This window comes from Stenotrophomonas sp. STEN020, assembly GCF_056760195.1.
Genome location: NZ_JBRREI010000043.1, coordinates 1 through 41,497, shown reverse-complemented (window position 1 = coordinate 41,497; position 41,497 = coordinate 1). Strand labels below are relative to the sequence as shown.

Sequence of the window (41,497 nt, the reverse complement as noted above, 5' to 3'; positions counted from 1 at the left end):
AGCCATGCTCGGCAGGGGGCACTACCGGTAAAGCCTCTGCCGAGCATGGCTCGGCACTACCTGCTGATTACCCAGGGAAAGCCCCTGCCGAGCATGGCTCGGCACTACCCTTTCAGGCGCGGGCTTCCTGCAGCAGCTTGCCGCCGGCCTTCTTCTCGCGCGCGGCGCGGATGAAGCCGATGAACAGTGGGTGGCCGCCACGCGGGGTGGACAGGAACTCCGGGTGTGCCTGGCAGGCCAGGAACCACGGGTGCTGGTCACGCGGCAGTTCAACCACTTCCACCAGCGTGTCATCCATCGACTTGCCGGCGATCACCAGACCCGCGTCTTCCAACTGGGTACGGTAGCGGTTGTTGAACTCGTAACGGTGGCGATGACGCTCGGACACCACGTCCTTGCCGTACAGCTCGCGAGCAAGGGTTCCCGGTTTCAGCCGCTGCTCCTGCAGACCCAGGCGCATGGTGCCGCCCAGATCGGACTTCTCGTCGCGCTTCTCGACTTCACCGGTGGCGGTACGCCATTCGGTGATCAGACCGATCACCGGGTTCGGCGACTGACGGTCGTTCTCGGTGCTGTTGGCGCCTTCAAGACCAGCCACGTGGCGGGCGAAATCAACCACCGCCGCCTGCATGCCGTAGCAGATACCGAAGTACGGCACCTTCTGCTCACGGGCGTACTGCGAGGTCAGCACCTTGCCTTCAAAACCACGGTCGCCGAAGCCGCCCGGCACGAGGATGCCGTCCACGCCATCCAGCGCAGACAGGCCGGACTCTTCCAGCTCCTGCGCTTCCAGCCACTTCAGGTTGACCTTGGTGCGCTGGCGCAGACCGCCGTGCTTGAGCGCCTCGCCCACCGACTTGTACGCATCCTGATGGTCGACGTACTTGCCGACCACCGCGATGGTCACTTCGTCCAGCGGGTGCAGCGCCGCATCCAGCACCGCTTCCCACTCGGACAGATCAGCCGGACCGGCCTTGTCACCCAGCTTGAGCTGGTTGACCACGATCTCGTCCAGGCCCTGCGCGTGCAGGCCCATCGGCACGCGGTACAGCACTTCAACGTCCGGCACGCTGATCACGGCACGCTCGGAAACGTTGGTGAACAGCGAAATCTTGCGGCGCTCCGAATCCGGAATCGCCTGCTCAGAACGGCACAGCAGCACGTCCGGCTGGATGCCGATCGAGCGCAGTTCCTTGACCGAGTGCTGGGTCGGCTTGGTCTTCAGCTCACCGGCGGCCGCGATGTACGGCACCAGGGTGAGGTGCATGAACAGCGCCTTCTCCGGGCCACGCTCGGTGCGCACCTGGCGGATGGCCTCCAGGAACGGCAGCGACTCGATGTCGCCGACGGTACCGCCGATTTCCACCAGTGCTACGTCGAAGCCTGCAGTGGCCTCGTCGATGCAGCGACGGATTTCGTCGGTGATATGCGGAATGACCTGCACGGTTGCGCCCAGGTAATCACCACGACGCTCCTTGCGGATCACGTTCTCGTAGATACGCCCGGTGGTCACCGAGTTCTTGCGGCTCAGGCGGTTATGGACGAAACGCTCGTAGTGGCCCAGGTCGAGATCGGTCTCGGCACCGTCGTCGGTGACATAGACCTCACCATGCTGGAAGGGGCTCATCGTGCCTGGATCCACGTTGATGTACGGATCCAGCTTCATCATGGTGACCTTCAGGCCACGCGCCTCGAGAATCGAGGCCAGAGACGCGGCTGCAATGCCCTTGCCAAGCGAGGACACCACACCACCGGTAACAAAAATAAGGGGGGTCACGGCTCACTGCCTCCCGGAAAGCCCTAGTTTAAAGGTTGTCGCCAAAACACCCAAGCACTGGATGCGGCGGATTAAAAAAAAGACGCCCCGACCTGCGCCGGGGCGTCCTTGAAACTTAAGAAAAACCCAGTCAGCGACGGCGACGGGCTTCCTCTTCCTCTTCTTCACGCGGCGCCGGCTGGTCAGCCTTGGCCTTGTCCTGGGCAGCGGCGGCAGCGCGGCGCTTGGCCTTCTGCTCGGCTTCGCTCTGCGCCTTGTCGACCGGGGCAGCCTGTGCGGCCTCGGCAGCCTTGCCCTTGTCAGCGCTTTGCGCCATCACGAAGGGAACGGCGGCAACCGCAGCGACAACAACACCCAGAGCCAGCAATTTTGACGTTTTCATCCAAAACCTCCTCGGCTTGCCCAGCCAGACACGGCGGGCCTGTTTAGGAACCGTGTACAGCATAACGCGTGACAGCTGCCCCGGCCCTGAATGCCCTGCGTGCAAAAATCGCCGCCAGACCGCACACTCCCACGTCGATTTGCGCCCTACCGAGATCCATGAACGCCCGTTACAACGCCGCTGACATCGAAGTCCTCTCTGGCCTGGACCCGGTCAAACGCCGTCCTGGCATGTATACCGACACCGCCCGCCCGAACCATCTGGCGCAGGAAGTGATCGACAACTCGGTCGATGAGGCCCTGGCCGGCCACGCCAAGACCGTGGAAGTCACCCTGTTCAAGGATGGCAGCTGCGAGGTCAGCGATGACGGCCGCGGCATGCCGGTGGACATCCACCCGGAAGAAAAGATCCCGGGCGTCGAACTGATCCTGACCAGGCTGCATGCCGGCGGCAAGTTCAACAACCGCAACTACACCTTCTCCGGCGGCCTGCACGGCGTCGGCGTATCGGTGGTCAATGCCCTGTCGACGCTGGTGGAGATCCATATCCGCCGCGACGGCGCCGAGCACCGCATCACCTTCCGTGATGGCGACCGCGCCAGCCCGCTGGAAGTGGTCGGCAGTGTCGGCAAGAAGAATACCGGCACCCGCCTGCGCTTCTGGGCCGACCCCAAGTACTTCGATACGCCCAAATTCAATGTGCGCGCACTGCGCCACCTGCTGCGCGCCAAGGCCGTGCTGTGCCCGGGCCTCACCGTCAAGTTGACCGACGAAGCCACCGGCGATGTCGATACCTGGTATTACGAAGATGGTCTGCGCGACTACCTGAAGGCCGAGCTGGGTGAGCGCGAAATGCTGCCAGCCGACCTGTTCGCCGGCAGCGTCAAGAAGGAAACCGAGATCGTTGACTGGGCCGTGGCCTGGCTGCCGGAAGGCGAGCTGGTGCAGGAAAGCTACGTCAACCTGATCCCGACCGCCCAGCACGGCACCCACGCCAACGGCCTGCGTACCGGCCTGACCGAGGCGCTGCGCGAGTTCTGCGATTTCCGCAACCTGCTGCCGCGCGGCGTCAAACTGGCCCCGGAAGACGTCTGGGACCGGGTTGCCTTCGTGCTGTCGTTGAAGATGACCGACCCGCAGTTCAGCGGCCAGACCAAGGAACGCCTGTCCTCGCGCCAGGCCGCCGGCTTCGTCGAAGGCGCGGTGCATGACGCTTTCAGCCTGCTGCTGAACCAGAACGTGGAACTGGGCGAGAAGATCGCGCAGATCGCCATCGAGCGCGCCAGCGCCCGCCTGAAGACCGAAAAGCTGGTCACCCGCAAGAAAGTCACCCAGGGCCCTGCCCTGCCCGGCAAGCTGGCTGACTGCATCAGCCAGGACCTGTCACGCACCGAGCTGTTCCTGGTCGAAGGTGACTCGGCAGGCGGCAGCGCCAAGCAGGCTCGCGACAAAGACTTCCAGGCCATCCTGCCGCTGCGCGGCAAGATCCTGAACACCTGGGAAGTCGCCTCGGGCAGCGTACTGGCTTCGGAAGAAGTCCATAACCTGGCCATCGCCATTGGCTGCGACCCGGGCAAGGACGACCTGTCCGGCCTGCGTTACGGCAAGGTGGTGATCCTGGCCGACGCCGACTCCGACGGCCTGCACATCGCCACCCTGCTGGCGGCGCTGTTCCTGCGCCACTTCCCGTCGCTGGTGGATGCCGGCCATGTGTTCGTGGCGATGCCGCCGCTGTTCCGCGTCGACGTGGGCAAGCAGGTGTTCTACGCGCTGGACGAGGAAGAGAAGCGCTCGCTGCTGGACAAGATCGAACGCGAGAAGATCCGCGGCCAGGTCAGCGTCACCCGCTTCAAGGGCCTGGGCGAGATGAATCCCTCGCAGCTGCGCGAATCCACCATCCACCCGGATACGCGCCGCCTGGTGCAGCTGACCGTGGACGACAGCGAGCAGACCTCGGCGCTGATGGACATGTTGCTGGCCAAGAAGCGCGCCCCGGACCGCAAGGGCTGGCTGGAGAGCAAGGGCGATCTGGCTTCGCTGGAAGCCTGATCCCGAGCAATCTCGCCACACCGAAAGCCCGCCCTCACCGGCGGGCTTTTTGCTGGCCACGCCCCGCTTTTGTAGGAGCGGTGTTAGCCGCGAAGCAAGCACATCATCAGATGGCAAAAGCTGCTGACCCGCCAGCAGCACCAGTTTCGCGGCTTACGCCGCTCCTACAAAAGCAGCCTGCGCCCCAACAAAAAAAACCGCCATCGCTGGCGGGTTTTTCGTTTGCAGATTACGAACCAATAACCTCAGTTCCAACCCACCATTTCGAACAGACGCAGGATCAGGTAAGCACAACCACCTGCCGCCGGAATCGTCAGGATCCACGCCCACAGGATGCGCTCGATCACGCCCAGACGCAGCGACTTGGGGTTCTTGGCGAAGCCAACGCCCATGATCGCGGTGGAGATGCTGTGGGTGGTCGAGACCGGCATGCCGAAGTGCGCAGCCAGGGTCAGGATGGTGGCCGAGCTGGTCTCAGCGGCGAAGCCGTGAATCGGGTGCAGCTTGACCATCTTGTGACCCAGGGTCTTGATGATCTTCCAGCCGCCCGAAGCGGTACCGGCAGCCATCACCACCGCACAGGTCAGCACGATCCACATGGCAATGCCGTTGCCAGCATTGGCATCGGGATGCATGAAGGCCAGCCACGACGGCAGGTCGTTCAATGCACCGGTTGCTTCTGCGCCAACCAGGGTCATCGCGATGATGCCCATGGTTTTCTGCGCATCGTTGTGGCCGTGGGCAAAACCCATGTACGCCGCCGAAACGATCTGCGCCTTGCCGAAGAAGGCATTGACCCAACGCGGGCGTGCCAAGCGGCCGAGCATGCCACCAACGCGGGCCATGCCGGCGATGATTGCCCACAACAGGCACATCACCACGATACCGAGCAGGAAGCCGGCGATCGGTGAGGTGATCATCGGCACGAACACCTTCCACAACAGGCCCTTGTTCTGCGCCCAGTTGCCGACGTTCTGCGACCAGATCAGCGCATCCCAGTTGTTATGTGCAGCGGCAAGACCCGCACCGCACAAACCACCGATCAATGCATGCGAAGAAGACGACGGCAGGCCTTTCCACCAGGTGATCAGGTTCCAGACGATGCCGCCAAGCAGCGCGCACAGGATCACCTGCGGGGTCACATCGACCACATCGGTGTTGAGCAGACCATTGGCGATGGTCAGCGCGACGGCGGTGCCGGTCAGCGCGCCGATCAGGTTCATGAAAGCGGCCAACATCACCGCCCAACCGGGCGACAGGACCTTGGTTGCCACCACGGTGGCGATTGAATTGGCGGTGTCGTGGAAGCCGTTGATGAACTCGAAGACGAGCGCGGCCAGAATCACCACCAGGACGAGGGTGAGCATAGAGCGTCCCCGTCAGCTGTTCTTGAGCACGATCTGGTAAGCCACCACGCCCGCTTCGCGGCAACGGTCGATGGCCTTTTCCAGGATCTCGAAGAATTCCTTGAGCAGGAACATCTGCAGGTTGTCCAAGCGACCGGAGTAGATGTCGCGGTACAGCTCCAGCATCAGACGGTCAGCTTCGTTCTCCAGCGAACGCAGCTTTTCGTTGAGCGCGGTCATACGATCCAGGTTCATGTGGCGCAGGTCGTTGACCATCTCCACGACGACACCTGCGGCCTGCTCCAGCATCGCTGCGCGCGGGGCGAAGTCGATCTGGTCCAGATGCTGCACGGCCAGCGAGTAACGGTCAGCAAACTTTTCGATCTGCTTGGGAATCTTGTACAGCGCCGAACCCAGCGCTTCGATGTCCTCGCGCTCGATCGGGGTCATGAAACTGTCAACCAGCGCCTGGCTGATCTTGTCCGAGGCGGCGCGTTCGCGCAGACGGGCGAGTTTGAATGCATCCAGCGCCGGCTGACGATCGGCCTCACGCATCATGCTGTGCAGTGCCTTGGCACCGTCATAGGCGGCCTGCGCGGCCTCGTCGAGGTAGGTATAGAACTGCTTGCCGGAGCCAAAGATGGTCTGCAACGAAAACATGGGGAGCCTATTCGCCGTCGCGGGAGGGACGGCATCAGGGGCGAATTATGACGGCTAGATGGCATTCAGGGTATTCCCGGCGAGTTTTTTAGCCCTGAAATGTGAACGGGCGGGTGCGCCAGAGCCCCAACGGTTTGCTAATATCGCCCAGCGCCCTCGCGGTGCACCCTATGGAAGACGACCCTTATCCCCCGCCACAGCGCCGGATCCCGCCCCTGAGCGCCCGCCGCAGCCGCAAGCACCCGCCCTCCCTGCCACCAACCCGGGGAGAGACCCGTGTTTGAATTTTTTATCGTCCTGGCCCTGATTCTGCTGAACGGGTTCTTTGCCATGTCCGAGATGTCGGTCATGACTTCGCGCAAGAGCCGCCTCAAGCAGCTGGCTGGCTCCAGCAAGCGTGCTGCGCGCGCCCTGGCCCTGTCCGAGAAACCCGAGAACTTCCTGTCCACGGTGCAGATCGGCATTACCCTGATCGGCATCCTGACCGGTGTTTACGGCGGCGACGCGATCGGCGGTGCCATCGCCCAACAGCTGCAGGCCTTGTTCCCGGCCCTGTCAGCCAATTTCTCGCTGTTTGGCGCGGTACAGCCCTGGTCCGAGTTCCTCGGCAAGACCCTGGCAGTCGCACTGATCACCTATCTGACGCTGATCTTCGGCGAGCTGGTGCCCAAGCGTGTCGCATTGACCCGCTCCGAGGACATCGCCGGCATTGTCGCGGTGCCGATGAGCTGGCTGGCACGCATCGCCGCCCCCGGCGTCTGGCTGCTGTCGCACTCCACCCGCTTGGTACTGCGCCTGCTCGGCCTGGGCAAGACCGAGTCGGCCTCGGTCAGTGAAGAAGAAATCCGCATGCTGGTGGCCGAGAGCCATGAGCAGGGCGTGATCGACAGCCACGAGCGCGACATGATGAACCGCGTCATGCGCCTGGGCGACCGCACCGCCGACAGCCTGATGACCCCGCGCAACCGCATCGCCTGGCTGGATACCAACGCTGATCCGGAAAAGAACCTGCTGGCAATGCGCGACCATTCGTTCTCGCGTTACCCGGTGTATCGCGGCAACGACCAGGACATTGCCGGCATTCTTGAGGTCAAGAGCCTGGTCACCCGCCTCAGCGGCGGCAGCCACAACCTGTTCGAGAACCTGCGCGAGACCCTGTACGTCTCCGAATCCACCCACGCGATGAAGCTGCTGGAGATCTTCCGTGAAGAGCACCAGTCGATGGCGCTGGTGGTCGACGAATACGGCGAGATCCAGGGTCTGGTGACCATCTCCGACCTGATGGGCGCCGTGGTCGGCCGCCTGCAGGCCACCGAGAATACCGACGATGACGCTTTGGTTGTCACCCGCGAAGACGGCTCCTTGCTGGTTGACGGCTCGCTGCCGGTGGATGACCTGCAGGAGCTGATGAACGGCGCCGAGCTGCCGGATGCCGAAGAAGGCGATTACTACACCATCGCCGGCATGTGCATGCACTACTTCGGCCGCATACCGCACGCAGGCGAATACTTCGACTGGGCCGGCTGGCGCATTGAGATCGTCGATCTGGACGGTGCCCGCATCGACAAGCTGCTGCTGCGCCAGCTGCCAGAAGAAGACACTGATGACACCACCGGTTGAACCGGACGGCAGCCCGCCGGACACCGGCAGGACAGAGTCCGGCGGTTACCGCAATGAAGGCATTCGCACGCTGTTGGCGATGTTTGAACGCGGCGACCCGGATGAACACCTACCGCTGGGCAAGGTTCTGCAAGGGCTGGAACAGAGCGCGTTCGGCGTATTTCTGTTCATCGCCATCCTGCCCGCCTTCATCCCGATCCCGGGCATAGGCGGCGCGGTCAGCAGTCCGCTGGTATTCCTGATCGGCAGCCAGTTGCTGTTCGGGATGTCGCGGCCGTGGCTGCCAGGCTTCATCGCCAGACGCGGCCCCAAGCGCAGCACCGTGCACAAGTTCCTCAGCAAGATCAGCCGACCGCTGCAGCGACTGGACCGGATGTTGAAGCCTCGGCTGGCGGTGCTTATCGTGCCACTACCAGCGCGCATGCTGACCGGCGTACTGCTGTTGCTGGTCGGCCTGCTGCTGTCGCTGCCGATTCCATTCACCAACTACCTGTTCGGCTTCCAGCTGCTGTTGTTCGCACTGGCACTGCTCGAACGCGACGGCGCATTGATGCTGTTCAACTGGCTCGGAGCGATTGCCGCCGGCCTGTTTTTCGGCTTCGGCTCCGGCCAGCTGATCAGCGAAAGCATCGCATTGTTCGAACGCATGACCAGCTGACGCCCCCCGGCAGACGGTAGTGCCGAGCCATGCTCGGCAGGGGCTTTACCAGCAAAAACAAACCCCTCCCCAACCCTCCCCTTGGCTACGCCAAAGGGAGGGAGCAACAGCGCAGTGCCGAGCCATGCCCGGCAAGAGGCTATACAAGCAAAATCACCCCTCCCCAACCCTCCCCTTCGCTACGCAAAAGGGAGGGAGCAAACGGCTTACGCCGCTCCCACCCGCTGCCATGCCTGCATCGCCAAGTCGAACGAACGCAGCCGCGCCGCCGGATCATAGATATTGGCAGCCAGCATCATTTCATCTGGGCGATGGCGCTCGACGAAGGCCACCAAGCCTTCCGCCACCTGCGCAGCATCACCGACGATGCTGCAGGCCAAGGCGCGCTCGACACCGACCTTTTCATGCGGCGCCCAGAACGATTCGATGTCATCCACTGGAGCCGGGATACGCCCCGGCGTGCCGCGGCGCAGATTGACGAAGGCCTGCTGCTGGCTGGTAAACAGACGCTTCGATTCAGCCTCCGAGTCACTGGCCACCACGTTCAACGCCAGAATCGCGTAGGGCGCCTGCAAGTGCTCGGAAGGACGGAAGTCGCGGCGATACAGCGCCAGCGCTTCATCCATCGCATCCGGGGCGAAGTGCGAGGCGAACGCAAACGGCAGGCCCATCGCCGCCGCCAGGCGCGCACTGAACAGGCTCGAACCCAGCAACCAGACCGGCACCGGAATGCCGCCACCAGGCACCGCCTGTACCGACTGCCCAGGCTTTACCGGCGCGAAGTAATGCAGCAGCTCGGCAACATCCTGCGGGAACTGATCGGCACTGTCGAAGTAACGGCGCAATGCGCGCGCCGTAGGTTGATCGGTGCCGGGCGCCCGACCCAGACCCAGATCGATGCGATCCGGATACAAGGAAGCCAGCGTGCCGAACTGCTCGGCAACCTGCAGCGGCGAATGGTTGGGCAGCATCACTCCACCCGAGCCCACCCGGATACGCGAAGTGCCACCGGCCACATGCCCGATCAAGACCGAGGTGGCGGCGCTGGCGATGCCGGGCATGTTGTGGTGCTCGGCCAGCCAATAGCGGTGATAGCCCCAGCGGTCGGCGTGCTGGGCCAGCTCCAGCATGTTGGCAAAGGCCTGCTGCGGGGTAGAGCCCTCGCAGACCGGGGCGAGGTCAAGAATGGAAAGTGGGATCATTCTGCGGTCTCCATGGACGATGCCAAGGACATGGGGTTTGTCCTCGCATTCTCCATGCAAGCGCCGCGATTTCCACCGGGACACTGTTTCCCACGCCCTGCCTTACAAGCTCAGGCTTGGGCGTCGTCCTGCCGATCCACCAGCGGCTGCAGTTGTGCGTCCAGCGCCACGCGCTCGTCGAACACGAAGCAGCGGCCGTCATAGCCCTCGCCGCCCACTTCCTCGAAGTAGCCGAGGATGCCGCCTTCCAGCTGCAGCACGTTGTGCATACCGTCGTTCTGCATCCACAGCGCGGCCTTTTCGCAGCGGATGCCGCCAGTGCAGAAGCTGACCACGGTGGCATCGGCCAGCGCCTCGCGGTGCGGCTCCAGCGCGGCCGGCAGATCGGTGAACTTGGCGATCGGCAGGGTCAACGCACCCTCGAAGGTGCCGTGGGCGAATTCCTGCCAGTTGCGCGTATCCAGCATCACCACGCGCTTGCCGTCGTCATCGTGGCCCTGCCGCAACCAGCGCTGCACGGTGGCTGGGGCGACGCTGGGCGCACGCGGGTAATCCAACGGCTGGCCGTCATCGCGGCGGAAGCTGATGATTTCCGACTTGAACTTGGCCTTCAGCTTTGCGAATGGCTGCATCTGGCTGTGGCTGTATTTGATGCGCATGTCGGCAAAACGCGCGTCAGCCTTGAGCTGGCTGTAGAAGCCATCGATGCCTTCACTGCTACCTGCCAGGAACAGGTTGATGCCCTCCTCCGCGATCAGGATGGTGCCACGCAGCTCCAGCGCCTTTGCGCGTTCATGCAAGGTGGCGGTCAAGGCTTCGGCATCAGCCAGCGGAACGAAAAGATAGGCAGCGGTATTAACGATCATGTGCATAGTTTAAACGACCGTCCCCACAGCTGCTGTGGGAGCGGCGTAAGCCGCGAAACTGGCAATGCCCGGAAGGCCCAAAGGCCACCCCCTCCCCAACCCTCCCCTCCTCCTACGGAGCAAGGGAGGGAGCTGAAAGCCATCACCCCCGCAGCAGGAAATACGGCAGCAGCACCAAGGCCGAAACAACCACCATACCGAGCAGCACCGCCACTACAAACAACGGCCGGCTCCGCAACATCGAGCCGAACGTCTCGGCACTACCATCCCGCAACGCCGCCTCGCGCTCGTCACGCACCCGCTGCCCGCGTTCAGCTTGATAGCTCGCCATCAAGCCTTTCGCGCGTGGCAGATCATCGTTTTCGCGCAGCCAGATGCCGCCATTGGAAATTCCCCAGGGGCTGGGCTCGGTCCGATACCAGGCGATGCCATTGCGGTCGAGCAGTTCGCCGACCTCGAAGCTTTCGTCGTCACCGACATTACGTAGATTGAGCAGCAGTTTGGCCATGCCGCAATGATACCCGGCGGCGATGCGCTACCCTGCACGCCCCTTTCCAACGGAGCGCGCCATGCGCCGTCTGTTCATCCCACTGTTGCTGTCCCTGTTGGCCGCCGGCTGCACCCCGCCGGGCCCGCCTCCTGGCGGCACCATTGCCAAGTTCGAGCAGATCGACACCGTGCCCGGCAGCGGCGCTGAAGCGGTGGCCGGCAGCAAGGTCAGCGTGCATTACACCGGCTGGATCTACGACGAGCGCAAGCCCGACAAGCACGGCGAGAAGTTCGACAGTTCGCTGGATCGCGGCGAGCCGTTCAGCTTCAACCTCGGCGACAAGCAGGTCATCCGCGGCTGGGACGAAGGCGTAGCTGGCATGAAGGTCGGCGGCAAGCGCACCCTGATGATTCCGGCCGAATACGGCTACGGCAACCATGGCGTCGGCCCGATCCCGGCCGGCTCCTCACTGGTCTTCGATGTAGAACTGCTCGATGTCAAACCTCGCTGATAAAACCGTTGCCGTCATTGGCGGCGGCCCGGCAGGTCTGTTTGCCGCCGAGCATCTGCGTGCCGCTGGCCTGGCGGTCAACCTGTACGAGGCCAAGGGCTCGCCCGGGCGTAAATTCCTGATCGCCGGCAAGGGTGGGCTGAACCTCACCCATTCCGACCCGCGCCCACTGTTCGACAGCCGCTACCGCGAACGCCAGGTGGAGGTTGGCGCATGGCTGGACGGCTTCGATGCCGATGCCTTGCGCCGCTGGGCGCTGGGTTTTGGCGTGGAAACCTATGTCGGCAGTTCCGGCCGGGTGTTTCCGGTAGACCGCAAGGCAGCACCGCTGCTGCGCGGCTGGGTGCGTCGACTGAAGGAACAAGGCGTGCGCTTCCACGTGCAGCATCGCTGGCTGGGCTGGAACCTGGACGGCAGCCTGCGCATGGCAACCGCTGAAGGCGAAGTCAGCATCAAGGCCGATGCCACGGTATTGGCACTGGGCGGCGGCAGCTGGCCGGAGCTTGGCTCCGATGGCAGCTGGATGCCAGTCTTGCAGGAGCGCGGCGTTGATACCGCGCCGCTACAATCGGCGAACTGCGGCCTCGACATCGACTGGACTGCCCACTTCCGCGACCGTCATGCCGGCGCACCGATCAAACCTGTGGTTGCGCACTGGACCGATCTGCAGGGGCAAGCACAGTCGCTGCAAGGCGAATGCGTGGTCAGTCAGTACGGCATTGAAGGCAGCCTGATCTATGCACTGGCCGCCGACCTGCGCGAAACCCTCAACCGCGATGGTGCGGTGACGCTGGAACTGGATCTGGTACCCGGCCGCGATGAAGCTCGCTTGCTCGCCGACCTCGGCCGCGCCCGCAAGGGCCGCAGCTTCGGTGAACACCTGCGTCGTGCAGCTGGTCTGGATGCAGCCAAGGCCGGGCTCTTGTTTGAAGTGTTGGGCAAGGATGCCGGCAATGATCCTGAAGCTGTCGCGCGCACGCTCAAACGCCTGCCGCTGCAGTTGCTGCGGCCGCGCCCGATGGCTGAGACCATCAGCACGGCCGGTGGTGTAAAGCTGGAAGCGATGGATGACGGACTGATGCTCACCGCACAGCCCGGCGTGTTCTGCGCTGGCGAAATGCTGGATTGGGAAGCGCCCACCGGCGGCTACCTGCTGACCGCTTGCTATGCGAGTGGCCAGCGTGCAGCAGAAGGCGTGATCCGCTGGCTCGGGTAATGCCGACCCATGGTCGGCAGAGGCCTCACCGATAGCGCCGCCCCGTGTAGGAGCGGCGTAAGCCGCGAAGCTGAAAACCAATCCGACCACAAAAAAGCCCGCAGTTTCATCGCTACGGGCTTCGCGGCTTACACCGCTCCTACAGGCTGTCGGGAATCAGCGCATTTTGCTAGTACGCAACGCCGCGATGCGGGCCGGCGGGGTGAACGAATCACTGCGCGCCTCAGCCCAATACTCGCGGAACACGGTGTGTTCGGGCACCTTGTTCAACAACTCACCCGGCCCGAGATAGCGGTACAGGCTGGCCAGCGAGCGAATTTCCACCGGCGATACGCGGCGCAGGATGTGCTCCGGGCCCAGCTCGGACGTATCGTGCAGGCCAGCAGCGCCGAGCAGGTCACGCAGCGCGCGCATGGTGTTCTGGTGGTAATTGAACACGCGCTGGCCCTTGTCGACCGGCTCAAGATGACGCCAGCGGCTCGGATCCTGGGTGGCGATGCCGGTCGGACACTTGTCGTTGTGGCAGCTCAACGACTGGATGCAGCCCAGCGCGAACATATAACCACGCCCGGCATTGCACCAGTCAGCGCCCAAGGCGATGGTGCGGGCAATATCGAAGGCCGTGGTCACCTTGCCGGCCGCACCCAATCGAATGCGATCACGCAGGCCAAGCCCCACCAAGGTGTTGTGCACCAGAATCAGCGCTTCGTTCATCGGCACGCCAACGTGATCGATGAATTCGGCCGGGGCCGCGCCAGTGCCGCCCTCGGCGCCATCGACCACGATGTAATCCGGCAGCATCCCGGTTTCCAGCATCGCCTTGGCGATGCCGAACCATTCCCATGGATGGCCGATGGCCAACTTGAAACCAACCGGCTTGCCACCGGACAGTTCGCGCAGACGCGCAACAAACTGCAGCAGCTCGATCGGCGTGGAGAATGCCGAATGCTTGGACGGCGATACGCAATCCACGCCCATCGGTACGCCACGCGTCGCGGAAATTTCAGCACTGACCTTGGCCGCAGGCAGCACACCGCCGTGGCCGGGCTTGGCCCCCTGCGACAGCTTGATCTCGATCATCTTGACCTGATCGGAGCTCGCGTTCTCGACAAAGCGCGCTTCGCTGAAACGGCCGTTTTCATCGCGGCAACCGAAGTAGCCCGAGCCGATTTCCCAAACCAGATCACCTCCGTTCTCACGGTGATACGGCGAGATCGAACCTTCACCGGTGTCGTGGCAGAAGCCACCAAGTTTGGCGCCCTTGTTCAGCGCACGGATCGCGTTGGCCGACAAGGAACCAAAGCTCATCGCCGAAATATTGAACACACTGGCCGAATAAGGCTTGGCACACTCAGGCCCGATCACCACACGGAAATCGTGGTGCGCAATGCTGGTAGGCGCCAGCGAATGGTTGATCCATTCGTAGTCCACCGCATACGCACTGCGCAGCGTGCCGAACGGCACCACATCCATCTCATTGCGCGAACGCTGATAGATCAGCTGACGCTGCTGACGCGAGAACGGCACATCTTCCAGATCGCTCTGCACGAAATACTGGCGGATTTCCGGGCCGATGGATTCGAAGCCGTAGCGGAAGTGCGCCAACACCGGGTAGTTGCGACGCAGCACACTGCGCCGCTGCAACACATCCCAGGTGCCGAGCACCGCCATCAGGCCGAACAGGCCAACGCCCCAGTACCAAGCAGGCCAATGGGTAGCCAGCGCCAGCGATACTGGCAACAAGATAAGTGCCAGCACATAAACCAGATAACGATGCATTACCGTCCTCAACCTACACGGATGGCGGATTCTACAACCGGTCGTCCACTACTTGCCTCGGCCAGGCCGATTTCACATCGTAGACCACCATGTCCGGCACACCCAAGGCACGGATCTGCGCCACATCGAAGGCACGGAACTGCTGATGGGCTACCGCCAGCACCACCGCATCGTAGACACCTTGCTGCGGCGCCTTCACAAGCTCTACACCGCCCATGTCATGCGCATTGCGCGGATCGGCCCAAGGATCAAACGCATCCACCTGTGCACCGGCGGCCGCCAGCATCTGCACCAGGTCCAGCCCACGGCTGTTGCGCAGGTCAGGGCAATCCTCCTTGAAGGTCACCCCCAGCACCAGCACGCACGCGTTCTGCAACGGCTTGTTCTTTTCTTCGAGCAGGCCACGTACACGGGTGACCACATGCGCTACCACACGGTTGTTGACCTGCCGCGCGGTGTGGATCAGATCCGGGTGGTAACCCACGCTCTCGGATTTATGCAGCAGGTAATAGGGGTCAACGCCAATGCAGTGCCCGCCGACCATACCGGGCCGGAACGGCAGGAAGTTCCACTTGGTGCCTGCTGCTTCCAACACATCCAGCGTGTCGATGCCCAGCTTGTCGAAGATCAGCGCCAGTTCGTTGACCAAGGCAATGTTCACGTCGCGCTGGATGTTCTCCACCACTTTGGCCGCCTCGGCCACGCGTAGCGACGACGCCGGCCAGGTGCCAGCGGTGATGATGCGCCGGTACAAGGCATCAACCACTGCGGCGGCCTCGGGCGTGGACCCTGAGGTGATTTTCTTGATATCAGGCAAACGCCGTTGACGGTCACCCGGATTGATCCGCTCCGGACTGTAACCGCAATAGAAATCCTGGTTGAAACGCAGCCCGGAGCCCTGCTCCAGCAGCGGTACGCAGACCTCTTCGGTGGTACCCGGATATACGGTGGATTCGTAGATCACCAGATCACCACGCTTGAGCACCGCAGCGATCAGCGCACTGGCACCGCGCAGCGGCGCAAGGTCCGGCTGCTCGTAGGCATCTATCGGTGTCGGCACGGTGACGATGAAAACATTGCGCCCAGCCAGCTCGGCCTTGTTCGCGGTGTAGCGGGCATGCAGCGCCGCGCCCAGCTCAGCGTCGTCCAGTTCCAGCGTATGGTCGTGCCCTGCCTGCAACTCTGCGACGCGGGCGGTATCGATGTCGTAACCCAGGGTATCGAGCGTTTTACCGAACTCGACGGCCAATGGCAGGCCAACATAGCCCAAACCAATAATGGCGATCTGCGGCGCGGCCGCGGCGGTGATCTCGGCACTCATGCCATCCCCTGAGGTTGCGAACTGGTGCCCGGAGCCGGAATCGAACCGGCAAGGCCTTGCGGCCGGCGGATTTTAAGTCCGATGCGTCTACCAGTTTCGCCATCCGGGCATCGCAATAGCGTGCCTGATTGCGGCCCAATTGTGAATCACGAAGATTGGCGGCGGCGCTGAACCGGCCGCCAGCATGATCTCAGCCGATCGCCCGCGAGTAGCGCGCTGGCTGCTGCGCGGCCTTCAGATAACGGTCAAAGCACATCGCGATCAGGCGCAGCAAGGGCCGGCCCTGTTCGGTGGCTGCGACCACGCCATCGCTGTAACTGGCCAAACCGTCGTCCTGCAGGTGCTGCAATGAAATCAGCTCCTCGGCAAAGTAGATGTCGAAATCGACATCATGCCGCCGCGCCAGCGCACGGCCGTCCACGCTGCCATGGCACATCAGCTGCTGGATCAGCTCCGCCCGCAACATATCGTCCCCATCCAGTTCCAACCCGCGCCACACCGGCACGCCCCCCTCGGCAATCTTTGCTTCCCAGTCCTTGAGATCGCGCGGATTCTGGCTGTAGCTGCTATCGATATGACTGATCGCACTGACCCCCAGCCCCAGCAGATCGCTGTCGGCGTGGGTGGTGTAGCCCATGAAGTTGCGATGCAGGCTGCCTGCACGCTGCGCGCGCGACAGGTCTTCTTCCGGCAACGCGAAATGATCCATGCCGATGTACTGGTAGCCAGCCGCCGACAGCCGTTCAACAGCCAGCCCCAGCAACGCCAGCTTCTGCTCCGGGTCAGGCAGGTCGCGGTCCTGGATCTGCCGTTGCGCCTTGAACATATGCGGCAGATGCGCGTAGCCATAAATCGCCAGGCGATCCGGGCGCGCTTGGATCACTGTATCCAGCGTGCGGCCAAAGCCGGCTAGCGTCTGCAGCGGCAAACCATAGATCAGGTCCACGTTGACCGAACGCATGCCATGGTCGCGACATGCCTGGATGATGGCCATCGTCTCATCCACTTCCTGCACGCGGTTGATCGCCTGCTGCACCTGCGGGTCGAAGTCCTGGATGCCGAGGCTTGCGCGATTGAAACCGAGCTCTGCCAGCACACCGATGTCGTCGACGCTGACCGAGCGCGGGTCCAGTTCTATCGAAAAATCGCGTGCACTGCTCTGACTGAAATTGAACAGTTTCTCCAGCCCACCAATCAATCGACGCAGCTGATCGGGGGCCAGGAAGTTGGGCGTGCCGCCGCCCAGATGCAGCTGCACCACTTCGCGCTCGCGTGCGAACAGCGGCGCCAACCAATCCGCTTCCACCAGCAGCTGATCGACATAACGTTCGCCCTTGCTGCGGTCGCGGCTGATGACGCGGTTGCAGCCACAATAGAAACACGGACTGCTGCAGTACGGCACATGCACATATAGCGACATCGGCCGCCCTACCGCGTTGCTGCGCGCTACCGCCGCGCAGAACTGCGCCTGCCCGTAACCGTCGTGAAAATGCGGTGCGGTTGGGTAGGACGTATAGCGTGGACCCGGCCGGTCATGCCGGAGCAGCAGGTCCGCATCGAAGGTCCAGCCAAGGGCATTTGAGGTCGGCAGCGGCATATTCATACCTCCCAGCTTGCCCCCGCCCAAGCGCGCTCGCCTTGAGTTAGATCAATTCATCCATTCATGAACGGGCCCGGCCGGCCTTCCGTTCAGAGTATCGGGAACGAAGGGGTGTGGTAGCGCCGCCAGATCGAGCCGGCGACCCGCCCCGCCGCCTCATCGGCCAAGGCCTGCATCGCCGGGTTACCCAGCTCCGCCGTGGTCTGTGCAAACAACGCCAGCCAGCGTTCGAACATCGGCCACTCCAACCCTGGGATGGCTAAGTGCTTGGGCATAGGCGCGCCATTGAATCGCGAGGTTCCGCGCAGCAGGGCCGACCAGAAATCGATCAGCTGCAGAAGATGTACCTCCCAGTCGTGCACCCGCGCCTGGAATATCGGCCCGAGCACCGCGTCCTGGCGCACCCGCGCGTAGAAACGCCGCACCAGCTGCTCCACCTCTTCCTCACTGCAAACATCTGGTCCAGCCCGCACAACACACCTCCTGTTACCTGACCCAAACCGACCATGCCCAGCCCCGCCCTGCTTGATCAGGATCAACGACGCCCGCGGGCACAGCCCCTAGCCTTGCACACCGGGTCACCAGCTGGCGCTGAACCGCAGTGCTGCCAACCCGATTCTATTCCTTCGCCAAGAGGCCCCCGGGAATCCACGATGACCGCTTCTGCCGACTCCAGCATCCGCCACCCGCTGCCAATGGTCCAACGCCTCGGCGCCGTGGTGTGGCCCAGCTTTTTTACCGCGGCGGTGATGTCGGCGGTGTTTTTCGCATTCATCGACCCGCTGGAACTGCAGCAGATCAGCTTCCCGCAGCACGTAATCAGCCGTGAAGTGGGCTACTCGCTGGGTTTCTTCATGTTCTGGGCCGGCACTTTGTGCGCGTGCGCAGTGACAGCGCTGCTATTGCGTCCCGCGCGCGAGCAGGAGGAAGTCTTCGAATGAAGCCTGTGCGCAGCATCGGCGAAGCCAGCGCCGGCACCGCGCGCAGGCGCGACAGGTTCCGCCAACTCACCAGCTTGGCGATGCTGGCGGCATTTTATGGTCTGCCCTGGCTGCACTGGGCCGGCAAGCCCTGGTTGCTGCTCGACATCGATGCACGCCAGTTCCAGGTCACCGGTATCTCGATGCAACCGGAGCAGTCAATACCGTTGCTCTGGCTTGCCTTGGCCACACTGGCCCTGCTTTGCCTTGCCACCAGCCTCTACGGGCGCCTGTGGTGCACCTATGCGTGCCCGCAGACGGTATTGACCCGCCTGTTCCGCAGATTGACCCGCCTGACCGATTTCAAAGGCAGGGCGAAGCCGCTGGGAACACCGCTTCGACACGCATTGTGGGCGGCAATCTCGCTGTGGACCGGCATCAGCTTTGTGGGTTACTTCACGCCTATCGCAGAGCTTGCGCACGGCGTACTCACACTTACGCTCAGTGGCTGGGAACTCTTCTGGATCAGCTTCTACGGCCTGGCAACCTGGGCAAACGTGGTGTATCTGCACGAACAGGTCTGCAGCTATCTCTGCCCTTACAGTCGCGTGCAACCGCTGATTGCCGATGCACGCACTCCCTGCATTCAGTACAACGCACCGCGCGGTGAGCCGCGTGGCCAGCGCGGCCAGGACAACGCCAGCGTGCTGCACCGCTCACGCGGACTGCTGGATGCAACCACTGCGGCCGACTATGTGTTCCGCGCCGCCCACCCGGCCATTGCCGGCGCCATGCCCAAATTCAGCCCGGTACACCTGGGTGACTGCACCGACTGCGGCGCCTGCGTTGCGGCCTGCCCGATCGGGCTGGATATCCGCAACGGTCGCAGCAGCAGCTGCATTGAGTGCGGCAACTGCATGGATGCCTGTGACGATGCCATGGCCAGCAAGCACTACCCGCTGGATCTGATCCATCGCGCCCGCCCAGCATGCGAAGTAGGTGACGCCAGCGCATCCAGATTGCGGATCAAACCATTGGCGTTCGCCGGCCTGATGGTTTTGTGTATAGGCTTGGCAGTATTCACAGCCGCAAGCCTGCACTGAGCAACGCCAGACAATAAGCCGCAAAGAAGCAGCCTGTACGCAATTTCATTCACCTTGACGGCACAAGCTTCACCTCGTGCAAAGCAACCTGGCATTGTTTTGCGGGAGCGGCGTCAGCCGCGAAGCTGACATTGCGCAAAAAGCCCGACACCTGCGCCACCTTATAATCAACATGCTTCGCGGCTGACGCCGCTCCCACATTTGCCGTCGCCACAAGTGTCGTTACACTCGCCGTGCATGCATACCCTTGAAGATCTGAAAAACGGCGCACTCAGCGGGGCCCAATCTGTTCGACTGGTCAACCAGGGCCTGACCGAGTTCCCGCAGGCGCTGTTCGCCCTCGCCGAGACGCTGGAAGTGCTGGATCTCTCCAGCAACGAACTCAGCTCCTTGCCCGATGACATGCGGCGACTGCACAAGCTGCGCATCCTGTTCTGCTCCAACAACCCGTTTACGCAATTGCCGGTTGCACTTGGCGACTGCGAGCAGCTCGAGATGGTCGGCTTCAAGGCCTGCGCGATTGCGCAGGTATCCGCACACAGCCTGCCCGCGCGGCTGCGCTGGTTGATCCTCACCGACAATCAGCTTCGTGAGTTGCCAGCGGCGCTTGGCCAACGGCCACGACTGCAGAAGCTGATGCTTTCCTGCAACCAGCTCACTGCCCTGCCCGACCTGAGCAAGTGCAAAGCACTGGAGCTGTTACGGATTGCCAGCAACCATTTCGATGAAATTCCAGCAACCTTGCCTGCATTGCCGAATTTGGCGTGGCCGGCATTGGCCGGCAACCCGCTGACGGCGGATGCCGAACACACTGCACTGGCGGATGCGCATCACCACGCCGTCCACTACGACGATCTGGAGATCGGCGAGCTGCTGGGCGAAGGGGCGAGTGGACACATCCACCGCGCCATGCTCAAGCAAAGCAATGAAGCAATTGCCGTCAAAGTATTCAAAGCGGCATTTACCAGCGATGGGACGCCGCAGTCTGAGCTGGCCGCCGGGCTGGTCGCTGCCGGGCATCCGAACCTGCTTGCGCCACTGACTGTAGTTGAAGGACAACCGCAAGGCCGCTTGGCGGTGGCGATGCCCTTGCTTTCCTCGCAATACGTCAACCTGGCCGGCCCGCCCAGCCTTGCCAGCTGCACGCGCGATGTCTATGCAGCGGATACGCGCTTTACGCCCGCCATCGCCGAACGCCTGCTGGGCTGCATCCGCGCGGCGCTCACCCACCTGCATGCGCAGGGTGTGCTGCATGGCGACCTGTATGCCCACAATATTTTGTGGAATCCGGCCAACGGCGAGGCAGTACTGAGCGACTTCGGTGCAGCGATGTTGACTGGCGCGTTGCCACCTGCACAACGCACACAGCTGCAGGCAATCGAGTGGCGCGCATTCGCCCACCTTGAAAATGAAATCGCGGCGCGCATCAGCAACTGACGGCAGGCCTTGCCTGCCACCCACACACCTGCGCGACCTGTTTTGAACTCGCGCTGGCATTGCGCGCATGCCAACGCGCCGCAGCCACTCGAAAGCGAGCGTCCGACGTGCTTTTTCCTCTGAACCGGGGATTACGTGGATCGACAAAGAATCACAGGCAACAAAAAAGCCCTGATTTCTCAGGGCTTTTTGCTTACTACTTGGAGGCCTGGGTCGGAATCGAACCGGCGTACGCGGATTTGCAATCCGCTGCATAACCACTCTGCTACCAGGCCAAATAATTGCACCGCCGAAGCACTACACCGCCTCGACATGAAAAGACCCCGCTGCGGGGGCCCTTTCCGATTTGGAGCGGGAAACGAGACTTGCACTAGGCGCGTAAGTCGTTGTTTCCCGAACAGTTTCTTCGCCGAGGTGCTCAGCGAGGACCTCAATTGTAGCCTTGTTTTTGGTCCCCGGCAACAAGATCGTCCAAAGACTTCCACTGACGGCCATAGACCCGTACTCAGCGCACCGGACCCACACCCAGCACTGCGTCGTCCGCGACAGTCTCGAACTGGTCGCCTACGCCTTGCCCTCTGCTTCCGCACACCATCAACACGATGACGACCGAGCCGATGCTCTTGGCGCCGGCCTATCGCGGATGCCGTCTAGGACCGTCTAGGACCCACACGCGCCGCGCATTGCCGGTCTGCTCAAGTTGCGCCGAAAGAACGCACACCCTAGCCGTGGCAAGCCGGCGCACGATTCTTTGTCGATATATCAGGATGCTCGGGCAAGCATGACAGGCGTGGATTCACTACGTCCGGCTGGACGTTGGACAGCGATTGCCATCCCCCTCGTGCCCGGTGAAACCGCTGGCATATCACGTCATACCTAGACGGTTTTGCAGGGACCGTAACTTCTTACGACCCTGATAGCGTGAGCGTAGCTGTCGAGTCTGCTTTCCGACGCTCGACCATCTAGCGATCGATGAATTTTTGCACATCGAGCACACGACGGCTACCAGTAGCGCGAACTGGTGAGAAGTACTCAAGCCCCATGACGAAGCGGGCATCGGAACTCGCTTCCTGCACAGGTAACAGGCCGACCATGAGGTCGGCGGCAAAGGAGTCGGCCATGTAGTTCTTCTCCTGGAAGGAGACCGAGCATGCACGAGAACAAGAATGATGCACCCACATCAAAGGTGTTCTACCGCCCGATCGAAGCGTCCATCCGCTGGGCTGGGCTGCTGCGATATGAGCAAGTGATCCTGGCCTCGGTTTCGTCGCCAAGGAATCTTCCGCAATCGCTGGACTGCCCGCGCTGGGGCGAACTGCGGCTGTACACCGATCGCATCTACGACGGCATCCTCAATGGGGAACTGCCCTTCGGGCAGAACGGCATCACCGCACGCGACATCGCGCTGATCGAATCCCCTGACCTGACGGTTCGTCACGTGGATCTGAAGCGTTGGATGCGCCAGCACTACCCCGAGCAGCGGCCCGGCTTTCTCTTCTGCCGCAGCGAACGCATCGCCCATCCCTTCATCTCGCTGGAGACCGGCCAAGCCATGCTCGTCGAGCGCTTGGCCCTCAAATCCGCCCTGGAGCAGTGCAAGCGTCAACTGCGCGAGTTGCAGGACCAGCACGACGCGCTGCTCAAGCAGTCCACGGTGATTCCTGCATGCGCCCAGTGCCCGATCAGCGACCGTGCCGAGGCCACGTACCTGCACATCATCGGCACGATGCTGGAACTGATGCTCGGCCAATCCCCGTCGGGCACACCGTACTCCAGCTTCAACAGCCAGGAATCCATCGCTACCGCGATGATCGCGCATCACGGCGAACTCATGGGCATTACGGATCGCACGCTGCAAGCCAAATTTGCGCAAGCCCGACGCAAGCTACGGGCCGCCGTTTCTTGATGTTTGCAAGCCCGTATCTGCGGTCGCGGAAACCGCATTTACGGTGGTCTGGGACAGAAGCCGACATTTGAATAGGTGTCACGCCAACAAACGCCACTGAGCGTTCAGGAGTGACCGCCATGTCGCAAGCACCTGTACTGCCGCCCAACGAGCGCCGCATCCTGCGCCTGGAAGAAGTCGAAGCGAAGTCCGGCTTCAAGCGCGCCCACCTCTACAACCTGATGCGCGCCGGCAAGTTTCCCAAAGCGTTGCGCCTGGGCGTGCGCGCCGTCGGCTGGGACTCCATCGAAATCGACCAGTGGATCGCCGAGCGCGTCAACAGCCGGGCCTGACCCGTTCTCCCGCGGACTTCCCATCCTCACACGGAGAACGCCATGCAGGTTGTATCCATTGTCTCGACCAAAGGGGGCGTCGGTAAAACGACCACGGCCGCCAACCTTGGCGGGCTCGCCGCCGACGCGGGGCTGCGCGTGCTGCTGCTCGATCTCGACGTGCAGCCCACCTTGTCCTCGTACTACGAGTTGGCCCACCGCGCGCCCGGCGGCATCTATGAATTGCTGGCCTTCAATGAGCGCGACCTCGGCCAGCTCGTGTCCCGCACGATCATCACAGGCCTGGACCTGGTGCTGTCCAACGACCACCGGGGCGAGCTGAACACCTTGTTGCTGCATGCGCCGGACGGACGCCTGCGACTACGGCACCTGCTGCCGGCACTGACTCCCCTCTACGACCTGGTGCTGATCGACACCCAGGGCGCACGCTCGGTGACGCTGGAGATGGCGGTGCTCGCCTCCGATCTCGCGTTGTCGCCCGTGACCCCGGAAATCCTCGCCGCCCGCGAACTGCGGCGCGGCACCATGCAGTTGCTGGAGGACATCGCCCCGTACCGGCACCTGGGCATCGAGCCGCCGCCGCTGCACCTGCTCATCAACCGGGTCCACCCGGTGTCGGCGAACGCCCGGCTGATCCAGCAGGCCCTGCGCGAGCTGTTCCAGCACCACACCGGCATCCGCGTGCTGGCCACCGACGTGCCGGCCATCGAAGCCTATCCGCGCGCCGCGACGCGCGGCCTGCCGGTGCATCGGGTCGAGTACCGCCAGCCACCGGGCAGAGTCGCCCCCGCCGCGCTCGACACCATGCGCGGCCTCGCTGGCGAACTGTTCCCGCAATGGCAGCACCGATTTGCCACGGTGTCCGGCCGCCCGCCATTTCCTCTTGATACCGGGAGGCCCCATGGCGAACGCACATGAACTGGCCCGAGGCCACAAGCGGCTACGCGCCCTGATCGAGTTCGCCGTCGGCGAGGGCTGGCACGTCAAGCGCACGCCAGGCGGCCACCTCAAATTCACCAAGGCCGGCTGCGCCGCGATCTACACCAGTTCGACCGCCAGCGACCACCGGGCGGCCCTCAATGCCCGGGCGCAGATCCGCCGCGCCGAGCGCGAGGCCCGATCCCCAGCGCAGGGAGGCCGCCATGGTTGAGATGACCTCCCAGCAGATGGCCGGCAAGCTGCTCGCGGCCGGGTTCGAGCGCAGCGGCCCATCCACCTCGGCCTTGAGCGACCCGATCGCCGACACGCCCATGGTCGTGACCCTGGACCAGTTGCGTCCCTACGACCACGACCCCAGGAAGAAGCGCAATCCGGCCTACGAGGACATCAAGGCGTCCATCCGCGAGCGCGGCCTTGATGCGGCGCCGGCGATCACCCGACGCCCGGGCGAGGGCCACTACATCATCCGCAACGGCGGCAACACACGCCTGGCGATCCTGCGCGAACTGTGGTCGGAGACCAAGGACGAGCGGTTCTTCCGCATATCGTGCCTGTTCCGGCCCTGGCCCAGCCGCGGCGAAGTCGTGATGCTGACCGGCCACCTGGCCGAGAACGAATTGCGTGGGGGCCTGACGTTCATCGAGCGCGCCCTCGGCGTCGAGAAGGCGCGCGAGTTCTACGAGCAGGAAAGCGGCGCCGCCCTGAGCCAATCCGAGCTGGCCCGCCGTCTCGCCGCTGATGGCTTCCCGGTCCAGCAGTCGCACATCAGCCGGATGAACGACGCGGTGCGCTACCTCCTGCCGGCGATCCCGACCGTGCTCTACGGCGGGCTCGGCCGCCACCAGGTCGAACGCCTGTCGGTCATGCGCAAGGCCTGCATGCTCGCGTGGGAGCGCTACGCCAAGGGCCGCACGCTGGTACAGGACTTCGACGACTTCTTTCAGGAGGTGCTGTCGCAGTTCGACACGCAGGCCGACGAGTTCGTCCCCCAGCGCGTGCAGGACGAGCTGATCGGCCAGATGTCCGAGCTGCTCGGCATCGACTACGACGTGCTGGCGCTCGACCTCACGGAATCCGAAAGCCGCCATCGCGCCCTGGTCAGCGATCCGACCCCGCCATCGGCACCGCCCGCACTTCCTGAGCCTGGCACCGTGGCCCGCCCGCCCGCCGCGCCGGCCCCATCGGCCCCGACGCCGGCGGCCATACCTGGGTCGCGCGAGCGCAAGGACAGCTCAGGGACGGACGGCTCGCCCGCAGGAAGCCCCGTGGCGGCTCCTGGTGATCTGCTGCAGGGGCACATCGTTTCGCCCGCACCTACGACGGAGCGGCTGCAATCCATTCAGCGGATGGTCGCCGACGAGCTGGGGGATGCGCTGCCCGATTTCTCGGCCAACGTCTTGCAGTCCATTCCCGTCCAGGCAGGCGGTCTCTACCCGATTTCCGACGTCTGGCACATCGACGCGGGCCTGGACACGCCCGATCGCCTGCGCATCCACATCGCGCAGTTCGCACGCGAGATCGCGGGTGAGGCAGGCCTTAATCAGTGCATCGAGGACCGCGCGGACGGCGTGGGCTTCGCATGCCATGCCAGCGCGCAGCCCCCATCACCCCAGGGCCGCGGCGTGCTGGCATTGCTGGCGAGCCTGGCAGGCCAGAGCTTCACCGATGCCGATCTGGACGGCGGGCAGCTTGCCGCCGAGCTGCCGGCGCTGCTGCACGGCCAAGGTGATGCGACACGCCGCTTGAGCGACACCGCGCTGGTCAAGCTGTTCCGATTGCTGCGCCTGGCCCGGCGCCTGCTGGACCTGGAATCCGGCGTCGCAGGCCCTGGGGCATGAAGGAAGGAGACCCGCATGTCCGCCCCGCACCCGCTCAATCAAGCCGTCATCGCCCAGGCGCTCTACGACCTGCGCAACGGCCAACTGCGCCGCTGCAAGGCGATGGGCTTCAGCGAGGCCGAGCTGGATGCGCTCAAGCATCCCGCCATGGTGAGCGTGCTGGCCAACGCCAATGTCTCGTGGTGTTCCGTGTCCGTGAACCGCGAGGTGCTCCGGCGTCTGCTCTCGCAGGCGCAGGACGTGGAGAAGGAAATCGCGACCGTCGATCGCATGTTGCGCCTGGGGGCCAGCACGGAGATGGTCAGCCGCTTCTATGGCCTGACCCATCAGGAAGTCGCCCTGCGCCGTGAGGTGCTGGGCCTGCCCAAGCGAAAGGGGCGTCACCCTGTCCTGGACGAGAAGCAGGACGTCGAACTGTGGCGGCGCTGGAAAGCGCTCACCAGCAGCAGGAATGTGGACTTGGAGGACGAGACCTCGATTCTCGACGCGGCCATGGACCTCGCCGAAGGCATGGATTTGCCGCTGTCGGTGGTCTGGGCCGCGATCAAGTCGTGGGTCGATCAGGGACTGGGTTGAGCCATGGCCGTGGACGACACCGCACCACGCCATGGCCCCGTCGCACTCGCTGACCTGTTCGACGCGGCGCTGAAAGACCTTGCGCCCAGGCCCAGCCCGCCCACGCCCACGCGCATGCCTATATCTGCGCCGTCACCTGCGACACCGGCTGCGTCCGGCGATGCGTTCCTCTTCAGCGGCAACCGGCATGAGACTGTACCGCGGCGGCTGTTCCTCGACCGCCGCCTGACGCCGCTGGAGCGCAACGCCTGGCAGGTGTTCCGGCTGATGCTCAACGACGACGGCGTGACCGCATTCCCCACCTATGAGCAGTTGCGGCCCTGGCTGGCCTCGATGCCCTGCGCCGGGCAGGCCTCGCACGAAACCGTGGCGCGAGCCCTGACGCTGCTGCGGCTGACCCGATGGCTGAGCCTGGTGCGGCGACGGCGCGACGCCAAGACCGGCCGCATTCTCGGCAATCTCTATGTCCTGCACGACGAGCCGCTGACCCCCTTTGAAGCGATGCAGCTCGACCCGGACTACCTGCAGCTCGTCAGCCAGGCGCTCGGCCATTCGGCCAAAGCCGTGCAGATCGTGGGCCTGCACACCCTCAAGGAAATCGGCGAAGACCCGATGCTGGCCGGGCGCACCCTGCCGTCGAGGCTGCAAGTCCTGGCCGAGCGCCTCGCCAGCCAGGGCGTCGGGGCGCACGAAAGTTATCCACAGGAGGATGCCGCACACGAATCCGAAGAAGGGCCGACGAGCCTTCTTCGGAATTCCGATGACCCCACTTCGGAATCCGAAGCAGGGTCGAAACCCGCGCCAGACGCCTCTCTTCGGAATCCGAAGCAGGCCCGTACAGTACGTAGTAGTCGTATCAATGAAGTACGTACTACCGCGCAGGCACAGGCGCAGGCGCGCGCGCTGGGCGACCTGCAATGGCCCAAACGCTTCGCGGAACTGAAGGCAGAGCAGCAAACAGGTGCGCGGGTGGCATTGCAGCAGGTCGATGCCGCGCTGAGGCAGGCCGTGCTGGACGAATGGGCCGCACGATGCAGCAGCCACGGCATCCGCAATCCTGCGGGGTATCTGTTCGGCATCATCCAGCGGGCCATCCATGGCGAGTTCAACGCCTGGGCCAAGAAAGACGCGCCATCGGCACACGCTCCGCCGAATGAGCGGCCACCACCAGCACCGCCACCATCCCAGCCGCAGGGCAAGCCGGTGCCGCCAGAAGTCGCCAGGCAGCACATCGAGCGGCTGCGCAACCTGCTCGCCAGCAAGTGAGCGGGCCTGCAAGGCGGTGAAGTGGATGCCAGTGGCTTCCCGTAGAGCTATCCCCAGGGGATAGTTCCACTGACGGCTACACGTCGAACCGCAGCACGCCAGGCCCCGATCGCCTGCGGCGGGATCGGCCCTGTCCGCGCTTGATCCGGGCGCGCAGCGTTCCTTGGCGCTCCATGGAACTATCCCCTGGGGATAGTTCCACTGACAGCTACGACGTCGAACCGCTGCACGCCAGGCCTCGATCGCCCGCCGTGGGATCGGCCCTGTCCACGCTGATCCAGGTGTGCAGCGTTCCTTGGCGCTCCATGGCGCTATCCCCTGGGGATAGCTCGCGCCGCATGCGCCCGCCGCGTGAACCGGGGACTGGCGGGTTTCGGTTTGTTGACTGACTGCCTTCCGCCACCTGCCGAAGCTGTCCGCTCTTTTCCAACAACGAGCGGACACCATGGCAACCACCAACGAACCCCTGCAACTGAATCTCGGCTCCCTGCGCAGCGCGATGTCGCTGACGCTGCACACGCACCACGCCTCGCGCATTTGGCACGGCCGCGCCGCCGCCGAGGGGCGACCGGGCATCGTCGGCCTGAACGGCTACATCGCCCAGATGAACAAGATGCGGCGCGGCTCGGAGCAGGACGACCCGTACAGCGACTTCTGGATGCTGCGCATCGAGGACAAGCTCGACCAGACGAAGGCCACGCTGCAATCGCTGCGCGAGCAGGTGGACCAGGCCCTGGCGAGCGTGCCGCCGGCACTCACCCTGGGCGAGAACCTCAACGTGCAGCCCGTCAAGCTGCCGCTGTTCGTCAATGCGCAGTTGGGCTTTGCCGCGGTGTATCTGCTGGCCGACTACGACGACATCGCCCGCAAGCTGATCCTCGCGCACCACACCGCGCTGATCGATCGCTCGACGCTCGAACGCTGGCTCAACGAAGGCGCCCATGCACTGCGCAGTCTTTTCAGCCTGGCGCAGCAGTACCGCTACTCGGGCTGCACCCGCGACGACTTCGCCGCCAAGAATGCCGCAGCACGGGCGGCGCTGGAGAAATTCGGCGAGTTGCCGCAGGACGTGCTGGAAGGCACGCGCCGCTCGAAGTTCGCGCCGCCGATCGTGCGCCGTGGCCTGCAGCAGCGCGGTGACGGTCCTGCCGCAGCCGCATTGCCCAGCGACGAGGCCACCACCACCGAGGCACCCGAGACTACCGCGGACGAGGACGCGCAGGCATGAGCGACCCGAACCGCGACACCCGCTACTTCCGCCCGCTGCAACAGACCGCCTTCATGCGGCTGGAACACGCAGGCTCTCTAAAAGGCCTTTTGAAGCCCTTTAAAGGTAAAGGGGACTTGGAGGTCTGGGCCAGCCAGTGCTTCGCCATGCGCGACGAGTTGATTGGCTTGGCGCAGCGACAGGTGCTGCCACAGGCGGTCGGGCATCCCTTCCACCTGCTGCCCATCGAGTTGGCCCAGCAGACCACTGGCGCAGGCACGGTGTTTTTGCGCTGGCGCAAGCACGACCGCTCGGCCATGGGCGTCGCCTTGTGGCAGGAGCTGATGGCGAGTACCAGCACGCCGGTCAACCTGCTGGTCGACCTGCACGCCATCGAGCTTCAGCGCATCACGCTGAACATGCAGATCAGCTTGTTGCACACCTTGGGCCGGCAGGCGCAGGAGTGCGCCAGCAAGGCCGCCGAGGCGGAAGACGCCTACCTGCGCCGGCTCAAGTCCATGCCATCCGCCATGCGTGATCGGTGATCGCGCCACGCACCCCAGCACGCGCCCGCCGCCAACCAGGTGCGGGTTTTTCAACCACCACGGAGATTGCAACATGAGCACGCACTTTTCTGGCGAGGGCAACATCGGTTCGCCCCCCGAGTACCGGGAGTTCCCCAACGGCAACGACGAGCCCAGCCGCCTTCTGCGCCTGAACGTCTATTTCGACAACCCCATTCCCAAGAAGGATGGCAGCTTCGAGGATCGCGGCGGCTTCTGGGCGCCGGTGGAAATCTGGCACCGCGACGCCGCGCACTGGAAGGACCTCTACCAGAAGGGCATGCGCGTGCTGGTCGTCGGCCGCATGGAGCGCGAACCCTGGACGGACAACGAGGATCAGCCGCGCGAGACCTGGCAGATCAACGCGCGCAGTGTCGGCATCCTGCCGTTCCGCATCGAGTCCGTGACCCTCAGCCCCAGGCAGCAGGAGACCACGCAGGACACGCAGCCGAATCCCCAGGCCGCCCAGGAACCGGCCGCGCCGAAGGAGCCGAAGCGCAGGAAGTGACCCGGCATGGGGCGGCGGCAGTCGTCCGTCGCCCCACGCCCTCGCGAGCTATCCCCAGGGGATAGCTCCATCAACGTCCACCGGCTTCCACGCGCTCCCGAAAACCGCGGCTCCCGAACCGCACCCTCCCGGCCGCACGCCACTCCCGTCCCCGCCATTCCATCCCGTGAAAGTGGTCGCCGCCGTGTGCGGCTTGTTTGCTGCTGCCCCTGGTGGTGCTCGGCATCCTCGATTCCAGCAACTCAATGAACCACGGAATTCGGATGGACGGACATGCGGCTGTTCTTGTGCGAGAAGCCCTCCCAGGGCAAAGACATTGGCCGAATTCTCGGCGCGACACAGCGCGGTGAAGGCTGTCTCAGCGGCTCCGGCGTCACCGTCACCTGGTGCATCGGCCATCTCGTAGAAGCGGCAGCTCCCGAGGTCTATGACGCGGCGCTCAAACGCTGGTCGCTGGAGCAGTTGCCCATCGTTCCCCAGCAGTGGCGGGTCGATGTCAAACCGAAGACCGCCACGCAGTTCAAGGTCGTCAAGGCGCTTCTGGCCAAGGCGACCCATCTGGTCATCGCCACCGATGCCGACCGCGAGGGCGAGCTGATCGCCCGCGAGATCATCGACCTGTGCGGCTACTGCGGCCCCATCGAGCGGTTATGGCTGTCGGCGCTCAACGATGCGTCGATCCGCACCGCGCTCGGCAAGCTGCGGCCCTCATCCGACACGCTGCCGATGTACTACTCGGCACTGGCGCGCTCACGCGCCGACTGGCTCGTGGGCATGAACCTCAGCCGGTTGTTCACGGTGCTCGGGCGCCAGGCCGGCTACGACGGCGTGCTGTCCGTCGGTCGCGTCCAGACGCCGACCTTGAAGCTCGTCGTGGACCGCGACCGCGAGATCGCGGCCTTCCAGTCGGTGCCGTTCTGGGCCATCGACGCGTCCCTTTCCGCAGGTGGACAGACTTTCAGCGCGCAGTGGGTTCCGCCCGATGGCTGCACCGACGACGCCGGCCGCTGCCTGCAGCAGCCTATCGCCCAGCAGGCCGCGCAGCAGATCCGCGCTGCAGGCAGCGCCCAGGTCGTATTGGTCGAGACCGAGCGCGTGCGCGAAGGTCCGCCGCTGCTGTTCGACCTGGGAACGCTTCAGGAGGTTTGTTCCAAGCAGCTTGGGCTGGACGTGCAGGAGACCCTGGAGATCGCCCAGGCCCTGTACGAGACGCACAAGGCCACGACGTATCCACGCTCCGATTCGGGCTACCTGCCCGAAAGCATGTTCGCGGAAGTGCCGACTGTCCTGGACAGCCTGCTCAAGACCGACCCCTCGCTGCATCCCATCATGGGCCAGCTCGACCGCTCCCAGCGCTCACGCGCCTGGAACGACGGCAAGGTCACGGCGCACCACGGCATCATCCCGACGCTCGAACCCGCGAACCTCTCTGCGATGAGCGAGAAGGAACTGGCGGTGTACCGGCTGATCCGCGCGCATTACCTCGCGCAGTTCCTCCCTCACCACGAGTTCGACCGCACCGTTGCCGAGCTTTCCTGCGGCCAGCAGAAGCTGGCGGCCACCGGAAAGCAGGTGGTCGTCAGAGGCTGGCGTCTGGTGCTGGCCGAGCCGCAAGCGGACGAGGATGGAGAAGCCACGGCGCGCAGCCAGGTGCTCCCTGCGCTGCGCGAGGGCATGGCGTGCCAGGTGGCCGAAGCCGAGATCAAGGCGCTCAAGACGATGCCGCCCAAGCCCTACACGCAGGGCGAACTGGTCAAGTCGATGAAAGGCGTGGCGCGCTTCGTGACCGACCCGCGCCTGAAACAGAAGTTGAAGGACACGACGGGCATCGGCACCGAAGCCACGCGCGCAAACATCATCACCGGCCTGCTGACGCGGGGCTATCTCGTGAAGAAGGGCCGTTCCATCCGTGCTTCGGATACGGCGTTCACACTGATCGACGCCGTGCCTGCGGCGATTGCTGACCCCGGAACTACCGCCGTGTGGGAGCAGGCGCTCGACATGATCGAAGCTGGACAGCTCACTCTGGACGTGTTCATCGGCAAGCAAGCCGCCTGGATTTCGCAGCTGATCGCGCAGTACGGCAGTACTTCGCTGTCCATCAAGATTCCCTCCGGGCCCGCTTGCCCGCAGTGCGGCGCACCCACGCGCCAGCGCACCGGCAAGACCGGCCCGTTCTGGTCGTGCAGTCGCTACCCCGACTGCAAAGGCACGCTGCCGGTCGAATCCGGTGCGTCCAAGCGTGGTGCCTCGCGCCCCCCAAGCAGGAACAGCAGCGGCCGCAAAGGCTCCTGACCAACCCCGTTCCCCGAGAGCCGTGCCCGCCATCGGCGGCGTGGCCCGTGTCCCGCACGCCCTGCGGGACGCCCAGCGCGCAACGCCTTCTCTTGTCCGTGTGCGCGTCCCGCCCAGCCGTTCCCGGCTGCGGGGCCTGAAGGTAGCTTCTCCGCGAACCGCCACCCGCGCGTTCTGCTGATCTGCATTTCTTCCGCCTCTGCGAAGGGTCCCCCGATGGCTTGCCAAGTAGCGCGAGCCACCCGGAGACCCTTCGTGGTCAGCGGTATTCGACGCCGTGCCCAACGGCGAAAAACTGGGCTCCTTTTGTGCGCGGATGTGCGCCAGAAGATGCCGGCGCCAACCACGATATGCGCCGGGTGTGATTGCTGACAGCAGACGGTTCTAGCGACGACCGGGCCTGCCAATCAGCCCACGGGTGGTTCTGTCCTCCCGAGCCGAAGGCCGCAGGGCCTTCGGCGCCTTTCTCCTGCCAATCAACGTCCCGGCCCGGCCACACGGTCCAGGGCCACACGAACAGGAGACCCGACTATGAACCCGCAACCTCGCACCTCACGCGGTGCGCCCCAGGCCGCGCCACTGCTGTACGGCAGCGTGTGCAGCGGCATCGAGGCCGTGAGCCTCGCCTGGCAACCCCTCGGCCTCGAAGCCGCGTGGTTCGCCGAAATCGAGCCGTTCACGAGCGCCGTGCTCGCCCACCGTTACCCCCGCGTGCCCAACCTGGGCGGCATGACCGCGATCGCCCGCCAGGTGCGCGCCGGCACCGTGCCGGCGCCCGACGTCCTGGTCGGCGGCATGCCGTGCCAGTCCGTGCATGACATGGCTGGGCCAGCGCCTGGTGCAGTACCTGAACAAGACGGGCTCGACCGCTTCGGATTGATCGGCGACGCAGCCTGCGGGCCGCGCCATTCTCCCTCCTGCATTGCCGATGTATCGGCAACAGCCCGCAGCCAGGGTGTCAAGGCTGCCGCGGGTTCGACCCGCGCCACCCGCCAGTTCGCCCCGGCATCTCACCGGCGAACGCTGCCCACCGGGGCATCGATGCCTCTTTTCTCCAACCCACGGGATGGCCGCCACGTCCCGCCAGGGGCATGTCGCCACCCGGTTGATTTCAGGACTTCCCATGGAAAACATCACTAAGCAAGACCGCATCACGCTGAAAGACCTCAGAGTGTCCGACTTCGCCAGCGACGAAACGCTGTGCTTCACCGCCATTGTCGTGTTCGACGGCACTCCCATTGCCGAGGCCCACAACGGCGGGAACGGCGGTTCGACATTCCTGCGTGCGCTCGATGGCAAGAAGGCGCTTCTGGCTCAGGCCGAAGCCTTCGCCAAGGGTCTGCCGCCTGCTCCGCTCGACCTCGGCCAGGAGGGCGAAGACCCTCACTACATCGACATGACGCTCGACTTCCTGGTCGATGAACTGGCCGAAGCCATGCACGGGGAACGCAAGTTGCGAGCCGCGTTCAAGCGCGACATCGGCAACAGGGTGCTGTTCATCAAGGACGGCAAACTTCTGTTCATCAAGGGCATCAAGCTCAAGGCCATCGCGGACCGCAAGGCGTACTTCGCTTCGCTGCGCGCTCGGCAGACCCAGCCCATCATCATCCTTGCCGAGCTTCCGCCCGAGCAGGCAATTGACCTGTGGAAGAAGCATATCCTGGGCGACACGCCCGACTGACCCAGGACCGACGCACCTTCCTGACAGCCCCGCACTCGATGCGGGGCTTCTTTTTTCTGCGCGCATCAATCGGGGCTGGCCCGGATGCCGTTTTCTAACTGACGCGGCGCGGGCCGCGCACGAAGCTGCCCGCATGTTCGCTGATTCGTCAGCACATGCCAGCAGCCAGGGTTCCAGGCTGCCGCGGGTCTCTCCCGCGTTGCCCACCAGTCCGCATCGCATCAGGTCTGCGGACGCGCGTCCCCGTGACGTCGATGCTTTTTATCAACCGCGTGCGGGAGCTGCCATCCCGTGAGGGACGAGGCCCCGCTTTTCCAAGGAGCCCGTCCATGTCCCAACAAGCCTCTTTCGGCCAATTGGCCTCGACCTACTGCGGCAAGTTCCTGCCGCTCGAAGTCCTGCAAAGCGCCGCCGGTCACTACATCGGCACGCGCGATACCGAAGGCCCCGTTTCGCGGGAATCCCGCGAGTACTTCCGCAGCTACGCCGCGGCTCAACGTGCCCTCGAAAGAGGCGGCTGGTCCCAGCTCGCCGTTCCTTGATCCAACTGGAGGAATCACGTCATGAACCAGCTACTGCCTCGGGAAGTCGTCGATCAGATCATGCGGGAAGAGCAGCATTTCGCTGCCGCGCCCCAAGCCTTTTTCGAGGCCTGGAAGCGCGGTGTCGAGATCGCTGGCCCCGAGTGGTTCGGCGACGGCACCCGTGAAGGTCTGAACCAGGCCAAGAGCAAGTGGGATCTGCGGCCCAACATGCTGCGGCTCAACGACGCCCTCGGCGTCCTGAGCAGCGGAGAACGCATGTTCCTGTCCGCCATGGTCAGCTTCTACAACGCGCGCGAGGGCGGTGCCATGCTCAAGCGCTGCCACTTCCACGGGCTGTCGGATTTCGACGGTCTCGACCTGCAACGCCGCAGGGTCATCGCCGACCTGCTGGTGAACTACAACGGTTGGTGAGCCGGTCTCCGGCACACCACCGCGTCTTCGTTCACTCCCCATGAGGGACATGCGCCCACGAGGCCATGTCCCTCAATTTATTTCCCGTCGTCCAGCGCAGTGCTGACGCCGCCGTGGTCAGCGTTGTCTGACGCATCTTCCACTTTCAACCCACCGGGTCCAGTTCCCGGTGGCGGGAATTGGCTCCATTATTCAATCTGGAGAGTTCCCATGTCTCAGAAACCTAATCCCTTTCTTCGCGGCTACTGGAATCTGAAAATCATCCGCACGCTGTGCATCAGCTACGAGGACGGAAGCCCGCATGTCTGGCGCAACATCCACGCGAGCCAGCAACACCTCTCCGACGAGGAACTGGTTTCATCGTCCTGCATCGTCGCCAGCGATTTCGCCGTGGTCAGCAATGGCCGCGAAGCCGTGAGCGCCGAGGTACTGGCCGAATGCGATGCCGGTGAAGGCGTCAGCGGCGAAGGTGTGATCGGTGCCGTGGTCTATGCCATCCATGGCGAGGACTTCGACGGCCGCCCAGTCCACGTCGGTGACGCCTATTCGGCCGAGGCCGCGCGGGAAGTGATGCAGCGCCTGAGTTTCGAGACCGGCTATTACAGCCGATGCTGGGAGATCAGCCGTGAGCACATCACGGTCGATACCTGGCACTACCTCGCCAACCTGGCGGACCTCGCCACGCCGGAGGCCATGCTGTTCATCGCCTTCCGGGTGCCGTACAGCCCGGCGATCGGCGTCAAGCTGATTTCCACGCCCTGGACGGACCAGAACCTGGAGCACGCCGAAGGCATCACCGCGGAGCAGCTTCGACAGGAGCATCGGAACAAGGGCATGCCGGACGACCTGGCGAACATCCTTGACCTGGCTGGCCAGGCCGATGTGCGCATCCTGATCCTCGACGCCGACGCACCTGCGCTGCTGGGCCTGCCGCTGGCTGAGTCCTAGCAGCCGCACGACGCGCCAATCTTCCTCTTTGTCCCCCATGCCAGCCCGTCTCCCAAGGAGCCGGGCTGGTCCATTTTCATAGGAGCAACCTCATGTTCCCCGACCTCATCTCACGCGCACCCGACTTCGAGCACCAGCTTGGAGCCTGCGTCAACGCCATGGGCCAGGACGACGCCATCGGCCAGATTCTGGTATTCCAGCGCACGCACGGCACGCTGCACATGCGCCATATCGCCAGCGCCGACCTGATGGACACCGACATTGACGACTACGAAATGGTCGTGTTCGACGGCGGCAACACCAGCGGCGACACGTGGAAGCACGTCTTCTTCCCGCGTCCGCGCGAGCACTACTTCGTGTACGAAGCCTGACCCGACCAGCCCCTTTCGAGGGGCTTTTTCTTTCCACGGCGTGCTGGAAAGACGGGAGCGACCGAATGCGCATTGTTTGCTGTCGCGCGCGCGAGGCCCGGACATGCTGCCCCCATGCCTGCTGACGTTGTCAGCGACATGCCAGGCAACCATCGGTCTTCGAGGTTGCCGCGCAGTTCCCACTGCGTGACCGAGCCAGCTCGCACCGCATCCATCCGCGAGCGGCCACCAGTCCTGGTGGCGGATGCTTTCGCCTTATCAACCCACCGCGGGGTTACGCACCTTTCCCCGCATGCGTGGGGCCGGTGTGTCTCCGCTTCATCCCAATGGAGATCCACCATGAGCACCACGTCCAACGAGAAATCGTATTTCGACCTCCACACCTCGGGCATCGGGTACATCCAGCGTGCCCGCGAGGTTCCCGTCCGGGGCGGCCGCCGTGCGCAGCCCTTCCTGGCATGCACCATCGCCGCACTGGTCGGTTCCGCCAAGGACCCCAGCTACCGCTACTTCGACGTCAAGGTCTCGGGTGCCGAGGCCAAGAAACTGGTCGAGCGCTACATCGGCGTTGACGATCCCAAGCAGCGGCCCCTGGTGCGCTTCCGCCTCGGCGACCTCTGGGGCGATGCGTACATCCGCGACAAGGGTGAGCACAAGGGCCAGGCCGCCGCGTCTCTGAAAGCACGACTGCTGAAGGCCGAGCCGCTTGACCGGGCCGAACTGGCTTCGATCAAGCAGCACGAGCTGATCACCCGCGGCATCGGCTACCTCAGCCGTCCGAAGGACGTCTCCCCCAAGGATGGCGATCCGTTCCTGTCGTGCTGCGTCGCGGCACTGGCCGGGCCTGTCGGTGAACCGGAATATCGGTACTTCGACACCATCGTCGCCACCCCTGAAGCCGAGCACCTGGTTCGCCGGTGCGTGCAGGCCATCGAAGGGGACCGCAAGGTGCTAATCGCCTTCCGTCTGAACGACATGAAGATCGATCCGTACATCCGCACCAAGGGCGAGCGCGCCGGGGAACCGGGAGCGAGCCTGGAATCGACGCTGGTCCACATCGGTCTCATCAAGATCGACGGCACCCAGGTCTATCCGACGAGCCAGGCGCAAGCCGAGGCGCCGCAAGCCGAGGACACACCCGCGCCCGAAGCCGAGGTTGCCGCCGACACCGCTGCCGACCAGCCTGTCGAGCCCGCCGAGCGCGAGCCCGCAGGCGAAGTCGAGGAGGAGCCGGCATTGGCTGCTTCGTTCTGAACCGGCATGGCCCCTCACGGGGCCTTGCCGTTCTCATCCCCGCAACCGCTGCGCCCCTTGGCGCCCAGCGCGTCTGCGTTCTTCATCCCCCGAGTTCCGCGTGGTTTCAGGGCCGCGCGGTTGTCGCATTTCTCCAAGGAGAACAACCATGTCTCTGGCATCCCGTTTTGCCCCGCAGTCCCCGATCCTGCGTTCCGATCGCCCACTCTCGGATGACCGCATCCGTTCCGTTGCTCCATCGATCTTTGCCGACGCTCCGCATGGGAGCCGGTCCGAACGGTATGCCTACATACCGACCGCGACCGTGCTGACCAAGCTGCGCCAGGAGGGGTTCGAGCCCTTCATGGTGTGCCAGACCCGCGTGCGCAACGAAGACCGGCGCGAATACACCAAGCACCTCATCCGACTTCGCCATGCCAGCCAGATCAACGGCGACGAGGCGAACGAGATCATCCTGCTCAACAGCCACGACGGCACGAGCAGCTACCAGATGCTGGCAGGCATGTTCCGGTTCGTCTGCCACAACGGCCTGGTCTGCGGTGACACCACCGCCGACATCCGCGTGCCCCACAAGGGCGACGTGGCAAGCCAGGTGATCGAAGGTGCTTACGAAGTCCTCGAAGGCTTCGAGCGCGTGCAGAACTCGCGCGACGCGATGCGCACCATCACCCTCGATGAAGGCGAAGCGGAAATATTTGCGCATTCCGCCCTCGCACTCAAGTATGACGACCCGGCCAAGTCCACGCCTGTCACGGAAAGCCAGCTTCTGACCCCGCGACGGTGGGACGACCGCAAGGGCGACCTGTGGGCCGTCTTCAACCGCGTCCAGGAGAACCTCGTCAAAGGGGGGCTGAGTGGACGCTCGGCCAACGGCCGCCATCAACGCACCCGTCCGGTGCAAGGCATCGACCAGAACCTGCGCCTGAACCGGGCGCTGTGGCTCCTGGCCGAAGGTATGCGCCAACTCAAGGCGTGATGCCAAGCGGACCTCGCCCATCTCGGGCGAGGCCCATTCCCTCTCATCCACCGGGTGCCGTCGGCGGCCCGTCATTCATCATCAGGAGAACCATCATGGCAACCACATCGGCGCCCGAGAGATCGGTATCGCCCATCGTCGTTCCGGGCCAGCTCACGCTGCGCACCATCCGCGGCAAAAACGGCCCGTTCACGGTGGGTCGCCTCGCCACGCACCTCGGTGTGTTCGAGGTCAAGGACCCCGAGCTGGAGCAATATCCCGAAGGCAAGTACGACGGGGAGTTCATCATCCGCTACATCTTTCCGAGGTCCTATCCGGTCGGTGGCGGCATGCGGTTCGAAATCCGCGCCAGCCTCGACGGAATGACGCTCAACGGCATCGACAAACTGAGCCGTGACGAAGCACGCAGTTTCGCCACCCAGGATGTCGATCCCCTCGATGAAGAGCAAGGGACGCAGCCTGCGGCAACGCCGGCCAAGCCCGCCAAGGTGTCCAGGCCCGCCAAGCCCGCCCCCGAGCAGGTGTCTGCGGACCCTCTCGTCGATACCACGCCCTTCGGCGTGGATGCACCGACGCCCGCTGCGGCTGCTGCCCCCGGCGGCACCGAAGACGGCGACGCCGGACTGTTCGGCCTGCTCTGGCCGCTGGGCGAGTCCGTGAAACTGGATTCGACCATCGACCGCCGCACCTTGCGCGCGCAGATCGCCCGCCTGGGTGAACTGGGTTACGCGCTGGACTTCAAGACGCAGGAGTGGAGCCGCCAGGCCGAACTGCAACCTGCGTGATCGCAGACGCCGCATCCGCGGTGTTCTTCATCCACCCGCCGGGGTTACTTCCCCATGCGGGGGAGGCTCCGGCTTTCTTCTGGAGGTTTTCATCATGTCCACCATCGCTTGCGATGCACCTCATTCCACGCTGGACGAACCCGCGTGGCGCGCGGTCTGCAAGACGGCCGCCGAGCACGCCCAGCGTGGTTGCGGCCTGTCCTGGGATCACTGGGTCACGCTTTTCAGTTCTGAGATCGACACGCAAGCCAGTCGATTGCCGCAGGACCAGCGCACTCAAGCGCTGGAGATCGCAGCCCGGGAATGGGACTACGCAACGCCTGCCGAACGGCAGGAAACCCAGGACTGGAATGCGGAGCATGGTCACTGCTCGCATGGGATCGAGTTCGGCTACTGCCCGGCCGGTTGTGATCGCGACGATGACGACTGGGACTGAGGGCAAAGCATAGGTTCCTTCGCCGCACACGCGGTATTCCATCACCCGCTGGGGGTTCTCCCCCACGGGGAGGCCTCCGGCTCCATTTTTCAGGAGGCCTCTCATGGGCTGGTATTTCTCCCCCCAATCGCGGTCTGAACTGATCGCGGAACTGATCGCACCGCAAGAGACCGAGCGCGCCAGCGTCAAGGTCATCGCCCACGCGCTGCGCGGCAACGTCCTCTGGTCCGTCACGGAAGTGACGGCCAAGGTCGAAGGCGTGCATCGTCATCTGGCGCCGGGCCAATCCCTGCGCTACATCCGTTGCGATCTGCTCGAACGCAGCGGCGGCCAGTGGGGCTACAAGCCGCTGGACGAGTCCATGCACCCGTACTACTACTCGTGCCCGCTGTCCTATCTGGATCTCGCACCGGAGCAGTCCGCCGACTGGCGTGCAGGCGTTCGCGCCTACCACGCGCGGCGGCGCACACCCACGGCACCTGCGGCACCCACCGCAGCGCTGATGGCCTGAGCCAGGAGGAACCGACATGGACTCGATCCTGGCTGCGCTTCCGCCCTCGCTGTTGAAGCTCGTTGAAGGGAGTTTGTCCAACGACGAAGTTTCGTCCGACGAGGAAATGCTGGAGTACTTCATCAGCAACGGTCTCACCGAGGAACAGGCACGGCAGGCACTGACCTACCGCGACCAGTACCTCAACAACATCTACCTGGAGGGCTTCACGCCAATCACTTCGGTAGATGAGGCGCTGCACTTCAACCCGCACACCCGGCAGTTCGAGCCGGACTGAGCGGCTTTCTTCCACCCCCTGGGGCAGTACTTGCCCCAGCGGGCGGTGCTGTTCCCGTTCATCCGAGGACACCACCATGCCCGCAAACACTTCTTCCACCACGCTGTATCGCATCGACGAATGCTCCGACGTGATGGCCGACGCTTGCGTCGGCGATGACCAGGGCAATCTGATCTTTCTGTCGATCTGGGCGCGCGACACCGCCGTCCAGCAGTTCCTCGCTCGTCTGACCCTCGGGCGCGACGAACAGGGCCTGGACCAGTTCCACGTCATCACCGACCAGGGCGGCAGCGTCCCGGTGTTCGTCAGCAACGTCGATCGCCTGGAAAAGCGCATGACCCGCGCCTACCGGCGAACGCTGTTCGGTTCGCTGTCCAACGTGTGGCTGTTCGACCGCCGCTGCGTCAAGCCCGACAAGGCCAACGCCAGCGCACTGGCATTGCTGCCCAAGGGCAGCGCCCACCGGCTTGACCGCCTGTGGATGCTGGTACGGGACACCTGCCCACTTCCGCTACTCGACCACTGGCGCGAACCCGTGCTGGAACTGCTACAGACCCGCGAGATGCTGGCCCGCCTTCCGTTCGCCCTCGGGCCGCTGGAAGGCCATCGGCTCGCCATCGATGTGCCGGCGCTGACCCTGGCGCTGGGCTCTCTGATCCGCAGTGACGTGCTCACCGCCTATCCCTATCCGGCCAAGATTTGGACGCCGGAAGCGGTAGCGGCTTGACCCACCCGGGGGGGGGCCCCGCAGCCGGGGGGGGGGGGGGGCTGCCGCGGGCCCCGCCGCGAGCGGGGGGGGCGGGGGGTGGGGGGGGGGGCGGTGGGGGTTGGGCCCCGGGGCCGCCCCGAGCCCGGCGTGGGAGGGGGGGGGGGGGGCGGGGGGGGGGGGGGTTTTGGGGGGGGGGGGGAAGGGGGGGGGGGGGGGGGGACCGGGCC

44 protein-coding genes and 2 tRNA genes are annotated in these 41,497 nt (G+C 64.2%); 32 read left to right on the top strand and 14 right to left on the bottom strand.

Features of this window, described 5'->3' with window-relative positions; all coding sequences use genetic code 11:
- Window positions 1-112 precede the first annotated feature (112 nt).
- Window positions 113-1,777: a CTP synthase gene (locus tag ACVOLZ_RS16460; protein WP_481517043.1), complete on the bottom strand. Its 1,665-nt coding sequence runs from the start codon at window positions 1,775-1,777 to the stop codon at window positions 113-115.
- A 130-nt stretch (window positions 1,778-1,907) separates the two neighbouring features.
- On the bottom strand, window positions 1,908-2,159 hold the full coding sequence (locus ACVOLZ_RS16455; RefSeq protein ID WP_282273021.1) for a hypothetical protein: 252 nt from the start codon (window positions 2,157-2,159) through the stop codon (window positions 1,908-1,910).
- A gap of 158 nt (window positions 2,160-2,317) precedes the next feature.
- On the opposite strand from ACVOLZ_RS16455, the gene parE reads away from it, so the two are divergent.
- Complete coding sequence (parE, locus tag ACVOLZ_RS16450) at window positions 2,318-4,207, top strand: DNA topoisomerase IV subunit B (protein ID WP_481517042.1); 1,890 nt, start codon at window positions 2,318-2,320, stop codon at window positions 4,205-4,207.
- A 245-nt stretch (window positions 4,208-4,452) separates the two neighbouring features.
- Here the strand turns inward: parE and ACVOLZ_RS16445 are convergent, their stop codons facing one another.
- Together ACVOLZ_RS16445 and ACVOLZ_RS16440 are read right to left on the bottom strand one after the other, a co-directional pair.
- Window positions 4,453-5,574 carry an inorganic phosphate transporter gene (locus ACVOLZ_RS16445; protein WP_481517041.1) on the bottom strand — a complete coding sequence of 374 codons (1,122 nt, stop codon included), beginning with the start codon at window positions 5,572-5,574 and terminating at the stop codon, window positions 4,453-4,455.
- A 12-nt stretch (window positions 5,575-5,586) separates the two neighbouring features.
- On the bottom strand, window positions 5,587-6,213 hold the full coding sequence (locus ACVOLZ_RS16440) for a DUF47 domain-containing protein (RefSeq protein WP_057628278.1): 627 nt from the start codon (window positions 6,211-6,213) through the stop codon (window positions 5,587-5,589).
- Between the two features lie 276 nt (window positions 6,214-6,489).
- Between ACVOLZ_RS16440 and ACVOLZ_RS16435 the strand changes: the two genes are divergently transcribed.
- Together ACVOLZ_RS16435 and ACVOLZ_RS16430 are read left to right on the top strand one after the other, a co-directional pair.
- Window positions 6,490-7,833: a hemolysin family protein gene (locus tag ACVOLZ_RS16435; RefSeq protein WP_481517040.1), complete on the top strand. Its 1,344-nt coding sequence runs from the start codon at window positions 6,490-6,492 to the stop codon at window positions 7,831-7,833.
- Window positions 7,817-8,491, top strand: coding sequence for an exopolysaccharide biosynthesis protein (locus ACVOLZ_RS16430; RefSeq protein WP_481517039.1), 675 nt, complete (start codon window positions 7,817-7,819; stop codon window positions 8,489-8,491). Before ACVOLZ_RS16435 ends, ACVOLZ_RS16430 begins: the two co-directional genes overlap by 17 nt.
- Before the next feature lie 206 nt (window positions 8,492-8,697).
- Here the strand turns inward: ACVOLZ_RS16430 and ACVOLZ_RS16425 are convergent, their stop codons facing one another.
- From ACVOLZ_RS16425 to ACVOLZ_RS16415, 3 genes are all read right to left on the bottom strand, one after another.
- Window positions 8,698-9,693, bottom strand: coding sequence for an LLM class flavin-dependent oxidoreductase (locus tag ACVOLZ_RS16425; protein ID WP_481517038.1), 996 nt, complete (start codon window positions 9,691-9,693; stop codon window positions 8,698-8,700).
- A 110-nt stretch (window positions 9,694-9,803) separates the two neighbouring features.
- Complete coding sequence (locus ACVOLZ_RS16420) at window positions 9,804-10,559, bottom strand: sulfurtransferase (protein WP_481517037.1); 756 nt, start codon at window positions 10,557-10,559, stop codon at window positions 9,804-9,806.
- Between the two features lie 142 nt (window positions 10,560-10,701).
- A complete protein-coding gene (locus ACVOLZ_RS16415; protein ID WP_481512994.1) occupies window positions 10,702-11,067 on the bottom strand; it encodes a DUF6164 family protein in 366 nt (121 codons plus the stop codon).
- 61 nt (window positions 11,068-11,128) lie between these two features.
- Here ACVOLZ_RS16415 and ACVOLZ_RS16410 point away from each other — a divergent pair, with 61 nt between their 5' ends.
- Complete coding sequence (locus ACVOLZ_RS16410) at window positions 11,129-11,560, top strand: FKBP-type peptidyl-prolyl cis-trans isomerase (RefSeq protein WP_481517036.1); 432 nt, start codon at window positions 11,129-11,131, stop codon at window positions 11,558-11,560.
- Window positions 11,544-12,776: a TIGR03862 family flavoprotein gene (locus ACVOLZ_RS16405; protein WP_481517035.1), complete on the top strand. Its 1,233-nt coding sequence runs from the start codon at window positions 11,544-11,546 to the stop codon at window positions 12,774-12,776. Before ACVOLZ_RS16410 ends, ACVOLZ_RS16405 begins: the two co-directional genes overlap by 17 nt.
- A 156-nt stretch (window positions 12,777-12,932) precedes the next feature.
- Here ACVOLZ_RS16405 and ACVOLZ_RS16400 read toward each other — a convergent pair whose 3' ends face one another.
- The 5 genes from ACVOLZ_RS16400 to ACVOLZ_RS16380 all read right to left on the bottom strand — a co-directional run bounded on the left by ACVOLZ_RS16400 (window position 12,933) and on the right by ACVOLZ_RS16380 (window position 17,949).
- Window positions 12,933-14,555: an FMN-binding glutamate synthase family protein gene (locus ACVOLZ_RS16400; protein WP_481517034.1), complete on the bottom strand. Its 1,623-nt coding sequence runs from the start codon at window positions 14,553-14,555 to the stop codon at window positions 12,933-12,935.
- 31 nt (window positions 14,556-14,586) lie between these two features.
- Window positions 14,587-15,876 (bottom strand): nucleotide sugar dehydrogenase, encoded by a 1,290-nt coding sequence (locus ACVOLZ_RS16395; protein WP_481517033.1) that lies wholly within the window; start codon window positions 15,874-15,876, stop codon window positions 14,587-14,589.
- Between the two features lie 22 nt (window positions 15,877-15,898).
- A tRNA-Leu gene (locus ACVOLZ_RS16390) sits at window positions 15,899-15,985 on the bottom strand.
- Window positions 15,986-16,066: 81 nt separating this feature from the next.
- On the bottom strand, window positions 16,067-17,479 hold the full coding sequence (gene hemN, locus ACVOLZ_RS16385) for an oxygen-independent coproporphyrinogen III oxidase (protein WP_481517032.1): 1,413 nt from the start codon (window positions 17,477-17,479) through the stop codon (window positions 16,067-16,069).
- Window positions 17,480-17,565: 86 nt separating this feature from the next.
- Window positions 17,566-17,949 (bottom strand): group III truncated hemoglobin, encoded by a 384-nt coding sequence (locus tag ACVOLZ_RS16380; RefSeq protein WP_481517031.1) that lies wholly within the window; start codon window positions 17,947-17,949, stop codon window positions 17,566-17,568.
- 180 nt (window positions 17,950-18,129) lie between these two features.
- Between ACVOLZ_RS16380 and ACVOLZ_RS16375 the strand changes: the two genes are divergently transcribed.
- The 3 genes from ACVOLZ_RS16375 (at window position 18,130) to ACVOLZ_RS16365 (ending at window position 20,936) form a co-directional block, all read left to right on the top strand.
- Window positions 18,130-18,417, top strand: a complete 288-nt coding sequence (locus tag ACVOLZ_RS16375; RefSeq protein ID WP_481517030.1) for a hypothetical protein — start codon at window positions 18,130-18,132, stop codon at window positions 18,415-18,417.
- Window positions 18,414-19,499 carry a 4Fe-4S dicluster domain-containing protein gene (locus ACVOLZ_RS16370; RefSeq protein ID WP_481517029.1) on the top strand — a complete coding sequence of 362 codons (1,086 nt, stop codon included), beginning with the start codon at window positions 18,414-18,416 and terminating at the stop codon, window positions 19,497-19,499. Before ACVOLZ_RS16375 ends, ACVOLZ_RS16370 begins: the two co-directional genes overlap by 4 nt.
- Window positions 19,500-19,736: 237 nt before the next feature.
- Complete coding sequence (locus ACVOLZ_RS16365; RefSeq protein ID WP_481517028.1) at window positions 19,737-20,936, top strand: leucine-rich repeat-containing protein kinase family protein; 1,200 nt, start codon at window positions 19,737-19,739, stop codon at window positions 20,934-20,936.
- A 201-nt stretch (window positions 20,937-21,137) separates the two neighbouring features.
- Here the strand turns inward: ACVOLZ_RS16365 and ACVOLZ_RS16360 are convergent.
- Window positions 21,138-21,211 (bottom strand) — tRNA-Cys (locus ACVOLZ_RS16360).
- 687 nt (window positions 21,212-21,898) lie between these two features.
- Window positions 21,899-22,057 carry a hypothetical protein gene (locus ACVOLZ_RS16355; RefSeq protein ID WP_023095533.1) on the bottom strand — a complete coding sequence of 53 codons (159 nt, stop codon included), beginning with the start codon at window positions 22,055-22,057 and terminating at the stop codon, window positions 21,899-21,901.
- A 29-nt stretch (window positions 22,058-22,086) separates the two neighbouring features.
- Here ACVOLZ_RS16355 and ACVOLZ_RS16350 point away from each other — a divergent pair, with 29 nt between their 5' ends.
- The 24 genes from ACVOLZ_RS16350 (at window position 22,087) to ACVOLZ_RS16235 (ending at window position 41,288) form a co-directional block, all read left to right on the top strand.
- Window positions 22,087-22,842: a hypothetical protein gene (locus tag ACVOLZ_RS16350; RefSeq protein ID WP_023095532.1), complete on the top strand. Its 756-nt coding sequence runs from the start codon at window positions 22,087-22,089 to the stop codon at window positions 22,840-22,842.
- Between the two features lie 119 nt (window positions 22,843-22,961).
- On the top strand, window positions 22,962-23,174 hold the full coding sequence (locus ACVOLZ_RS16345) for an AlpA family transcriptional regulator (protein ID WP_023095531.1): 213 nt from the start codon (window positions 22,962-22,964) through the stop codon (window positions 23,172-23,174).
- Window positions 23,175-23,216: 42 nt separating this feature from the next.
- On the top strand, window positions 23,217-24,092 hold the full coding sequence (locus tag ACVOLZ_RS16340) for a ParA family protein (RefSeq protein WP_023095530.1): 876 nt from the start codon (window positions 23,217-23,219) through the stop codon (window positions 24,090-24,092).
- Entirely contained in the window at window positions 24,076-24,324 is a 249-nt protein-coding gene (locus ACVOLZ_RS16335) for a hypothetical protein (protein ID WP_023095529.1), read from the top strand. Before ACVOLZ_RS16340 ends, ACVOLZ_RS16335 begins: the two co-directional genes overlap by 17 nt.
- A complete protein-coding gene (locus ACVOLZ_RS16330) occupies window positions 24,317-25,951 on the top strand; it encodes a ParB family protein (RefSeq protein ID WP_023095528.1) in 1,635 nt (544 codons plus the stop codon). The genes ACVOLZ_RS16335 and ACVOLZ_RS16330 overlap by 8 nt, the downstream gene beginning before the upstream one ends.
- A 15-nt stretch (window positions 25,952-25,966) precedes the next feature.
- Window positions 25,967-26,527 carry a DUF2857 domain-containing protein gene (locus ACVOLZ_RS16325; protein ID WP_023095527.1) on the top strand — a complete coding sequence of 187 codons (561 nt, stop codon included), beginning with the start codon at window positions 25,967-25,969 and terminating at the stop codon, window positions 26,525-26,527.
- A 3-nt stretch (window positions 26,528-26,530) separates the two neighbouring features.
- Entirely contained in the window at window positions 26,531-27,793 is a 1,263-nt protein-coding gene (locus ACVOLZ_RS16320; RefSeq protein ID WP_023095526.1) for an STY4528 family pathogenicity island replication protein, read from the top strand.
- A 445-nt stretch (window positions 27,794-28,238) separates the two neighbouring features.
- Complete coding sequence (locus ACVOLZ_RS16315) at window positions 28,239-29,021, top strand: PFL_4669 family integrating conjugative element protein (RefSeq protein ID WP_023095525.1); 783 nt, start codon at window positions 28,239-28,241, stop codon at window positions 29,019-29,021.
- A complete protein-coding gene (locus ACVOLZ_RS16310) occupies window positions 29,018-29,545 on the top strand; it encodes a DUF3158 family protein (RefSeq protein ID WP_023095524.1) in 528 nt (175 codons plus the stop codon). Before ACVOLZ_RS16315 ends, ACVOLZ_RS16310 begins: the two co-directional genes overlap by 4 nt.
- Before the next feature lie 73 nt (window positions 29,546-29,618).
- The gene (locus tag ACVOLZ_RS16305) at window positions 29,619-30,071 is read left to right on the top strand and encodes a single-stranded DNA-binding protein (RefSeq protein WP_023095523.1); all 453 of its coding nucleotides are present in this window, start codon (window positions 29,619-29,621) and stop codon (window positions 30,069-30,071) included.
- 273 nt (window positions 30,072-30,344) lie between these two features.
- A complete protein-coding gene (locus ACVOLZ_RS16300) occupies window positions 30,345-32,366 on the top strand; it encodes a DNA topoisomerase III (RefSeq protein WP_023095522.1) in 2,022 nt (673 codons plus the stop codon).
- A gap of 531 nt (window positions 32,367-32,897) precedes the next feature.
- Window positions 32,898-33,506: a DNA cytosine methyltransferase gene (locus ACVOLZ_RS16295; RefSeq protein ID WP_023095521.1), complete on the top strand. Its 609-nt coding sequence runs from the start codon at window positions 32,898-32,900 to the stop codon at window positions 33,504-33,506.
- Window positions 33,490-34,047, top strand: coding sequence for a hypothetical protein (locus ACVOLZ_RS16290; protein ID WP_023095520.1), 558 nt, complete (start codon window positions 33,490-33,492; stop codon window positions 34,045-34,047). The genes ACVOLZ_RS16295 and ACVOLZ_RS16290 overlap by 17 nt, the downstream gene beginning before the upstream one ends.
- A gap of 329 nt (window positions 34,048-34,376) precedes the next feature.
- A complete protein-coding gene (locus ACVOLZ_RS16285) occupies window positions 34,377-34,589 on the top strand; it encodes a hypothetical protein (protein WP_023095519.1) in 213 nt (70 codons plus the stop codon).
- Between the two features lie 21 nt (window positions 34,590-34,610).
- On the top strand, window positions 34,611-35,003 hold the full coding sequence (locus ACVOLZ_RS16280) for a hypothetical protein (RefSeq protein WP_023095518.1): 393 nt from the start codon (window positions 34,611-34,613) through the stop codon (window positions 35,001-35,003).
- Between the two features lie 210 nt (window positions 35,004-35,213).
- Window positions 35,214-35,951, top strand: coding sequence for a DUF5983 family protein (locus ACVOLZ_RS16275; RefSeq protein ID WP_023095517.1), 738 nt, complete (start codon window positions 35,214-35,216; stop codon window positions 35,949-35,951).
- A 92-nt stretch (window positions 35,952-36,043) separates the two neighbouring features.
- A complete protein-coding gene (locus tag ACVOLZ_RS16270; protein ID WP_023095516.1) occupies window positions 36,044-36,322 on the top strand; it encodes a hypothetical protein in 279 nt (92 codons plus the stop codon).
- A gap of 339 nt (window positions 36,323-36,661) precedes the next feature.
- The gene (locus ACVOLZ_RS16265; protein ID WP_023095515.1) at window positions 36,662-37,576 is read left to right on the top strand and encodes a DUF3577 domain-containing protein; all 915 of its coding nucleotides are present in this window, start codon (window positions 36,662-36,664) and stop codon (window positions 37,574-37,576) included.
- 148 nt (window positions 37,577-37,724) lie between these two features.
- Window positions 37,725-38,552, top strand: a complete 828-nt coding sequence (locus tag ACVOLZ_RS16260; protein ID WP_023095514.1) for a DUF932 domain-containing protein — start codon at window positions 37,725-37,727, stop codon at window positions 38,550-38,552.
- A gap of 95 nt (window positions 38,553-38,647) precedes the next feature.
- On the top strand, window positions 38,648-39,337 hold the full coding sequence (locus ACVOLZ_RS16255; protein ID WP_023095513.1) for a DUF3275 family protein: 690 nt from the start codon (window positions 38,648-38,650) through the stop codon (window positions 39,335-39,337).
- A 94-nt stretch (window positions 39,338-39,431) separates the two neighbouring features.
- Window positions 39,432-39,773 carry a hypothetical protein gene (locus tag ACVOLZ_RS16250; protein ID WP_023095512.1) on the top strand — a complete coding sequence of 114 codons (342 nt, stop codon included), beginning with the start codon at window positions 39,432-39,434 and terminating at the stop codon, window positions 39,771-39,773.
- 103 nt (window positions 39,774-39,876) lie between these two features.
- The gene (locus ACVOLZ_RS16245) at window positions 39,877-40,284 is read left to right on the top strand and encodes a hypothetical protein (protein ID WP_023095511.1); all 408 of its coding nucleotides are present in this window, start codon (window positions 39,877-39,879) and stop codon (window positions 40,282-40,284) included.
- A 16-nt stretch (window positions 40,285-40,300) separates the two neighbouring features.
- A complete protein-coding gene (locus tag ACVOLZ_RS16240; protein WP_023095510.1) occupies window positions 40,301-40,561 on the top strand; it encodes a hypothetical protein in 261 nt (86 codons plus the stop codon).
- 76 nt (window positions 40,562-40,637) lie between these two features.
- The gene (locus tag ACVOLZ_RS16235; protein WP_023095509.1) at window positions 40,638-41,288 is read left to right on the top strand and encodes a hypothetical protein; all 651 of its coding nucleotides are present in this window, start codon (window positions 40,638-40,640) and stop codon (window positions 41,286-41,288) included.
- Window positions 41,289-41,497: the final 209 nt, after the last annotated feature.

What these genes read in the sequence shown, in the direction of transcription:
- ACVOLZ_RS16325 (WP_023095527.1), top strand. Translation starts at nt 25,967, where the DNA reads ATGTCCGCCCCGCACCCGCTCAATCAAGCCGTCATCGCCCAGGCGCTC.
- ACVOLZ_RS16270 (WP_023095516.1), top strand. Translation starts at nt 36,044, where the DNA reads ATGTTCCCCGACCTCATCTCACGCGCACCCGACTTCGAGCACCAGCTT.
- ACVOLZ_RS16375 (WP_481517030.1), top strand. Translation starts at nt 18,130, where the DNA reads ATGACCGCTTCTGCCGACTCCAGCATCCGCCACCCGCTGCCAATGGTC.
- ACVOLZ_RS16315 (WP_023095525.1), top strand. Translation starts at nt 28,239, where the DNA reads ATGGCAACCACCAACGAACCCCTGCAACTGAATCTCGGCTCCCTGCGC.
- ACVOLZ_RS16280 (WP_023095518.1), top strand. Translation starts at nt 34,611, where the DNA reads ATGAACCAGCTACTGCCTCGGGAAGTCGTCGATCAGATCATGCGGGAA.
- ACVOLZ_RS16430 (WP_481517039.1), top strand. Translation starts at nt 7,817, where the DNA reads ATGACACCACCGGTTGAACCGGACGGCAGCCCGCCGGACACCGGCAGG.
- ACVOLZ_RS16365 (WP_481517028.1), top strand. Translation starts at nt 19,737, where the DNA reads ATGCATACCCTTGAAGATCTGAAAAACGGCGCACTCAGCGGGGCCCAA.
- ACVOLZ_RS16260 (WP_023095514.1), top strand. Translation starts at nt 37,725, where the DNA reads ATGTCTCTGGCATCCCGTTTTGCCCCGCAGTCCCCGATCCTGCGTTCC.
- ACVOLZ_RS16340 (WP_023095530.1), top strand. Translation starts at nt 23,217, where the DNA reads ATGCAGGTTGTATCCATTGTCTCGACCAAAGGGGGCGTCGGTAAAACG.
- ACVOLZ_RS16420 (WP_481517037.1), bottom strand. Translation starts at nt 10,559, where the DNA reads ATGATCGTTAATACCGCTGCCTATCTTTTCGTTCCGCTGGCTGATGCC.
- ACVOLZ_RS16310 (WP_023095524.1), top strand. Translation starts at nt 29,018, where the DNA reads ATGAGCGACCCGAACCGCGACACCCGCTACTTCCGCCCGCTGCAACAG.
- ACVOLZ_RS16240 (WP_023095510.1), top strand. Translation starts at nt 40,301, where the DNA reads ATGGACTCGATCCTGGCTGCGCTTCCGCCCTCGCTGTTGAAGCTCGTT.
- ACVOLZ_RS16290 (WP_023095520.1), top strand. Translation starts at nt 33,490, where the DNA reads ATGGAAAACATCACTAAGCAAGACCGCATCACGCTGAAAGACCTCAGA.
- ACVOLZ_RS16235 (WP_023095509.1), top strand. Translation starts at nt 40,638, where the DNA reads ATGCCCGCAAACACTTCTTCCACCACGCTGTATCGCATCGACGAATGC.
- parE (WP_481517042.1), top strand. Translation starts at nt 2,318, where the DNA reads ATGAACGCCCGTTACAACGCCGCTGACATCGAAGTCCTCTCTGGCCTG.
- ACVOLZ_RS16250 (WP_023095512.1), top strand. Translation starts at nt 39,432, where the DNA reads ATGTCCACCATCGCTTGCGATGCACCTCATTCCACGCTGGACGAACCC.
- ACVOLZ_RS16245 (WP_023095511.1), top strand. Translation starts at nt 39,877, where the DNA reads ATGGGCTGGTATTTCTCCCCCCAATCGCGGTCTGAACTGATCGCGGAA.
- ACVOLZ_RS16300 (WP_023095522.1), top strand. Translation starts at nt 30,345, where the DNA reads ATGCGGCTGTTCTTGTGCGAGAAGCCCTCCCAGGGCAAAGACATTGGC.
- ACVOLZ_RS16445 (WP_481517041.1), bottom strand. Translation starts at nt 5,574, where the DNA reads ATGCTCACCCTCGTCCTGGTGGTGATTCTGGCCGCGCTCGTCTTCGAG.
- ACVOLZ_RS16415 (WP_481512994.1), bottom strand. Translation starts at nt 11,067, where the DNA reads ATGGCCAAACTGCTGCTCAATCTACGTAATGTCGGTGACGACGAAAGC.
- ACVOLZ_RS16440 (WP_057628278.1), bottom strand. Translation starts at nt 6,213, where the DNA reads ATGTTTTCGTTGCAGACCATCTTTGGCTCCGGCAAGCAGTTCTATACC.
- ACVOLZ_RS16455 (WP_282273021.1), bottom strand. Translation starts at nt 2,159, where the DNA reads ATGAAAACGTCAAAATTGCTGGCTCTGGGTGTTGTTGTCGCTGCGGTT.
- ACVOLZ_RS16265 (WP_023095515.1), top strand. Translation starts at nt 36,662, where the DNA reads ATGAGCACCACGTCCAACGAGAAATCGTATTTCGACCTCCACACCTCG.
- ACVOLZ_RS16295 (WP_023095521.1), top strand. Translation starts at nt 32,898, where the DNA reads ATGAACCCGCAACCTCGCACCTCACGCGGTGCGCCCCAGGCCGCGCCA.
- ACVOLZ_RS16320 (WP_023095526.1), top strand. Translation starts at nt 26,531, where the DNA reads ATGGCCGTGGACGACACCGCACCACGCCATGGCCCCGTCGCACTCGCT.
- ACVOLZ_RS16395 (WP_481517033.1), bottom strand. Translation starts at nt 15,876, where the DNA reads ATGAGTGCCGAGATCACCGCCGCGGCCGCGCCGCAGATCGCCATTATT.
- ACVOLZ_RS16335 (WP_023095529.1), top strand. Translation starts at nt 24,076, where the DNA reads ATGGCGAACGCACATGAACTGGCCCGAGGCCACAAGCGGCTACGCGCC.
- ACVOLZ_RS16410 (WP_481517036.1), top strand. Translation starts at nt 11,129, where the DNA reads ATGCGCCGTCTGTTCATCCCACTGTTGCTGTCCCTGTTGGCCGCCGGC.
- ACVOLZ_RS16345 (WP_023095531.1), top strand. Translation starts at nt 22,962, where the DNA reads ATGTCGCAAGCACCTGTACTGCCGCCCAACGAGCGCCGCATCCTGCGC.
- ACVOLZ_RS16400 (WP_481517034.1), bottom strand. Translation starts at nt 14,555, where the DNA reads ATGCATCGTTATCTGGTTTATGTGCTGGCACTTATCTTGTTGCCAGTA.
- ACVOLZ_RS16305 (WP_023095523.1), top strand. Translation starts at nt 29,619, where the DNA reads ATGAGCACGCACTTTTCTGGCGAGGGCAACATCGGTTCGCCCCCCGAG.
- ACVOLZ_RS16355 (WP_023095533.1), bottom strand. Translation starts at nt 22,057, where the DNA reads ATGGCCGACTCCTTTGCCGCCGACCTCATGGTCGGCCTGTTACCTGTG.
- ACVOLZ_RS16285 (WP_023095519.1), top strand. Translation starts at nt 34,377, where the DNA reads ATGTCCCAACAAGCCTCTTTCGGCCAATTGGCCTCGACCTACTGCGGC.
- ACVOLZ_RS16370 (WP_481517029.1), top strand. Translation starts at nt 18,414, where the DNA reads ATGAAGCCTGTGCGCAGCATCGGCGAAGCCAGCGCCGGCACCGCGCGC.
- ACVOLZ_RS16350 (WP_023095532.1), top strand. Translation starts at nt 22,087, where the DNA reads ATGCACGAGAACAAGAATGATGCACCCACATCAAAGGTGTTCTACCGC.
- hemN (WP_481517032.1), bottom strand. Translation starts at nt 17,479, where the DNA reads ATGAATATGCCGCTGCCGACCTCAAATGCCCTTGGCTGGACCTTCGAT.
- ACVOLZ_RS16425 (WP_481517038.1), bottom strand. Translation starts at nt 9,693, where the DNA reads ATGATCCCACTTTCCATTCTTGACCTCGCCCCGGTCTGCGAGGGCTCT.
- ACVOLZ_RS16255 (WP_023095513.1), top strand. Translation starts at nt 38,648, where the DNA reads ATGGCAACCACATCGGCGCCCGAGAGATCGGTATCGCCCATCGTCGTT.
- ACVOLZ_RS16405 (WP_481517035.1), top strand. Translation starts at nt 11,544, where the DNA reads ATGTCAAACCTCGCTGATAAAACCGTTGCCGTCATTGGCGGCGGCCCG.
- ACVOLZ_RS16275 (WP_023095517.1), top strand. Translation starts at nt 35,214, where the DNA reads ATGTCTCAGAAACCTAATCCCTTTCTTCGCGGCTACTGGAATCTGAAA.
- ACVOLZ_RS16330 (WP_023095528.1), top strand. Translation starts at nt 24,317, where the DNA reads ATGGTTGAGATGACCTCCCAGCAGATGGCCGGCAAGCTGCTCGCGGCC.